Origin of the sequence: Lysobacter sp. H21R4 (genome assembly GCF_015277535.1) — a bacterium.
GTDB classification, from domain to species: domain Bacteria; phylum Pseudomonadota; class Gammaproteobacteria; order Xanthomonadales; family Xanthomonadaceae; genus Novilysobacter; species Novilysobacter ciconiae.
This window is the reverse complement of the sequence record NZ_CP063772.1, coordinates 1,795,474-1,851,746: the sequence shown is the minus strand read 5'-3', so window position 1 is coordinate 1,851,746 and position 56,273 is coordinate 1,795,474. Positions and strand designations below refer to the sequence as shown.

The following is a 56,273-nucleotide window of genomic DNA, read 5'->3' as shown; positions in this document are numbered from 1 at the left end:
GAGCACCTTGAGGCGCGTACCGCTGCCGGCCCGCAGCGGCACCACATACACCGCGGCGTCGTGGACCAGCGGACGCAGGTCGGACACGAAGCCGGGCAGATGGACGTTGGCGGCAACGCGGACCGGAACCTCCAGCCCGGCCGACTTGCCGACCAGCACGAACTGCGTGTCGGGTCGCATCGCGAGGATGCGCGGGAATATGTCGGCCAGGAACCATTCGACCCCGTCGCGGTTGGGAAACCAGCCCATCTGTCCGACGAATACCAGTCGGTTGCCGGACGCCTGCGTGGCGGCGGGCTGATTGAGCTGCACGTCCACGCCGTTGGGAACCAGTTGGACGCGCGCGCCGGGTGCGAGTGCGCGCAGCGTTTCGGCGTCGTCGTCCGAGCATGCGAGTATCGCGTCTGCGCGCCGACAGGCGGCCTGTTCGAAGTCGTGCAGCCGGTTCAGCTGGCGGCGCAGGAAGGCGCGCGCAAAGGTACGTCGTTCGATGCCTGCGCGGATCCGCAGCAACCGATGCTCGACATTGTGGGCGTTCATCACCAGCGGGATGCCGTCTGGCACGCAATCGGCGTGGGCCATCAGCGGCAGCATGTCGACGTGGACCAGATCGGCCTGCCCGGCGCGCTCACGCAGCCGCTTGCGGAACTCCGCCGAGGCGTACCGGGCCGCCAGATACGGCGTGCGTGTCAGCGTGCCCGCAAGCAGCGCGCGCCCGAGGGCGATCGGGGAGCGCTCGCCTGGAATCGGGAATGTCTCCAGCGCTGCGAGGATGTCGCGCAGCGGGCCGGCCTGGGCGGGCTCGTCGTCGCGGCGCAGGAAGCTCATCAGGGTCACTTCATGGCGCGACGCCAGCGCCTTGAGCAGGTGCCATGAGCGCAGTTGGTGCCCCTCCGTTGGCGGGTAGGGCAGGCGGGTGGTGAGGACCAGCAGCCGCGCCATCAGTGCCGCTTCCACAGCTGCGATGGCTGCCATGCCACGAACGCGGGCAGCGCCAGCAGGGCGGCCAGGTTGAGCATCAGGAAGGTGCCCGCCGCCGGCAGCAGCGGAACGCGGGCGGCCAGCGCGGGTAGGCGCAGGCCGATCGCGGCCCAGAGATAGCCCAGCACCTGCAGCGCGAACAGGCTCCGGTAGAGCGCTCCGCCCGCGACCGCGGAGGCCACCAGCGCGACCAGCAGCGCCCATGGGACGAGCAGGCGCAGGAACTTGTGCGAGAACCACGCCAGGAAAACGGGATTACGCAAGGGATGCATCAACACCGGCATCCGCGCGAGCAGCTGCCAGTTGCCCGCCAGCGTGCGCAGCTTGCGCGCGAACTCCTCCCGCGCGTCGGCGCTGGGCGTGTCCAGTGCGAGTGCCCGACGCGCCATCCACACCCGGTGCCCGTGCAGGCGGACGTGCAGGGGGAGCCACATGTCATCCAGCACCGTACCCGGGGGAAGCGGCTGGAACAGGGCGGGCCTGATCGCGTGGATGGCGCCACTGACGCCGTGCAGCCAGCCAAGGCGCGCCTCGTGGAAACGCAGGGCTTTTTCCATCCGCCAGTACAGGCCAAGCCCCTCCGCGCCGGCGCCGGCCCCCTCGCGTTGGATAACCAGTTCGCCGCTGACCGCACCAACCGACGCATCGGCAAACGGCGCCACCAGATGGCGCAGGGCGCCGGGGGCGAAGCGCTGCCGCGCGTCGGTGAACACGACCAGCCCGCCGCCCATCTCATCCCTGTCGGCCATGCCCGCATTCAGGGCCGCGGCCTTGCCGAGGTGGCGCGGCAGTGACTGTACGCACACCCGGGCGTCGCCGATGGCGGCGGCGAGCGCGGTTGCATCGGTACTGCCGTCATCGACCACGCGCACACGGATCCGGTCCCCCGGATAATCCTGGCGCAGGATGTCGCGCACGCGCCGGGCAATCCGCTGCTCTTCGTTATGGGCGGCAACCACCACGGTCAGCGATGGCCAGCAGTCTTCGGCCATCGGTTCGTGCGCGCTGCCGGCAGGGCTGCGTCCGATCCAGCGCGCGAGCGCCGCGGCCAGCAGCGGGTATCCCGCATACGCATACGCGGTGAGGCCGATACACAGCCAGAAGACCAGCGCGGCGCTCACAGGAGCCTCGCGCGGACGCGCTCGTAGCCGTCATTGCCCAGCACCAGCTTGGGCAGGCCCAGCGCCAGATGGCGGGCGCGGGTCAGTTGCGGGTACGCGCCGCGCCACGCGACGAGGCTGGAGAACTGCGCCAGTGACAGCGAGCGCGTCACCGCAATGCGTTGCCACCATCGCCCGTGCGGCAGCCGGCGGTTGGCACCGGGCACGGAACCCAACAGGTAGCGGTAGCCCAGCTCCATGGCGATCCGCCGTTCGCGGGCGCCTCCGCGACCGCCGGGCAGCGCGATGGTGTCGACGCGCTGGCCGCTGAGCTCTTGCAGCCGCTCGCGGCTCTCGCGCAGCTCGCCGATCACGCGTACCTCGTCGAGGTCGTCCAGGAACGCGTGGCTGCGACCGTGCGAGCCGATGCCCATTCCCGCGTCCGCCAGCGCGCGAACGTCCGCGGCGGTCAACATCCCCTGCTGGCCGAGGAAGCCGGAGGTGATCAGGACGTCCGCGCACATGCCGCGCTCGCGCAGCAGCGGCAATGCGACCTCCAGGTTGGACACGTCGCCGTCGTCAAAGGTGATGACCACCTGCCCGGCAGTGTCGGGGTCCAGGTCATCCAGCCGCGTCGCCCGGTAGCCGCGTTCGAGGAGCCAGTCCAGCTGGCGGGCGAAGTCAGCCGGGCGGACGCTGTAAACCGGATCGAAGCGTCCCCGTGCCGCCGGGTCCGGATGCAGGCCGTGGTACATCAGGATCGGCAACATGATCAGGCCCTCATCCGGGTTTTGAACCAGCTCAGCAGGCCGCTGGTGTCACTCATGAACAGCGCCTTCGACAGTCGGCCCGAGGGCGAGCGGTAGCGGTGCTCGTAGACGTTGTAGCGGCGCAGCCGGTAGGGGTCGGTGCCGAAGCGGTTGACGCCCTCGATCGTGGTCGCCGCACTGGCAAAGCCGGCTTCGCGCACCAGCCTCGCGTCGCGGTCGCCGAAGTCCTCGCTGGTGCCGTTGGGGTAGGCGAAGTGGCGCGGCGCGCTGCCCAGTTCGCGCCGGATGTGCTCGCACGATCCGCGGATTTCCTCGCGCGCGGTTTTCTCATCCACCTGGCTCAACATCACGTGGCCCCGGGTGTGGCCGCCGATCCCGATGCCACGGCTGGCCAGTTTGCGGACGTCGTTCCAGTCGAGCATCTCGCGGCGTTCCGGCGCGGGGCGCGCGGGCTGCAGCTGTTGCCCGATCCGCTCCATCCAGTCCTCCAGCTCCGTCGGGCTCAGCTGCTTCAGTCGCGCTGGCAGCAACTCGTACGCTCGCTGCCGGTCCAGCGGGTCGGCCAGGTCGAACTGGCCGACCCCCAACTCCGCGGCATTGAGCTGGTCATGACGTCGCGCCACGATCGCGTGGATCAGCCGGTAGGCCCAGATCGGGTCGCCGCCGACATGGCCGGTCGCCAAGTACACCAGGGCGGGCACCCCGGCAAGATCGGCCTCGGTCAGGCGAAGATTGTCCCGGTAGCCATCGTCAAAGGTGAGGGCATACGCGGTACCGGCGCCACGCGGCTCGTGCAGGCTGCGCAGGCCATCGTCCAGGCTGGTCAGTGAGCCTTCGCGCCGGATCCAGCCGACCAGTTGGCGCAGACTGGCCGGGGTGATGCTCAACGGGTACGGATCCGGTTCGTCACGCACGCGGTGCAGCATCAGCACGACCAGCCCGCCGCCTGCGAACGCGCGGTACAGGCGGTCGACGCCGCTGTAGTGGCTGGCGACCGCCACCAGGTAGGTCAACCACCGGGTGATGGCCCGGCGGGTCACGGCGCTTCCTCCGCCGGCAGGTGGCGCGCCTTGACCACCAGCGCCACATAGGCCCAGAAGTAGGCGGCCATCGGGTAATAGGTGAAGCGGTCGCCGAACAGGTTGCCGCAGATCAGGCCGATCCACGCGCCGGTGACGCCCAGTGCGAGCGCGTAGCGAAGCGTGCCGCTGCGCGAGTGGGCCATTTCGCGCAGCGCCGTGCGCAGTATCGCCAGCAGCAGGCCCAGCAGCACAAGGGCGCCGATCACGCCGCCCTCGGTGAGGGTGCGCAGGTAGAGGTTGTGGGTGTCCTTGCGGTAGGGGTTGATCTCGGGGTGGTGGAAGCTCTGGAAGCCCGTTCCCACGATCGGGTGGCGGGTGAAGTTGTCCCACGCCACTTGCCAGTAGACGAAGCGCAGCTCGGTACTCTCGTCGCGCTCCCCGGCATCGACGTTCGTGCTGTCAAACCGCTCCACCACCGAATAGGGCAGCAGCCCCGGCAGTAGTGCCGCGGCGAGCAGCAGCGGAAGCAACAGCTTCCAGCGGCCGCGCCAGACCAGGATGACCGCGACCAGCCCCAGGATCAGGCTGATGTAGCCGGTCCGCGAGTATGCATACAGCACCCCCATGACCGTGCAGGCCATGCCGACGCCGAGCAAGAGCCGCCAGCGCCACGACAGGCGGGCCGAGATGAGCAGGGCGAACAGGACCACGCCGACGGTGACGCAGAACGCAGCGAACTCGTTCGCGCCCAGCAGCGAAAACGTACCGCTGATGCGCAGGTCGTCGGAGTAGTGCCAGCTGGCCACGCTGGTGTGCTGGGCCCAGGTCACCCGCGCGATGTAGGGCAGCGGCAACACGGTGGCGAGGATCACCCGGCGCACGGTGGTCCAGTCATGGACGCTCATCTGCACGAGGAACACGACCGCCAGGCCGAGCACGTGGTCCTTGAGTATGGCCAGGTGGTCAGCGCTGTCGGTCACGTACTGGTAGCCGACAAACAGCGAGACGACCGCGTACAGGACGTAGGCCAGCACCCAGCGGTTGACCGGCTCGCCGGGCGCCAGGCGTCCGCCGATGGCCAGCGCGCCGGCCAGGCTGGCCGCGGTCATGATGTTGAGGAAGTTCAGGCCGCCGCCCAGGTTGGGCATGTAGCCGGTCTGCAGGTTCTGCAACGGCAGCAGGAACAGAAAGACGTAAAGCAGCCAGTTGTTGGCGCTGCGGCGGCGGACCTTGGGCACGCTCGCGGCTCCCGCTCCCGCTCCCGCTCCGGGCCGCGCCACTATCGTCGCCGGGGCAGGCGCCGTCCGCGTCCGCAAGGCCCGCGCGGCGAGCGGAAAGCGCTCGCTGCCCGCGTCCCATCCGGAGTCAGGCCTGTCGACGGACATCGGGCCGCTCCAGCAGTGACTGGTAAAGCCGCAGGTAATCGGCTGCCATCGCCTCGCGTGAATGGTGGGCACGCACGTACGCACTCGCCCTGGTGTCGCGGGCCGGTGGCGCGGCCGCGACGTCCTGCAAGGCTTTGCGCAGACCGCAGGCGTCGCCGGCCTGGACCAGACGCCCGTGCGCGGAACGCGACAGCAGCCGCGGCACGTCACCGACCGCGCTGGCGATCACCGGCACGCCGTGGGCCATTGCTTCCAGCACCACCAACGGCATGCCCTCGGTCAGCGAAGGCAGCACCAGGCAGTCAAGGGCCGGGTAGAGCCGCTGCATGTCCTGGCGGACCCCGAGCAGTCGAACCCGCGAGGCCAGACCCAGGGCGCCTATCCGGGCCTGCAGCGCCGCGCGCTCCGGTCCATCGCCGATGAGGAGCAACTGCGCGCGATCAGCGGGCGTGGACGCGAACGCGTCCAGCAGCATGGACAGGTTCTTCTCGGGCGAGAGTCGACCGACGGCGGCGAAGAGAAAGGTCCGGTCGTCGATCCCCAGCTCGCTGCGCGCCGCCAGTCGGGTGCCGGCGGCATGCAGTGGATCGGTGTCGGGCAGGTCGATGCCGTTGTCGATGTGGTGGATCCGGCGAGCCGGTACCCCGGCAGCGCGCAGCGACGCGATCTGGCCGGCGGCGACGACCACCAGCGCGTCGAAGCGTCGCAGCAGCGCCAGCTCCAGCCGGTTGTAGATCCGCAGTGACCGCGACGTGTCGACATGTCCATGCAGGGTCGCCACGAGCGCCACGGCACGCGTCTGCGAAGCGAGCCAGGCGTAGAACGCACTCTTGTAATCGTGGGCGTGCAGGATCCGCACGCGGTGGGTCTCGATCTTGGCGGCGAGTGCGCGCAGGGTCGCGCGGTCCAGCCGGCCGCGGCAGGGCAGCAACTCGGCCGGCTGCTCGGACTGCCGCGCGGCCTCGTGCAGTGGCTGCCGGGTCGTGCGGTAGTTGTTGATCGTCAACAGCCGGCTCGGCGATGCATCCCCGCACGGCCCTGCCTGGTTCAGCCCGTGGTTGAGCGCCAAGACCATCCGGTCGGCGCCGTACAGCCCGGCGCTGGAGCGCAACTGCAGCACGCACGTGGACACCGTGCCGGTGGAAGGCTGGCTCACGTCCTTCCCGCCAGGTTGGCATACATGCGGTCGTAGGCATGCACCATGGCGTCGAGCGAAAATTCCCGTTCCACCCGGCGGCGGGCGCAGGCCCCCATCTGCAGGCGGGTCGCCGCTGAGCGCGCCAGGACCAGCATGGCAGCGGCCAGTGCGGCCGGATCCCGCGGAGGCACCAGCAGGCCACTTGCCTGGTCCTGCACCAGCTGGATGTTGCCGCCCACGGAGGTCGCGATCATCGGCAGCCCGCAGGCCATAGATTCCAGGATCGCGTTGGACATGCCTTCGGTCGAGGACGCCAGTACCGAGACGTCCAGCGCCGGCAGCAGTTGCTCGACGTCGGGTCGATCGCCCAGGAAACTCACGCAACCGTCCAGGCCCAGTTCCGCGACCTGGGCGGCGATGTCGCGTTGCAGCGGACCCCCCCCGAGCAGGACAAGGCGCACGTCCGGGACGCTTTCGCGCAGCACGGCAAACGCCTGCACCAGATCGGCGTGGCACTTCACTTCCGTCAACCGGGCCAGGCACCCGAAGGCCACGGTTTCCGGGCCAAGGCCCAGCGAGGCGCGCACCGCGGCCCGGTCGCTGTCGGCGGCGGGGCGGAAACGCTCGGTATCGACGCCGTTGGGAATCCAGACCATCCGCCCGGGCGCGATGTCCTCGCTGTCGCGCAACGCGGCCAGGATCTGCTGCGACGGGGCGACCACACGGTTGAAGCGGTGGTTGAGGAAACGCGACACCCAGCGCAGACGGGCGGTCTTGTTGAAGCCCATGTCGCGCCGGTTGGACACGTGGATCGCCCCCGCCCGGTGGGGCAGCAGGGCGTTGAACAGGTCCGATTTCTCGTGCTGGGACTGCACGATGTCAAAACGTTCCCGCTGCAGCAGCTGGGCGAGGCAATGCAGGGCACGCAGGCCGCTGTAGCCGTAGCAGGCGGCGATGGGCAGGGAGCGGATCGATACGTTTTCGATCGCACCCGGCAGTGCGACATCCGACCACGCGCGCACGGTCTGGCTCAGTTGCACGATGGTTATGCGGTAGCGATCACCCGGCAGCCTGGCTGCGAGGTTGCGCAGGAACCGCTCGCTGCCGCCCGGGGCAAGGATCGAGGTGTCGGTCAGCAACAGCAGCCGCAATGGCGCTGGCGCATCGGCCGACCGCGCCGCCACCAGCGGCGGAGGCACACGTGTCGCGACCTTGGCAGCGGCGGGGGCTGTGGGCATCGGCATGGCGTCAGCGCAGGTAGGCGATGCTGAGTACAACGGAATTCTCGTCATAGCTCGCGCCCGCCACCGCGCTGTTGCGGCGCCGGTGCTGGAGGTTGGCGCGCCAGCTCCAGTGCCGGCTCATGCGGTTGGCAAACGCCAATGCCGCGACGTAGCCCAGGTCTTTGCGGTCCAGCGCCGCGTAACGGTTCACGTCGTGTGCGAGCAGGACTGTCACCGTGCTGCGCGGGCTCACCTCGTAGTCGACCGAAACCAGCGCGCCGTAGTTGGTACGCGTGGCGAGCAGATCGGCGTCGGGGTCGGTGGGGTCTGCCGGATCGGCAGCGTCATCGGTGGCCAGGCGCGAGCGCTGGTAATAAGGCTGCACGTGGAACCCGACCCGCTCGCCGGTGAAGTGGTAGGCGAGATAGGCCTCGTGCTGGCGGACCGCACTGGGCCCGACCAGAACGTCATTGCTGCTCATCTCGTTCAGGATCGAGCCGCTCAGGTCGGTGGAGCGGTTGACGACGTCCTGCACCGCGTTCGAAAAACCGGTCCGGGCGACGGCCGCCAGCCGGCTGCGCGGCGTGGGTGTCCAGCCCGCGCCCAGGCTGGCCATCGGCTCGCCAAGAGTCCCGTCGCGCTCAAGCCGCAGCTGCGAATAGCCGGCTGTCGCGGTCAGTTCCAGCGACGCCAGCGCCAGCGCGTAACCGACATAGGCGTCGCTGCGGGTGTAGTCGTTTTCGTTGTCCCGGTACTCGGAGCGGGTCGTCTCAAGGTTCAGCGACACCGACCGGGTGGCGCTGGTATCGCGCACCAGCCTGGCCGCCGCGTTGTAGTGGTCGCCGTTGAAATCCTTGTTGTCCTCGGCGTAGCTGTTGGCGTAGCGCAGGTCCAGCTGGCCACGCGTGCCGGCCCGCGGGCGCACGTGGAACGTCGGGCCTGCAATGAAGACGTTGACCTCCTGCTCGTTGCCGGGGTTGAAGCTGGTCAGTACATCGACCGGTTGGCGGTTCAGGTAATCGTTGACGACGAAGTCGACGCGCTGCGGCACGACGTTCCAGGTCATTTCCCCGACAAGCTCACCCCGCACGTCGTTGTCGAAGGTGTTGGACAGGTACTCCAGGTAGGACACGCTGCCCCGTGCGTTGGCGTTTACGCGCGGACCGCGCTGTTGGAACTCGAAGCGCGCATTGGGCGAGACCACCGTCTCGGATTTTTCATCGAAGGACGCCAACGCGATGTTGTCGGAGCGCAGCAGCGACAATCCCAGCTGGTAATCCAGCTCCGCCGGAACCGCGCTCGCCGGCAATGCCAGCCACAGCGCCCCCGCCAACACCGAGCGCGGCAGCCGGAGCGGGAGCGAGGGGAAGCATCGGCTGGCGGTCGGCTTTCGCGCATGTGCCATGGCGTCGTCTACACGCCCTGGTTGAAGACGACCCCGGCAAACTTCGCCGGGTCGAAGCTGGCCGCGGCCCGGCTGATCGCCGCCGGCGTGTCCTTGCCGTAACCGGCGACCAGCACCACGGCATCAGCGAGATCCGCCAGGATGCGCGCATCCGGCCCGCCGTTCACCGGTGGACTGTCAAGGAACAGGTAGCGGTCCGGGTACCGCGAGCGCAGCGAATCGATCAGCAAGCGCATGCGGAAAGAGGAGAAGTACTCCACGCCGTTCTCACGCAGCCGGCCGACCGGCAGCAGCCTAAGCCGCGGCACGCCGGTGTCGTAGAGCACCGGCGCGATGTCGCTGCCCAGGTCCTCCAGGTAGTCGATCAAGCCGCCTCGGGGGATGTCGACCTTCATCGTGGTGTGCTGCGAGGGATGCCGGAGGTCGCAATCCACCAGCAACGCGCTCTTGCTGTCGTCGAAGGCGAAGGCGGCGGCCAGGTTGCGGGCGACGAAGCTGCCGCCGGCTCCCCGGCTGACCGGTGCCACCAGGGTGACGAAGTTGCCGTCCGCGGTCGCCAGGAGCCGGGTACGCAGCTCACGGAACGCGTCCACTTCGGGGCGGGCAACGTCGGAGCGATGGATGATGGACCGCTCGGTGGACTGCTGCGGGGTCAGTTCCCGTGAGGTGCCCATGCGTGCGATGGAGCGGCTGGCGATGCGCCGTTCCGCGATTCCATCGATGTCGTCGATTTCGCGCACGCCGCCCAGAGAGAAGTCATTCATAGGACATGCACCAGTTTCATGGCCAGGGCCAACCCGTACACGGCCGGCACGATCAGGAACAGCAGGGAGGCGAGGGCGATCTGGCGCCGGCTCTGGGCACGGCGGCGCCTGGTCATGAAGGCGGGAACCACGCCGAGGACCGGCAGGCCTGCGTCGCGCTGGATCTGCACCGGCGTGCGCACGCGCGAATCGAATTTGATCATTCCCAGCAGCAGCGCCAGCGGTACGACGCACGCGGCCAGCAGACCGGCGCCGGCGACGTGCATCAGGCGCAACCCGCTGGGCCGCAGCGGAACGGAAGCCGGCTCCTGGATGCGGAAACTCAAACCCTGCCTCTCGTCGTCCAGGTTCATCGATACGCGCGCGTTCTCGCGGCGCTTGAGCAGGTCCTGGTAGAGGTCGCGGTTGACCTCGTAGTCGCGCGTGAGCTCGGCCAGCCGGCTTTCGGAGGAGGCGATCCGGCGACTGCGCTCCAGCTCCTGCGCCAGCAGCGACTCGCCGGCACCGATCCGGCTCGCGGCCGCAGCGCCATGGCGACGGGCGTCGGCGATCTTGCTGCGCAGCTCGGCGTACAACGGATTGAACATCGCCGAGCCGTCCAGGGCGCTGGGGTCGCTCGCCGTGCGCGTTTCCTGGCGTTGCGCTTCGCGTTTCAGTTCGGCCTCCAGGTCACGGATCTGGTGCTCGGTGCGCACCACATCGGGATGCTGCTCGGTGAAGTTGAGCAGCAGGCCGCTGCGCTGGGTCTGCAGCTCGGCAAGTCGCGCCTGGATCTGGCCGACCCGCGTCTGCACGACGGATATCTCGTTTTCGCCGCTCAGCTGGGAACGCAGCGCGCCTTCCTGCGAGCGCAGGTCCATCAGGTCCATGCGCGAGGACTCGACCTGGCGCCGCAACTCGCCGATGCGGGCATTGACGTCGACATCGGTGCCCGGACGGGCGTCGGGGTTCTGCGTCCGGTAGCGCTCCAGGTTGGCTTCCGCTTCGGTCAGTTTCGCGTGGTACAGGCCGACCTGCGATTCGATGAACTCGAACGCGTCCCGGCTTTCGCGGCTCTTCGCCGCCAGGCTCTCGCTGATGATGAGGTCACCGAAACGCTTGGTGACGCGATAGGCGCGCTGCGGGTCGGAATCCGAATAGGTGATCTGGATCAGATTCTCGCCCGGGTTGGTGATCTGGGTGCGTCCGGTGACCTGCTCGGCCAGGCGCTCGCGTGCCAGCGGGGTGGGGTTGGCCTCCAGCCAGCCCCCAGCCTCCAGCACGTCATTCACCACCCGCCGGCTGAAGGCGACTTCCTTGGCGATGGAGGCCCGGTTGGCGACGCCGGTGGGGACCGCGCGCCCCTCCATCAGCGGCGCGATGATGTTGCCCTGTTCCACCAGGATGGTGGTGCTGGCGACGTACTTGCGCGGCAGCACAAAGCCGGCCGTCAAAGCCAGCAGTGCGATGGCAGCGAACAGACCGAACAGGCGCACCGGATGGCGCTTGATCTCCTCCAGCGCAACCGGCACCAGGCTGAGTGCGGACGGGCGATCGTCGCCCGCCCATTCGGCCGGCAGGGTGCTCACAGCACGCGCTCCGGCACGGTGATCACGTCGCCGGGGGCCACGTTGAAATTGGTCGAGAGGTCACCGCGATTGAGGATCCGTTCCAGGCGCACCGGATAGGTACGCGTGGTCTCCCCGTCCTTGCGATAGAGGTCGGCTCGGTCGGCCGAGGCGAACTCGGTCACCCCGCCTGCGGCCAGCACGGCATCCATTACGGTCATGCCCGGCCGGTAGGGGATCGACACCGGCTGGCGCACCGCGCCGGTGACGCGCACGCGCGAGAGGTACTCGTGGCTGCGCAGGTCGGTGAGGATCACCGCCACCTGCGGGTCGCGGACGTACACCGCCAGCTTTTCCTGCAGGTCGGCAGCCACCTCATCGGGCGTGCGGCCGGCGGCCATCACATCCCCCACCAGCGGCACCGAGATCCGTCCGTCCGGCCGCACCGGGACGGTGACCTCCAGCTCCGGGTTGCGCCACACGGTCACCCGGACCAGGTCGTCCACGCCGATGTGGTAGGCGTCCACGCTGGTCTGCGCGACATTCGCCGGTGGCGGATGCGACATCGTGTCCCCGGTCGAGGAACAGCCGGCAGTGAGCATCGCCGCGGCGATGAGCGCGAGGAGCAGGGCCAGCGATCGGTGGTGATGCGCAGTCATGGAATTCCCCTTGGTGTTGCCGGTTTAACGCGTTCAACGCGGTGCCGGACCCGCGCCGGCCACGCGGATGGCCCCGCCCGAAAGGCGCGCGCCAGCCACGGCGGTTGTGGCGGCGCAGGCGTGAACACGGTCATGTCAGGTAGAACGCGGAAACGTCGCGTTACCGGCAAACGCGGCATTTCGCGTTGTGCTGGGTATCTGCACGCGTGGGGACGGATCGATGCGCATCCTGGTAACGGGCGGTGCCGGCTATATTGGAAGCCACGCATGCGCGGTTCTGGCTGCGCGCGGCCACGAGGCGGTGATCGCCGACAGCTTTGTCAACAGCTCGCCGCTGGTGCTGGACCGGCTCGGCGGGATCCTGGGTGCAGCACCGATCTGCCACCGGGTGGACCTGCGCGATCGCCGGGCCGTCGCCAGCCTCTTTGCCTGCACCCGTTTTGATGCCGTGGTCCACTTCGCCGCGCTCAAGGCCGTGGGCGAGTCGTGCGCGCGCCCGCTGGCCTATTTCGACAACAACATCTGCGGAACCATCCACCTGCTGCAGGCGATGCGCGAGGCCGGCGTCGGCCGCATGGTGTTCAGCTCATCGGCCACCGTCTACGGCGATCCAGACTCGGTGCCCGTGCGCGAAGACGCGCCGCTGCGGGTCACCAACCCGTACGGCCGCAGCAAACTGGTGATGGAGCAGTTGATCGAGGACCTGTGCGAGCGCGATCCGGACTTCCGCGCGGTCAACCTGCGCTACTTCAACCCGGTCGGCGCGCATCCCTGCGGACGCATCGGCGAGGACCCCGGCGGGGAGCCGAACAACCTGATGCCCTATATTTCCCAGGTGGCCGTGGGCCGGCGCGATTGCCTGGCCGTGTATGGCGGCGACTGGCCCACCGTCGATGGCACCGGCGTGCGCGATTACATCCACGTCATGGACCTGGCCCGCGCCCACGCTGACGCGCTGGAGTTCCTGCTGCGCGAGGACCGCAGCGCCACGGTCAACCTGGGTACCGGACGCGGCGTCAGCGTGCTGCAGCTGGTAACTGCCTTTGAGCGCGCGTCCGGTTGCCGCATTCCCTACCGGATCGTTGAGCGGCGTGCCGGGGACGTGGCCGAGGTCTACGCCGATCCCGGACTCGCCGAGGCGTTGCTGGGCTGGCGCGCCGAACTCGACGTCGACGCCATGTGCCGGGACGCGTGGCGTTGGCAACGGATGAACCCGCACGGCTACGGCTTTCCGGAGGTCGACGCGGATCGCGCGGAAACTCCTGCACCCGACCGTGTCCCGCCGCAGATCCGGCCGCCCGTGCCAGAGACGACCTCGGTGCGCTGAGGCACGCGCCAGTTCGTGGAATCGCCGACGGGCGCCCGCGCGCGCGCGATACGTCAATCCAGCAAGGCAGCGGCCACCGCGTCGGGTCGTTGCATCCATTGGAAATGGTCGGCGTCGATGCCCAGGGCAGCGTCATCCAGCGTGGTTACCGAAATGCTCGCGTGCGGCATCTTGCCGAGCAGAAAGTTCAACGAGCTTTCTGGCGCGTACCAGTCATCGGCCAGAACGACGCCGCGGATCGCCGGGCTGGCGTTGGCGAGTGCCTGTTCCAGGTCCGCGTCCAGCCCTGCAGCCGCGTAGCGTCCGCTCACCGCGGTACGCGCCCAATCGGCAATCAGCCCGCGTGCCTCGCGGCCGCCGAAACCGAGCCGTCGCCCGGGCAGGTTGCCATTGACCGAGGCAAGCCAGGGCAGCACGCGATAGGCGGCCAGCAGCGCCCAGCGCATCGGCGCCGGAAACGCCCGCCACCACGGCGCGCCACTGGCGACCAGCCAGAGCTGCGCCGCGGCGGCGGGATCCAGCGCCGCCCTGCAGCAGGCGAGCTGTCCGCCCAGGCTGTGGCCACCGAGGATCCGCGGCAATCCCGGCGCTGTCTGCCCGGCCAGGACGGACTCGCTGCCGGGCAGGTCGAGTTCCAGCAGTTCGCGGTAACCCCAGTTACAGTCGCGTCCCGCGCGCAGGCTGCTGCTGCCGTGCCCGCGCCACTCGTGCAGGAACACCGCCACCCCGCGCGAAGCCAGGACCTGCGCCAGCGGCAGGTAGTGTCGCGCGGCAATGCCCAGCGCCGGCAGCCACAACAGGCGCGCGGTCGCCTCGGCGGGAATGACGGCCTGCAATTCCCAGCGATGGCCGTCCGCCGCGACCGCCTGCAATCGCAGGACTTCAGGCGCAGGGGTGTGGTTCATAGGGACATGCCGGCGGAAGCGGCCCGCGACCATACCACCGGTAAAAACCCGTGGCGTAGAATCCATCGGGGGTTCCATGCGCGGGATGTCACGGTCTTGATGCGAAACGATTTGTCCTGGATGCCGTCTGCATGATTGCGCTGATCGAGAGTTATCGCGCCGGACTGTTCAAGCGCGCCCATTGGCTGCCCAACATCGTCGCCGGGATCATCGTCGGCATCGTTGCCCTGCCGCTGGCGATGGCCTTCGCGATCGCATCGGGCGTCAAGCCCGAGCAGGGGCTGTACACGGCGATCATCGCCGGCCTGCTGGTGTCGATCTTCGGTGGCACCCGGATCCAGATCGCCGGCCCGACCGGCGCCTTCATCGTCATCCTCGCCGGCGTGGTCGCCCAGTTCGGCGTGGAAGGGCTGCTGGTGGCGACGCTGATGGCCGGCGTGATCCTGGTGCTGATGGGGCTGGCCCGGCTGGGCGCGGTGATCCGCTACATCTCCGATCCGGTGATCGTGGGCTTCACCGCCGGCATTGCGGTGATCATCTGGGTCGGCCAGTGGCAGTACTTCTTCGGCCTTCCGACGCCGTCCGGCGATGCGTTCTACCAGAAGACCTACGGCCTGTTGCAGTCGTTTGCGCAGTTGCATTGGCCGACCACGCTGATCGGGCTCGGCAGCCTGGCCCTGGTGCTGCTCGGGCCGCGGATACCCGGGCTGACCAAGGTGCCCGGGCCTTTGCTGGCGATGATCGTAGCGACGGTGCTGACGACCGCGTTCGCCATGCCCGGCGTGGCCACCATCGAGTCGGCCTACGGGTCCATCCCCCGCACGCTGCCAAGCTTCCACTGGCCGGACATGAGCTTCGACCAGATCACCATGCTTCTGCCGGCCGCCTTCACCATTGCCATGCTGGGGGCGATCGAGTCGCTGCTGTCGGCGGTGGTCGCCGACGGCATGGCGGGCACGCGCCACAACTCCAACCAGGAACTGATCGGGCAGGGCGTTGCCAACATCGTCTCGCCCCTGTTCGGCGGCATCGCCGCGACCGGGGCGCTGGCCCGTACCGCTACCAATTTCCGTAATGGCGCCACCAGCCCGCTGGCCGGCATCGTCCACTCCGTCACGCTGGTACTGGTGCTGCTGGTGATCGCGCCCTACGCCGGCAAGGTGCCGCTGGCGGCGCTGGCGGCGATCCTGTTCGTCGTTGCCTGGAACATGAGCGAGGCGGGGCGCTTTGTACGCATGGTGCGCCGTGCGCCACGCGCGGACATGGTCATCCTGCTGATCACCTTCACTTTGACGATCTTCACCGACCTGGTGGTGGCGGTGAACATCGGCGTGATCCTGGCCATGTTCCAGTTCGTGCGCCGCATGTCGTCCTCCGTCGAGGTGCTGGAGGAGGACCCGCACTCGCTGCGCGCGGAACTGGCGCGGCTTGGGGGCGAGCAACTGCCGCCCGGGGTGATGGTCTATTCGATCAACGGGCCGTTCTTCTTCGGTTCGGTGGAGTCGCTGGATCGCGCCTTGTCCTGGAGCCGCGGCGGCCCGGAGTTCCTCGTCCTGCGGCTGGACCGGGTGCCCTTGCTGGATGCGACCGGGCTGAAGCGGCTCGATACGACCATCCAGGCGCAGGCGAAAAAGGGCGTGCGCATCCTGCTCTGCGGCGCCAGCCTGCGCGTGCTGCGCAAGCTGGTGCGTGCCGGGATCGTCAGTCGCTCCGATCCGGCCAGCTACTTTGCAGACCTGGGTGAAGCGCTCGCCTACGTGGAGCGCGAGCGCGCCGAAAAGGGAGCACTGCCGCCTCAGAGCACCTCGGAGGCGTAGTCGGCCAGGCGCGAGCGCTCGCCGCGGCGCAGGGTCACGTGCGCGCTGTGCGGCCAGTCCTTGAACCGATCGACCGCGTAGGTCAGCCCGGACGTGGTCTCGGTGAGGTAGGGCGTGTCGATCTGCTCGACGTTGCCCAAGCAGACGATCTTGGTGCCGGGGCCGGCACGGGTGATCAGCGTCTTCATCTGCTTGGGTGTGAGGTTCTGCGCCTCGTCCAGGATCAGCCAGCGCGTTAGGAACGTGCGGCCACGCATGAAGTTCAGCGCGCGGATCTTGATCCGGCTCGCCAACAGGTCGTTGGTGGCCGCGCGCCCCCAGCTGCCACCGGACTGGTTGTGGGTCAGCACTTCCAGGTTGTCGGTGAGCGCGCCCATCCACGGCGTCATCTTCTCCTCCTCGGTGCCGGGCAGGAAGCCGATGTCCTCGCCGACGCTGACCGTGGCGCGGGTCATGATGATCTCGCGGTAGCGCTGCTGGTCCATGGTCTGGGCCAGGCCCGCGGCCAGCGCGAGCAGCGTCTTGCCGGTACCAGCAGTGCCCAGCAGCGTCACGAAGTCGATCTCCGGGTCCATCAGCGCGTTGAGGGCGAAGTTCTGCTCGCGGTTGCGCGCGGTGATGCCCCAGACGGCGTGCTGGACATGGCGGTAGTCATCGACGATCTGCAGGATGACGCTGTCGGCGCCGACCGATGTCACCCTCAGCTCGGTATCGTCATCGCCGGGCAGGTACAGGAACTGGTTGGGATACCAGCTGTCGCCCTCGATCCGGTTGATCTCGTAGTAGGTGTGTCCGCGATCCGTCCATGAGCGCAGGTCCTTGCCATGGCGCCGCCAGAAATCCGCGGGCAGCTCGGTGGCGCCGGTGTACAGCAGGCTGAAATCGTCCAGCGCGCGGTCGTTCTCGTAGTCTTCCGACACGATGCCGGCAATCGCCGACTTGATCCGCAGGTTGATGTCCTTGGACACGAACACCACGTGGGCGGTCGGCTCGGCTTCCTGCAGGGCGAGGATCGCGCCCAGGATGGCGTTGTCAGGGACCACGGCGCCAAAACGCTTGCCGGCATCGAAGTTGTCGGTCTGGAAGCGCAGGCACCCGCCGTTGGTCTGGCCGCGCAGTTTCAGGCCACCCGGCGGGGTGAGCGGAATGCCGTCGGCGATCCTGTCGCTGCCGGCGGCCTCGACCAGTTCGTTGAGGAAACGGCTGACCTGGCGGGCGTTGCGGCTGGCGTCGGTGGTGCCCTTCTTGCCTGCGTCCAGCTCCTCGATCACCTGCATCGGCAGGTAGACATCGTGCTCCTGGAACTTGTACAGCGCGGTCGGGTCGTGCATCAGCACGTTGGTGTCCAGGACGTAGATCCGCTTGCTTCCGGTCATCGAAAACTCCGCAGCGCGTTAAAGGGGTTCGCGTGGCGCGCCGTCAGGATCAGGTGCCGGCATGCGCTAGCAGTACATCCAGCACGGCCTGTGCGTGGCCGGGCACCTTCACTGGTTGCCAGACGTGGGCGATGGTGCCGTCGGGATCGATCAGGTAGGTGCTGCGCACGATACCCATCACCTTGCGGCCGTACATGGTCTTCTCGCGGATGACGCCGAAGGCGTTGCACAGGGCCTCGTCGGCATCACTGACCAGCTCGAAGCCGAGGTCCTGCTTGGCGATGAAGTTCTGGTGGGTCTTCACCGAGTCGCGTGAGACGCCCAGGATGCGCGCGCCGGCCGCCTCGAACTGCGGCAGCAGCGCGGTGAAGTCACGACTCTCGGTGGTGCAGCCCGGCGTGTGGTCCTTGGGGTAGAAGTACAGCGCCAGCCACTGGCCACGGTAGTCGGCGAGGGTGGTGGTGGCGCCGCTGGACAGGGCCAGCGGGAGATCGGCGGGAACAGCGTCACCGGTGTCGAGCATCAACGGGTCTCCTCAGAACTTCATCGGGTCCAGGATCGCGTCCAGGTTGAGGTGGTCGCAGAACTCCAGGAAGTCATCGCGCAGCGCGGCGATATGCATGCTGGCCGGGACGCCGATGGTGATCTGCGCGGAGAACATGTCCGCGCCGGTCTGCATCGCCCGGTAGCGGGTGCAGTGCAGGCTTTCGATGCTGATGCCCTGGCGGTCGAAGAAATCGGCCAGCTGGAACGTGATGCCCGGCTTGTCGGCCGCCACCACCTCGACGATGTAGGGCAGCAGGTCGGACTGGGCCTCTTTCTCGCCGGTGCGGTACCAGATCAGCTTGATGCTGTCCTCGCGCTCCAGCCGGGTCAGCATGGCCTCCAGCTTGGCGATCGCGTCCCAGGAGCCCATCGCCAGCGCCGTGACCGAGACATCGCGGCCGACGGTGGACAGGCGGGCGTCGACGAGGTTGCAGCCGCTTTCAGTGATCCGCCGCGAGACTGGCAACAAGGGAGAGTCCGGATGCGTCGAATAGGCGTTGATCAGGAGGTGGTTTTCATTCGGCGACGGCCGCGGAGTTGGATCGGTCAAGGCTTCGCCTGCAAAAGTGGGGGCTGGCTCCGATCCGGTGCGCGACCGCGCATCGCCCGGAGCTGAACCGCGTTCCGCGAGCGGAGCGGGGCTGCAGGCAGCATACTTGCCCGTGCTTTCGCGCCGCAAGTAACATCGGCAGCTCGGCAACGCCCCTGCGCGCGCCCCAGCATCCCTTCGATCAAGGCCCCCGACTTGCGACTTTCCGGCAGCATCACCGCACTGGCAACCCCTTTCGACGTCGACGGCGAGCTGGACCTGGATGCGTGGGCACGCCTCATCGACCTCCAGCTGGAAGGCGGCACGCAGGCGGTGGTCGTCGCCGGCTCGACCGGCGAGGCGGCGGCGCTCCTGGATTCCGAATTCGACGTGCTGCTGCGTCTGGCGGTCGAGCGCATTGGCGGGCGGGTGCCGGTGGTCGCCGGTACCGGAAAGTCGGCCACCGCCGGGACCATCGAGCAGACCCGCCGCGCCGCGGCGCTGGGCGCCGATGCCGCGCTGGTCGTGACCCCGCCGTACGTGCGTCCCACCCATCCCGGCCTGGTCGCGCACTACCGCGCCGTTGCCGACGACGGCGCGCTGCCGATCCTGCTCTACAACGTGCCGGGCCGGACCGGCGTGGACATGCTGCCCGCTACGGTCGCCCAGCTTGCCGGGCACCCGCGCATCGTCGGGATAAAGGAGGCGAGCATCGAGCCGCAGCGGATGCATTCACTGCTGGCATTGCGCGCCGACGATTTTGTCGTCCTTACCGGCGATGACATGACCGCATGCCGGGCGATGCTGGCCGGCGCCGACGGTGTGATCTCGGTCGCGTCCAACGTCCTGCCGCGCTCGATGCGCCGCCTGTGCGAGCTCGCCCGCAACGGCAAGGGCGCTGCTGCCACGGGCTGGAGCGGCCGCATGGCAGAGATCCATGCCTTCCTTGGCGTCGAGTCCAATCCGATTCCGGTCAAGGCGCTGCTCGCGCGCCAGCAGATCGGCACCGGACTGCGCCTGCCCTTGCTGCCGCTGTCCGCAGCCCACCATGATGCGGCCGTTGCGGTTGCCGCCGCGGTCCGTGACCTTGAACTTGCCTGCGACGCTGAAGTCGATGGCTGACCTGGAGATTCCCATGCGTTCCACCGTCCCGATGTCCCGCGCCGCGGTTGCCGGCGTTCTCCTTGTTGGCCTGGTGGCGATGTCGGGCTGCAGCTGGCTGCGCAAGGACAATTCGCTCTATACCGCGCAGACACGCCCGCTCGAGGTGCCACCGGACCTGGTCCTGGCAGGCGGGAGCGCGACCGGCGAGGCGCCGGCGGGCCCGGTTACCGCCTCGGAGACGGTGAGCAGCGCCAAGTCCGCGTCCAGTGCCGGCTTCAGCATGAGCGAGGACCGCGACACGGCGTTTGATCGGATCGACAAGGCCCTGGCCGCGGTTGGCGGTGTCACCATCGAAAACCGCGCCAAGACCCTGGGTGTGTTCGACCTGAGCTACCAGGGCGCGAACTTCCTGGTTCGGGTCAACAGCGCCGCCGCCGGTTCGACGGTGTCCACGCTCAATCCGCGCGCCACGCCGGCCAGCGAGGCATCGGCCGCACAGCTCCTGGCGGCCTTGAAGTCGGCGGTCGGCGGGCAGTAAGCACCGCCCGACCGCGAGGTCAGCGGGGCTCCACCCGCGCCCGCAGCCTGCCATCGCCGAGCTGCAGCTGGAGCCCATCACCGGGCGCGGCGTCCAGGACGCTGCGCACCACCCGGCCGTCCTCATGGCGGACGATCGCGTAGCCGCGTGCGACCGTCGCCAGCGGGCTGACCGCCTCCAGCGACCGGGCCAGTCCGCGCAGGGCGAGTGCGTCGTTGGCCATGCGCCGCGCCACCGCCGCTTGCGGGCGGGTGGCGAGCGCCGCCAGTCGCTCGCGCAGGCGCTGGATGCGCCCTTGCGGATGGTGCAGGCGCAGCACCGCGTCGGCATGTCGCAGGCGCACACGCGCATCGCCCAGCCTGCGCCGCAGGACATCGTCCAGTCGCCGCATTGCCTCGAGCTGGCGCCGGTGCAGCAGGTCCAGGCGGGCCCGCGGACGCATGGCGTTCAAGCGCAGCGCGGCGCGGTCGGCCCGTTGCATCGCGTGACGCAGGTGCAGTGACTGCAGGCTGGCCAGCCGCGCTTCCAATGCCCGCAGGTGCCGGGTGACGTCCTCGCGCGCGGGCACCAGCAACTCGGCTGCGACCGACGGCGTCGGCGCGCGCACGTCGGCGACAAAATCGCACAGGCTGAAGTCGGTTTCATGGCCGATTGCAGCGACCACCGGCACCGGGCAGGACACGATCGCACGCGCCAGCTGCTCGTCATTGAACGCCCACAGGTCCTCCAGCGAGCCACCGCCGCGGGCGAGTACCAGGATGTCGTAGCGACCCGACGCGGCCGCGCGCTGCAGCATCGCGGTGATCTGCCCGGCGGCGGCATTGCCCTGCACCTGGACCGGCAGCACGTCGGCCTGGACCAGCGGGAAGCGGCGTGCCAGCACGCTCACCACGTCGCGGACGGCCGCGCCGCTGGGCGAGGTGATGATGCCGATCCGCGCGGGATAGGGCGGCAGCGGACGCTTGCGCGCCTGCTCGAACAGGCCTTCGGCCTGCAGGCGCGCCTTGAGTTCCTCGAACGCCCGTCGCAGCGCGCCTTCGCCGGCCTCCTCCATGTGGTCCAGAACCATCTGGTACTCGCCGCGCGCCTCGTACAGCGTCAGCCGTCCGCGCGCGAGCACCTTCATGCCCTCGCGGGGGATGAACTTCAGCCAGGTGCTCTTGGGCTTGAACATCGCGCAACGCACCTGCGCGCGCGAGTCCTTCAGCGTGAAGTACAGGTGCCCCGACGACGGGCGGGCCACATTACCCAGTTCCGCCTCGATCCAGACCAGCGGAAATGCCCCTTCCAGCAGGTCGCGCGCCAGGGTGTTGAGCTGGCTGGGCGTGAGGACGTGGTCGGGTGCTGGGGAATTCATGGCGGCAGGGCAGGACGGCGGACTACGGTAACAACAAAAGGCCCGGAATCGATCCGGGCCTTTTGGCGGCCATCAGTTGGCCGGTGATGCACCAACGCGCGGGGCGATTACCAGATCACCACCTGCTGGTTTTTGGCGCGGACCATGGGCTGGCCGGGCTTGCACTCGAACGCCGCCGCGAACTGCGGCATGTTCGACGGCGCACCGATGGCGCGGAAGTTCGCCGGCGCGTGCGGGTCGGTGGCCAGGCGGACCTTGAGCTCGTCGTCGGTGAAATTGCGGCGCCACACGGTTGCCCAGTTGGCAAAAAAGCGCTGGTCGCGCGTCATGCCGTCGGTCATCGGGTCGTCCTTGCCCGCGGTGGCCTTCTTCATCGCGTCGTAGGCGACCGCCAGGCCGCCCAGGTCGGCGATGTTCTCGCCCAGGGTCAACTTGCCGTTGACGTGCTTGCCCGGCATCGCCTCGTACCCGTTGAACTGCGCGATCAGCTTGTCGGTGCGCGCCTCGAAGCCCTTGCTGTCGGCGGGCGTCCACCAGTTTTCCATGTTGCCGGTCGGTCCAAAGCGGCTGCCCTGGTCGTCGTAGCCGTGGATCATCTCGTGGCCGATCACCGCACCGATGCCGCCGTAGTTCATCTCGTCGGTGGCGTTGGGATCAAAGAAGGGCGGCTGCAGGATCGCGGCCGGGAACACGATCTCATTGGCCAGCGGGTTGTAGTAGGCGTTGACCGTCTGCGGGCTCATGCCCCATTCGGTCTTGTCCACGGGCTTGCCGATCTTGGACAGGTTCCACTTGTAGTTGAACTCGTTGGCGGCGATCACGTTGTCGATGTAGCTGTCGCGGCTGGTGTCCAGGCCGCTCCAGTCACGCCACTTGTCCGGGAAGCCGATCTTGGGAGTGAAGCTGGCCCACTTTTCCATGGCCTTGGCCTTGGTCTCATCGCTCATCCAGTCCAGCCCTTCCAGGTGGACCTTCAGCGCGTCGCTGAGGTTGCCCACCAGGCGCTCCATCTGCGCCTTGGACTCCGCCGGGAAAGCGACCTTCACGTACAGCTGGCCCAGTGCTTCACCGGTCGCGCCCTCAATGGTGTCGAGCACGCGCTTGCCGCGCTCCTTCATCTCCGCCTGGCCGCGCATGGCCTTGCTGTAGAAGTTGAAGTTCTCCTGCACGAACGGATCGGACAGGTAGGGCGACGCGCCGTCGACGGTGTGGAAGCGCAGGTAGGCCTGCCACTGCTCGGCCGGCACGTCGGCCAGCATCTTGCTGACTTCCTCGTGGAAGGCGGGGATGGCCAGGGAGAACATCTTCGGCGTCGCCACGCCCTGGGACTCGAAGAACGTCGTCCACGGGAAATTGGGCGTCAGCTTGTCCGCTTCGGCCGGCGATATGGGGTTGTAGAACAGGGAGACGTCGCGGGACATCTCCTCGCTCGATTTGGACACCTTCGCAAGACGGGTCTCGAAGGCGACCACCTGCTTGGCCTGCTCGGCGGCCTGGGCGGCGTCGATGCCCGACAGTTCAAGCACCTTGGCGACGTGGGCCTGGTAGGCGGCGAGTTTGTCGGCCTTGTCGGCGTCCACGTAATAGGTCTTGTCCGGCAGGCCAAGGCCGCCTTGGGCGGCGTAGGCGATGTTCATGTCGGAGGCCTTGAAGTCGGCCTCGGCACCGAAGCCGAACAGGAAGTTCTCGCCCTCGGCCGCGCTGGTGCGCAGGTAGTCGGTGATCTTCTGCTGGTCATCCAGGGCGGCGATGGCGTCCAGGCGCGACTGGATCGGCTTGATGCCCTGGGCGTTGATCTTCTCCTCGTCCATGCCGGTGGCCCAGAAGTTGCCGACGATGGCTTCCACGCCGGTTGCGTTCGTGTCGGCCGCGGCCTGCTCGGCGAGCTGGCGCTGGGCGGCGGTGGAGCGCTCCGACAGCATCTCGAAGGCGCCCCAGCTGGTGCGGTCGCCGGGAATCGGGTTGGCCGCCAGCCAGGTGCCGTTGACGTAGCTGCCAAAATCGGTGCACGCGTCGCCGGACTTGTCGAGGTCGGAAACCTGGAAGCGGTTGACCGGCGGAAGCGTGCTCTCGTCAAGGGTCAGGGTAGCGACGGCGGGCTCGCCCTTGGTGGTGGTCGCGGCGCGGTCCGCGTCCTGCGCGGCATCCTTGGAGGAGCACGCGGCAACCGCGGTCGCGATGGCCAGGCTCAGCAACAGCACCCGGGGTTTGATGGGGTTTGATTTGGTGTGGCTCACGTGAGGCTCCGGCATTGGCGTTGGAAAGGGCAGCCCCGAGAACAGTGCGTCGAAGCCGATCAGTGTGGACAGTAGACCCAACGCGCATCACGGAGGCGTGTCAGAGGTCATGGGACGCGATATCTGAACGAGGACCTGCGCACAGTGGCGCGATCGGGATGCATCACGTAAGATTCGCCTGTTCAGCGCACGGCTGCCTGCCCGCAAGGGTCACGTTTCCCAGGTATGCCCTCGCACGGGTTGGCCAGTCGGCCAAGACCCCCCGCCCAAAGGCGTGGTCCGGTGCGAATATCCCGCACGTCTTTCGTCGCGCCGACACGGCCCGGAGCATCCGGTGCCGTCACCACCAATACTCGCAGCGCGGTTACAGGGAACGCTCCGGGTCTTTACCGCACCTCTGTGCGGTTCTCTATATTCGGAGCTACAACATGTCTTTTGAAAACCTCGGCCTTGCGCCTGCCTTGCTGCGCGCGCTTGCCGAACAGGGCTACACCAGCCCGACCCCGATCCAGGTCCAGGCCATTCCGTTGATCATGGCCGGCAACGACCTGCTCGGCGGCGCCCAGACCGGCACCGGCAAGACCGCCGCGTTCGGCCTGCCGCTGCTCAACCGCCTGTCCAAGCAGACCGGCCCCAACGGTTCGCGCAAGCCGCGCGCCCTGATCCTGGTGCCGACCCGCGAGCTGGCCGTGCAGGTCAACGACAGCCTGCGCAGCTACGCCAAGCATCTGCGGATGAACTTCTGCACGATCTTCGGTGGCGCCGGCATGGGCCCGCAGGTCGAGAACCTGCGCCGCGGCGTCGACGTGATCGTCGCCACGCCCGGCCGCCTGATCGACCACATCGAGCGCGGTACCGTGAAGCTCGACGAGATCGAGGTGCTGGTGCTGGATGAGGCCGACCGCATGCTCGACATGGGCTTCCTGCCGGCGATCAAGCGCATCCTCGGCCGCGTGCCAGCGGAGCGCCAGACGCTGCTGTTCTCGGCGACGTTCGAGTCCCAGCTCAAACAGCTCGCGCTGCAGTTCATGCGCGACCCCAAGCAGGTCCAGGTCGCCACCAACAACGCGATCGCCAACACGATCACCCACCGTGCCCACCCGGTGGACAGCGGCCGCAAGCGCGACCTGCTGATCGACATCATCGCCAAGCGTCCGGGCGACCAGGTGCTGGTGTTCGGTCGCACCAAGCACGGCTGCAACCGTCTGGCCGAACAGCTCGAGGCCGCCGGCCTGCGCTCGGTGGCCATCCATGGCAACAAGAGCCAGGCGCAGCGCCAGAAAGCCCTGCGCGACTTCAAGGGCAACCGTGCCCGCGTGCTGGTGGCGACCGACGTGGCCGCCCGCGGCCTGGACATCCCTGACCTGCCGCTGGTGATCAACTTCGACCTGCCGATGGTGGCCGAGGACTACGTGCACCGGATCGGTCGTACCGGCCGCAACGGCTCCACCGGTGAGGCGCTGTCGCTGGTCTCCCACGATGAGGGTGGCCTATTGCGCCAGATCCAGCACGTGCTGAAGAAGGACGTGGAGATGGTGGTCGTGCCGGGTTACGAGCCCAGCCGCCCGATCCGCCTGGACGTGGCCATCCCGAACCCGCGCAACAACGCCGGTGCCGGCCGTCCGCCGCGCAACAACAGCCCGCGCGCGGCCGCACGTCCGCACGCGGCAGCGCCGCGGCATGCCCATGCAGGCGCGCCGCGCCAGCGCTCGGCCGGTCCCGGCGCGCGCGGTGGCCGTGGCTCGTTCCGCGACGGCTCCAGTGCCTGATCAGTAGCACTCCCGCAGAGCTCCTTCCGCGGGACAGGCATAACGCAGAACGGCCCGGAAAATTCCGGGCCGTTCGCTTTTGCACGGCTGGCTATTGGCTGGCCGCGATCCAGCGGTCGATCTTGTCCTCCAGCACGTCCAGCGGGACCGACCCGTCCTTGAGCACCTCGGCGTGGAACTGGCGGATGTCGAATTTGTCGCCCAGTGCCTGTTCAGCGCGCCTGCGCAGTTCCCGGATCTTCAGCTCGCCGATCTTGTAGGCCAGTGCCTGGCCGGGGATCGCCATGTAACGCTCCGCTTCGGCGACGGCCTGGGTGCGGCTTTCCGCGGAGTTCTCGAGCATGTAGTCGATCACCTGATCGCGAGTCCAGCCCTTGCTGTGTAGGCCGGTATCCACCACCAGCCGGATCGCCCGCCACAGCTCGTTCTGCAGGTAGCCGAAATAGTCGTAGGGGTCCTCATACACCCCCAGCTCGCGGCCCAGGGACTCGGCGTACAGGCCCCAGCCCTCGATGTAGGCGGTCTGTCCGCCAAAGCGGCGGAACGCCGGCAGGCCGGTCAGCTCCTGCTGCAGGGCCAGCTGGAAATGGTGGCCGGGGATCGCCTCGTGCAGGAACAGGTCCTCCGCGTCCCAGGTCTTCCGGGTCGGCAGGTCGTAGGTGTTGACGTAGAAGATGCCGGGCCGGCTGCCGTCCTCGCTGGGAGTCATGTAGGAACCGCCGGCCGCCGACTGCGCGCGGAACGCCTCCACCGGGCGGATCTCGAACGGCGACCTGGGCACCAGCGAGAACAGCTCGGGCACTTTCGCGTTGACCTTGGCTTCCAGGCCCCGATAGAACGCGAGCAGCTCGTCCTCGCTGGCGAACTCGAAGCGCGGGTCGGTCTGCATGAAGACGAAGAATTCCTGCAGCGTGCCCTTGAATCCCACCTGGTGCATGACCTCGTGCATGCGTTCGTGGATGCGCGCGACCTCGTCCAGGCCGATCTGGTGGATCCGCCCCGGCGAAAGATCGGTGGTCGTCGACTGGTGCACGCGGAAGGCGTACCAGTCCTGACCGTTGGGCAGGTCGGCCATGCCGGCCGAGGCGCGCGTGTGGGGCAGGTAGTCGTTGGCGATGTAGTCGCGCAGGTGCTGGTAGGCAGGCATCAGGACGGTCGCGATCAGCGTTGCGTACTCGTCCTCGATGCGCTTGCGGTGGGCGTCGGAAAAACTTTCCGGCATGTCCGCCACCGGCTTCCAGAACAGCGTTTGCCGCGGGTCCTGCTTGATCAGCGCATCCAGCTGCGGCAGCACCTTTTCCATCAGCGCGCGCGGCTGCACGACCCCGGCCTCGATGCCTTCGCCCATGTTGGCGATCGCCTGGTTGAACAGCACCGGCACGTTGCTGGCCCGCTCGCGCCAGTTGTCGTAGTCCTGCACCGTCTTGAATGGCTGCGCGCCGGTGCCCGACCCGAGCTGCACGAAGGTGGAGGCGATGTTGTAGAACTGGTTGATCGGCTGCATCCACGCGGGGAACCGCTGGCTCGCCAGCTCGTCGCGCGCGTCGCGGACGAAGATCTGCCAACTCAGCAGGTCCTGGCCTTCCAGGCCGTCGGGGCCGAGGGATTCGATCTTTTCCAGCCACCCGGTGGTGAATACGCGGCTGGTGTCGCGGTACTCGCGCGACAGGAAGTTCGGCAGCTGGTCGTTGTAGCGGTTGTCGCCCTGGTAGGTCGCGGCCAGCGGATTGCGCTTGAGTGTTTCCTCCCAATACAGCGCATACAGACGGTCCAGGTGCTCCGGCTTGTCGCTGACCGACTGGATGCCGGCGATGGAACCCGTCTCGGCGCTGCCGGTGGCCGTGTTGGGGGAGCAGCCGGCCATCGCCGTGGCGAGCGCGAGGGCGAGCAGGGTGGCGGGCGTGGACGGGCGCATGGTCGGGTCTCCAGGAAGTCAGGCGCGGCCGGGCGAGGGCTCCGCGGTCGGTGACGGTGCCGGGGCGGGTGCCGGCGCCGGCGCGGGCGCGACGGTACGCGGTGCGGAGAAGGGGATGTTGTCCGGCGAGATCGCGCCTCCGGAGATGATGAAGCCCATCGCCTGGTCGACGCTCCAGTCGGTCGGCGTCAGCTTCTCGATCGGCACGATTTCCAGATAACCCGAGGTCGGGTTGGGCGTCGTCGGCACATACACGGCGGCCAGCTCCCGACCGGTCCCTTCCTCGCGCAGCACCCGGGTCACGAAGCCGACTGATTTCATCTGGTCATGCGGAAAATCGATCAGCACCACCCGCTGCGTGCCACCGGGCTTGGTCTGCAGGATGTTCAGCAACTGCCGCGCACTGCCGTAGATGGTGCTGGCGAACGGCACGCGGCCGATCAGCGTCTCGATCCAGCGCAGCAACTGTTGCCCGAACACCCGGCGCGACATCGCCCCGGTGAACAGGATCAGCAGCAAGGTGGCCACCAGCGCGAGCAGGGTCTGCACCCAGGAGTCGGTCAGCCAGCCCAGGGCCTGCGGGTCCACGCTGGCGATGCGCTGCAGGATCGGCCCCGTGATCGGTCGGCTGATATCCGACAACAGGGCAAAAACGAACTTGACCACGATCAGGGTCAGCCACAAGGGCAGCAGGGTCAGCAGCCCGGTAAGAAACAGTCGTTGCAGGGTAGGTGTGCGCATGCGGCGATTGTAGACGGCGCGCCGGGCCCCGACGTGCCGGAAATCGGCCGCGCGATTCAGGGATCGCGCAGCAACCGGAAGCCCACGTCGTCGTAGCCGCGTCCTGCATCCAGCATTCGCCTGGCCTCCTGCTTGCGCCAAGAACCGCCCAGCACGGCGCGCTCGCGGCAGCCCTCGCCGCAGTCGAGTTGCCACAGGGCGACCTCGCGTCCGCTGATCTGCGGCGCGATGGATCGCGATTCGACCGCCGTGGGGAGGCGGTAACTGCGGCCGGTCTGCTGGCTCAGCCATTCCGCGTAGGCCTGCGCGTCGGCGAGCGATACGCACAGCACCGGATCGGATCCGTCCTGGTCGAAGCCGGGTCCGCGCCAGTCACGCGGCGCCAGCATCCGCAGCAGGGACGAGCGCTCGCGGCACAAGGCCGGCTTGCGCGCGGTGGCATCGGCGAAGGCGGCGTACTCGTCGCGGCTGACCGGCTTGGTCGCCAGCGCCACCATGGCACCGGCGGTGCTTCGCGGCGTGGATCCGGTGGGAACCGCGGCGGCGCGGGCCTGCAGCCTGCGAACGGTCTCCGGCGCCAAGCCGAACGGTTCTGCCAGTGCCGCCGCCGCGATCGCCGCGCTGTTGTCGGTGCGCCCGGCCGCCTTGGCAATGCGCGCTTCCAGGATCTTCTCGATGGCGGAGCCCAGCCGTCGCTGGGCCGGCGATTCCAGGCTCGAGGTTTCCGTCCCCAGCAGGCGGATGCGTTCGATCTGCCCTCCTGCCTGCTCGTCCCGCCCGGCGCGCAGGTTGGCGACTGCCGACTCTCCCAGCGCGGTGGTCAGGGTATCGATCAGTTCCAGCACCGCCGGATCGTCCGGGTTGCTGGCCCAGGCGTTCATGAGGCTGGAAAACGCGTTGTCTTCGGCCGGCGTGGTGAGGCGGTTCTGCGCGATCTGCTGGCGCGCTTTGTCCAGGGCGATCTGCAGCGGCGCTTCGGGCAACGGCTGCAGCATGGCCGGGATGGGGTCCTCGCGGCGCGCTTCCTCCGCCAGGATCTCTGCGGCGTGCTCGGCATCCTCGGCCGCCTTGTCTTTCCCCGCCAGCGGCAGGCCGATCGCCAGTGCGGCCACCACGGCAGCCACCAGCCAGACACGCCCGGGAACCCGCGCGGCCGTACGCAGGACACGGTCGCGCCCCGTCGTGATCCGGGGCCAGCGACCGCGGCGTTCAACCTGGGCGAGCATCGCCAGCATCTGCGCGGTGTCCTGGAAACGCTGGGCCGGCTGCTTGGCCAGCGCGCGGTTCATGAAGCGCTGCCAATGGCGCAAGTGCGCCGGAAGCCTGGGGATCGGGTTCTGTGCGTGCATCACCGCCATCGCCAGCGCGTCGCCCGCTTCGTAGGGCAGGTGGCCGGTCAGCATCTCCCAGGCCAGCACGCCCAGGCTGTAGAGGTCGGCGCGTCCGTCCACGTCCTCGCCGCGGGCCTGCTCGGGGGCCATGTAAGCGGTGCTGCCAACGGCCAGTCCGGTCGCGGTCACCCGCGGGCCGAAGCCGCGCCGCAGGGCAATGCCGAAGTCGGCCAGCAGGGGCTGCTCGGTATCGCCAAACAGCACGTTTTCCGCCTTGACGTCGCGGTGCACGACCCCGCGACCGTGGGCGTATTCCAGTGCCGACAGCAGCGTCCGTACCGTGTCGATGATGCGCGGCTCGTCGGCCCGGCCGTCTTCGCGCCGGAAGTCGCGCTGGCCCAGGTGACCGCGCGCCAGGTAGGGCATCGTGTAGTAGGGCAGCCCGTCGGCGGTCCGGCCCAGTTCGTGGATGCGCACCACGTGCGGATGTTCGAGCCGCGCGATGGTGCGCACCTCGTTTTCGAACCGGCGCCGGCTGACTTCGTCCGACAACGCGGTGCCCGCCATCACCTTGATCGCGACTTCGCGCGATGGCGCGATCTGCTCGGCCAGGTAGACGGTCGACATCCCGCCACGGTTCAACACCCGGAGCAGGCGATAGCCCCGGATGACCGGCAGTGCATGATCGTTGTCGATGTAGTTCGCGCCTGTCATCGCGGCCCCCTGTCGCGAATCTGGGAGCATACCCCCGTCATTCGTTATCCGCGCGTGTCCGCCGCGTTGCTGCGATCGCGGTCACGCTTGCGCCTGACGTACAACTGCTTGCGGACCCGCGCAACCACATCACCGGACGCATCGGTCACCTCCGTGTCGAACCAGCGCAGCACCTTGTCGCCGCCAGCGGTGGCGTGGCGCAATTCGTCCAGAACCGTGTCCTCCAGATCAAAACGCGCATGCACCGTGCCGCGACCGGGTTTGACGAATTCGATTTCGCCCGCCTTGTCCCAGACGATGAAATCGCGACCCAGTGACTGCATCACCAGCAGCATCCAGAACGGGTCGGTCATCGCGAACAGGCTGCCGCCGAAATGGGTGCGCACGTAGTTGCGGTTCCAGGGGCGCATGCGCAGCTCCACCTGCGCGTGGCGGTAGTCCGCGTCCAGACGGGTGACATGGACGCCGCTGAACAGGAACGGGGGCCAGAGGTTGAGGATGTGGCGAAGCAGGCCGGCTTTCATGGCGGGGCAGTTCTACGAGGGACGGCCAGCCTGCCATACGCGAGCGTATATTCAAGCGCCGCAGCACACGCCGACGCGCCTCAGCGCTCCAGCAGCGGCAGCTTGCCGGTCCTGTCGTCCCACTCGGCCGCGTCCGGCGGGGGGTCCTTGCGCGTGGCGATGACCGGCCACATCGCCGCCAGCTCGGCATTGAGCGCGACATACAGTTCCTGCCCGCGCGGCACGTCGTCCTCGGGGTAGATCGCGTTGACCGGGCATTCGGGCTCGCACAGTGTGCAGTCGATGCACTCCTCGGGATTGATCACCAGGAAGTTGGGGCCTTCATGGAAGCAGTCGACCGGACACACCTCGACGCAATCGGTGTATTTGCACTTGATGCAGCTCTCGGTGACGACGAAGGTCATGACTCGTATTCCCGGATGTCAGCGCACGAAAAAGAAAGCCCGCGCAGCGATGCGCGGGCTTTCGGTAGATGGTGCTCCCTACGAGATTCGAACTCGTGTTTTAGCCGTGAGAGGGCCACGTCCTAGGCCTCTAGACGAAGGGAGCAGATCCACGCCGGACTCTCACCGTTGCGTGGCCGCACAGTATAGGGACGGCCGAAGCTCCCGGCAACTGGTATCCTGCGAAATTCCCAAAGCGGCGACGCCCGCCTGATGCCTGAACAAAACCCATCTTCCAAGCCCGAACTGCGGATCATCCCGCGCGACCAGCACAACGTCTCCCGCAAGGACATCAGTCCCAATGCGCTGCGGGTGCTGTACCGGTTGCGCGACGGCGGCTTCTCCGCGTATCTGGTAGGCGGCGCCGTGCGCGACCTCCTGGCCGGTCGCCAGCCCAAGGATTTCGACGTGGCCACCAGCGCGACGCCCGAGGAGGTCAAGCAGTTGTTCCGCAACTGCCGCCTGATCGGCCGCCGGTTCCGCCTGGCCCATGTGGTGTTCGGCCGCGAGATCATCGAGGTGGCGACGTTCCGCGCCAACACCGACGACGGCAGCGGCGACCGCGAGCAGCACGAGGGCGGCAGGCTGTTGCGTGACAACGTCTACGGCACCATCGAGGACGACGCGGTCCGGCGCGACTTCACCGCCAACGCGCTGTACTACACGATCGAAGACTTCTCCGTGCGCGACTACACCGGCGGTTTCGAGGACGTGCAAAAGCGGCTGATGCGGCTGATCGGCGACCCGGAGACGCGCTACCGCGAGGATCCGGTGCGCATGCTGCGCGCGGTGCGGCTGGCGGCCAAGCTGGGTTTCGAGATCGAGCCGGCAACCGCCGAGCCGATCCCGCGACTGGCATCGCTGCTCTCGGAAGCGGCCTCGGCGCGCCTGTTCGAGGAATGCCTGAAGCTGTTCCTCTCAGGTCACGCGGTAAGGAGCTTTGAAGGTCTCGAGGCACGCGGCCTGCTGCCGGCGCTGTTCCCGGATACCGCGGCGGCGTTGAAGGCCAACCGCAGCGGCGCGCTGCGCAGCGTGGTCATCGATGGCTTGCGCGGCACCGATGAGCGTGTCGCCAACGAGGAGCCGGTATCCCCGGCGTTCCTGTTCGCCCTGCTGTTGTGGCCGGCGTATTGCCGCGCGCTGATCGCGTTGCAGGCGCAGGGCGTGCAACCGGTCGACGCGCAGCGCCGGGCCGCCGACCGCGTCACGGTGCGCCAACTGTCCACCGTCGCACTGCCGCGCCGGTTCTCCATTCCGATGCAGGAAATCTGGCTGCTGCAGTCGCGTTTCTCGCTGCGGCAGGGCAAACGCGTGTCGCGGATGCTGGGCCATCCCCGGTTCCGTGCCGCGTTCGACTTCCTCAGCCTGCGCCTAGCCGCCTCCGATGAGCACGCCGAGGACGTCGAGTTCTGGCGCGAGCAGCAGGAGCGGGTCGGCATGGGCCCGGGCCAGCCGAGTCCGCGGCCGCGCGATGATGTGGACTTCCAGGACGATGCACCTGCGCGGCCGCGGCGGCGCAGCCGCAGGTCCACCGCAGCCGCCGGCGAATGACCGCAAGCGTTGTGTTCGTGGGCCTGGGCAGCAACCTGGGCGACAGCGCGGCGATCATGCACACGGCCTTCGCGGCCTTCGGTGGCCTGAAGGACACCAGCGTCCTGGCGACCTCCGCGTTGTATCGCACACCGGCGTGGGGCGTGACGGATCAGCCGGACTTCCTCAACGCCGTCGCCATGCTGCGCACCGATCTGGCCCCGCAGGCGCTGCTCGGCGCCCTGCTGGAGATCGAACGCGACGCAGGTCGGGTGCGCCGGGACGATGGCAGCGACCGCTGGGGTCCGCGAACGCTGGATCTTGACCTGTTGCTGTACGGCGATCGCATCATCGACGAGCCCGGCCTGAGGGTGCCGCATCCGCATCTGCACGAGCGCGCCTTCGCCTTGCTGCCCCTGTTGGAAATCGCGCCCGACGCCACCATTCCGGGCATTGGGCCGGCGGCCGACGCGCTGACCGGGTTGGCCTGCGCGGACATCGAAGCGCTACCGTGTACAACCGCCGCACCCCCACGCGGCTGATAGCGAGCACTGAGCCATGTATACCTCCCCGTCATCTCCCGTTGAGCGCAAGCCCTGGACCGTGCCGATGCTGCGCGCGGCCAAGGCGGACGGCCGGAAGATGGCCATGTTGACCTGCTACGACGCGGGATTCGCCCATGCGGTCGAGGCGGCCGGGATCGACCTGGTGCTGATCGGCGACTCGCTGGGCATGGTGGTGCAGGGCCACGGCAGCACATTGCCGGTCACGGTGGACGACATCGCTTACCACACCGCCTGCGTCGCCCGTGGCCTGCAGACCGCGCTGCTGGTGGCCGACATGCCGTTCCAGTCCGATGCCTCGCCGACCCGCGCCCTGGATGCGGCGACCCGCTTCCTGCAGGCTGGCGCGGGGATGGTCAAGATCGAGGGCGCCGGGCCGAAGCTCGAGGTCATCCGCTATCTGGTCGAGCGCGAGATTCCGGTCTGCGCGCACCTGGGCCTGACCCCGCAGTCGGTCCTGCGCCTGGGCGGCTACCGCGTGCAGGGCCGCGACGAGGCGGCCGCCGCCAAGCTGCTGGACGATGCCCGCGCCGTCGCGGACGCAGGCGCGGAGTTGCTGGTGCTGGAGTGCGTGCCCACCACGGTCGCCAGCAACATCAGTGCCGCTCTGGACATTCCGACGATCGGCATCGGCGCCGGTCCGCAGTGCGATGGCCAGGTGCTGGTCCTGCACGACATGCTCGGCCTGGCGGGCGGGCAGCGCCGACCGAAGTTCGTCAAGGACTTCCTCGCCGAGGGGGGCTCGGTGGTCGGCGCCATGCAGGCCTTTGCGGCCGCGGTGCGGGAAGGCTCCTTCCCCGGCCCGGAACACTCCTACGCCTAAACCATCCATGCCGTCCTGTTTGCGGTCGAGAATCCGATGATCCAGACCATCACCGAGCTTGCGTCATTGCGTGAGCGTGTCCGTGGGTGGAAGCAGGCGGGCCTGCGCGTGGGCTTCGTGCCGACGATGGGCAACCTGCATGCCGGCCACCAGTCCCTGGTCAGGCTCGCCCGCGAACACGCCGACCGCGTGGTCGCCAGCGTGTTCGTCAATCCGACCCAGTTCGGACCGGGCGAGGACTACGAGCGCTACCCGCGCACGGTCGACGCCGACGTGTCCGCGCTGGAGGAAGCGGGCGCCGACGCGATGTGGCTGCCTTCGGTGGAGACGATGTATCCGTACGGCATGAACGGCGTCGTGGAAATCCGGGTGCCGGGCGTGACCGGTGTCCTCGAAGGCGCCCACCGTCCCGGCCATTTCGACGGCGTCACCACGGTCGTGGCCCGGCTCTTCAACCAGGTGCAAGCCGATGTCGCGGTATTCGGGCGCAAGGATTACCAGCAACTGGCGGTGATCCGTTACATGGTCCGCGACCTGGCATTCGCCGTCGAACTGGTGGCCGCGCCGATCGTCCGCGAAGCCGACGGCCTGGCGATGAGCTCACGCAACCAGTACCTGTCGCCGACGGAGCGCCAGACCGCGACCGCGATCCATCGCGCTTTGCAGGCCTCGCGTGAGGCGGCAGGCGCCGGTATGCCATTGCGCACGGTTGAGCACGATGCGGCAGCGCAACTCACCGCGGCGGGCTTTGCGGTGGACTACGTCGCCATCCGGCATCCGGACCTGAGCGCGGCTGATTCCGATGCTGCCGGTCCGCTGGTGGCGCTGGCTGCGGCGCGGCTGGGAAGCACTCGGCTGATCGACAACATCGAGTTCGATCACTAGACACACCGTTTTATCGCCGCTCATGCTGCAGTGCGCCATCCCCTGATAAACTCACACTTCCACACGCCGCTGCCGTTCGGTCGGAGTTTTTGAACCATGCAATTGAACCTGCTCAAGGCCAAGATCCACCGCGCCACCGTCACCCACGCCGAGCTGCATTACGAAGGCTCGTGTGCGATCGACGGCCGGCTGCTGGACATCTCCGGCATCCGCGAATACGAACAGATCCACATCTACAACATCGACAGTGGCCACCGCTTCGTGACCTACGCGATCCGGGCCGAGGAAGGCAGCGGGATCATCTCGGTCAACGGCGCCGCGGCGCACTGCGCCAAGCCGGGCGACCTGGTGATCATCTGCGCGTATGCGCAGTTCGACGAAGCCCAGGCGGCGCAGTTCAAGCCCACCCTGGTGTACGTCGATGCCGACAACGCGATGACCCACACCAACGACTCGATCCCCGCGCAAGCGGCGTGATCCCGCTGGCCCGGTTGCGTTATGCGCCGGGCTGATGTGGCACCGGGAGCGAACGCCGCTGGCACCGGGAGCGAATGCCGTTGGTGCGAATGTCCCCCGGCACCGATGAAGCCGGTGCCTCCTCCTTTATTTCGCTCCAACGGCATTCGCTCCCGTCGCTGAAGCACGTGAGCGCAAGCCCGGCCACGTGAGCGCAAGCCCCGCTGTGCGTTGTCCGCCCACCGCGGCCACCCGATAGAGGTAGCTGCAGGCGTTCCGGGCGAAATAAAGGAGGAGGCCTCCGCCGCAGGCGGAGGCCGGGGGACATTCGCCCGGAACGTCTGCAGCTATCACGCTCGCGCACCTCAGTCGCCGCGCTCGCGCACCTCAGTCGCCGCGCTCGCTCACCTCAATTGCCGCGCTCGCGATGGCGCCGCAATGCCCACGTCACATGTTCGCGCACAAGGTCGTCATCGATGTTCTGGCGTGACTCCAGCGCCGACAGGACTTCTGCGGTTGTCGGGGCGTTGCCCAAGGCGACGGCGATGTTGCGCAGCCAGCGGCGGTAGCCGCTGCGGCGGATCGCCGAGCCCTCGGTGCGCTCCAGGAACTCCGCCTCCGTCCACGCAAACAGGTCCGCCAGGCTGGCCTCGTCCAGGTTGTTGCGGGCGCGGAAGTCCGGCTCGTCGCTGCGCTTGGCGAACTTGTTCCATGGGCACACCAGCTGGCAGTCGTCGCAGCCGAAGATCCGGTTGCCGATCGGCTCGCGGAACTCCAGCGGGATCGGTCCGTCGTTCTCGATGGTGAGGTAGGAGATGCACCGCCGCGCGTCAAGCCGGTAGGGGGCGGTGATCGCCTGCGTGGGGCACACATCGATGCAGCGCGAGCAGGTGCCGCAGTGGGAGGTGGCCGGCTCGTCGACGGGCAGCGGCAGGTCCAGGTAGATCTCGCCGAGGAAGAACCACGAGCCGCCATCGCGGTCGATCAGGCAGGTGTGCTTGCCGATCCAGCCCAGCCCGGCATTGCGGGCCAGCGCGCGCTCCAGCACGGGAGCGGAATCGACGAAGACGCGGTGGCCGAACGGCCCGACCAGTTCGGCGACGCGGTCGGCCAGCCGCTGCAGTCGCTGGCGCATCAGCTTGTGGTAATCGCGCCCCAGGGCGTAGCGGGCGACATAGGCGCGCTCCCCGTCGCCCAAGGTCTGCCACGCCTCGGCGTCATCGCGGCGCCCGTAATCCAGGCCCACCGAGACCACGCGCAAGGTCCCCGGCACCAGCTCGGCCGGGCGCGAGCGCTTCTCGCCGTGGCGGGCCATCCATTCCATCGATCCGTACAGGCCCTTTTCCAGCCAGTCGCGGAGATGCCCCTCGTCCTCGCCCAACTCGATGCCGCTGATGCCGCAGCGCTGGAAGCCGAACTCCGCCGCCAGTTCACGGATACGCAGCGCGAGCACGGCCGGGTCGGCGTCAGCGCGATCGGGCAACTGCGTCACGCTGATGGCATCGGGGGAGGGGCGGGGGGGATGGGTCACGGCACTGCAAGTATAGAATCGCCGCATGTCGCCTGCCGTCCTCCATACCAGCGCTGCCTTGCGGGAAATCGAGCAGCGCGCTGCCGTCCGGTTCGGTGATCCGTTCGAGCTGATGCGCCGTGCCGGTCGCGCCGCCCGGCAGGCGGTCACGCAGCAGTGGCCGCACGCGCAGTCGCTGCTGGTTATCTGCGGTCCGGGCAACAACGGTGGCGACGGTTACGTGCTGGCGACGCTGGCGCGGGCTTCGGGTCGCCGGGTGCAGGTTTACTGCCTCCCCGACCATGAGCCGCGAACCGACGAGTGCCGCCGGGCCAGACAGGAATACGTCGATGCGGGCGGCGAACTGGTCGCTGGGGACGGACCACTGCCGGCTGCCGACATGCTGGTGGATGCGCTGTTCGGCATCGGGCTGACGCGCGCACTGGAGGGGCCTGTCGCGGCGCTGGTCGAGCGGATCAACGCGCTTTCCGCCCCGGTCCTGGCGCTTGATGTGCCCAGCGGCGTGGTCGCAGACACAGGATCGGTGGGATCAGTGGCGGTGGTGGCCGAGCTCACCCTGGAGTTCATCGCGGCCAAGGCCGGTCTGCGCACCGGCGCGGCGCGGGATTTCACCGGTCGGCTGCAAGTGGCCGACCTGGGCCTGGAGCCGAGGGACCTGCGCTCGACACAGGCGGTCGTGGCCTGGCTGAGGGCGCCGGACCTGGCGCAGTGGCTGCAGCCGCGTCGGCGTGACAGCCACAAGGGTCGCAACGGACGACTGCTATGCATCGGCGGCGACCACGGGCATGGCGGCGCCATCATGCTCGCGGCCGAGGCGGCCCTGCGCGCGGGCTCCGGCCTCGTCGATGTCGTCACCCGGGAGGCCCACGTCGGGCCGCTGCTGACCCGGCTGCCGGAGGCGATGGTGCACGGCGACGGCGACGGCGGCGAGGCCAGCAACGGCGACAGCGATGGCACGGCGTCGTCAGCGCTGGACGCGCTGATCAGCGATGCGTCCGCCATCGTGATCGGGCCGGGCCTGGGTCAGGGCGCGTGGGGCAGGGAACGGCTGCGCGCGATCTGCGCGTCCGGCCTGCCGGTGGTGCTGGATGCGGACGCCTTGAACCTGATCGCCGCTGGTGTCGTCGCGGCACCTGCCAGTGCCGTACTCACGCCGCATCCGGGCGAGGCGGCGCGGCTGTTGCAGACCGGGATCCATGATGTGCAGCGCGATCGCTTCGCCGCGGCGCGCGCTATCGCTTCGCGCTACCAGAGGGTGGTGGTGCTGAAGGGTGCCGGCACGATCGTCTCCGACCCGTCCGGGGCCTTCAGCCTCATCGACGCCGGCAATCCCGGAATGGCCGTCGGCGGCATGGGCGATGTGCTGAGCGGGGTCATCGGTGCGCTGCTGGCGCAGGGACTCCCGCTGCGGGACGCCGCGGTATGTGGCGCCCTCCTGCACTCGGTCGCCGCGGACTCGGCGGCTGCAGATGGCGGCGAGCGCGGCCTGCTGCCGAGCGACCTCATGCGCTGGCTGCGATGCCGTGCCAACCCCGGAGCCCGTTGATGAAGGTGTTCACGCTCGCCGACAGCAGCCGCACGGACCGGTTGGGGCAGGCGCTTGCGCGGGCCCGGCCGCAGCACGCCGTGGTTCACCTGGAGGGTGACCTGGGGGCGGGCAAATCGACGCTGGCCCGTGCGCTGTTGCGCGAGCTGGGCGTGCGCGGCGCCATCCGCAGCCCGACCTATACGCTGGTCGAGCGCTATCCGCTGGCCGGCGGTGGAGAGGCGTGGCATCTGGATCTGTACCGGATCGGCGATCCGGCCGAGCTGGAATACCTCGGTCTGGACAGCGCGGATGTGACCCTGTGGCTGGTGGAATGGGCGGATCGCGGTCGTGGCGGTCTGCCACCGGCGGATATCCAAGTCCAGCTGGAGACCGAAGGTGACGGCCGTCGCGCCCAATTGTCGGCGCACAGCGATGCCGGGAGGGTGTGGCTGCAGCGTCTTGCCGGGGACGACGCTATCGCCGACGTCTCCTGAACCTTTTGGGAGGAAGATGCGGCAGGTATCGGATTAATAAGGGAAAAAGCGCTTGCAATACGTGGGTTGCGATGGTTGACTACCCGGCATGCGAGTCCAATCCCCCAGTCTGTGCCGCCTGCTGCTCGGCTCCACGTTGATCGTCGCCTGCGTGGGCGCGGTGGCGCACTCCAGTGAAATCAAGGGCTTGCAGCTCAATGCGGGCGCCACTGGCACCCGCGCCGAGATTGCGCTGGACGCGCCGGGCGAGTTCAAGGTCATCAGCCTGGCGGGTCCGGACCGTCTGGTGATCGACATGCCGGCGTCTTCCGTGTCGCCAACCCTGTCGGTTCCGGCCGGTGCCGGCGTGGTGAAGTCGGTACGCACCGGCAAGCCGGTGCCGGGGACGGCGCGGATCGTGTTTGACCTCTCGCAAACCATCACCGCGCTCAAGCCACGCATCGAACAAAGCGGCAAGGGACCGGTGCTGGTGGTCGAGTGGCCGGGCGACGGTGCTCCGGCGTCCGTGCCCGCAGCCGCGGTCGCGACGTCGGTCACTCCGGCACAATTACCGAGCGCAGACTCGACCGCTGCCGCGGCGCAGATGATGGCGCCGGTTACCGCCCCGACACAGATCCGCACCCCGACCCCGGTGGACACCGCGGCCTCGGCGGAAGCCACCAGCCGGCTCATCTCCCAGATTGCCGCGGCCAATGCCGCCGCCTCGGCCAAGGAACTCGCCAGCCGCCCTTCAGCACAGGACGCCATGCCAAGCATGGTTGCGGTGGCTCCCGCACCCGTGCGTGCGACACCGCCGCCCGCGTCGGCGCCGCCTGCTGCGACTGCGCCAGTCAAGACCATCCAGCAGGTCATGCAGGGTCAGGGCATGCGCCCGCTGGTGATCGCGATCGACCCCGGCCATGGCGGCCAGGATCCCGGCGCGATCGGCAAGGGCGGCACGCGCGAGAAGGACGTGGTGCTGGCGATCAGCAAGGAGCTGGCGCGCCAGATTAATGCGACTCCCGGCCTGAAGGCCTACATGACCCGCGAGCACGATGTCTTCATCCCATTGAACAAGCGCGCCGCGCTGGCGCGGGCCGCCAAGGCCGACATGTTCATCTCCATCCATGCCGACGCGGCCGAGAACCGCGGCGCGGACGGCTCCTCGGTCTACGTGTTGTCGCTGCGCGGCGCGTCCTCGCAGCGGGCCCGCTGGCTGGCGGACAAGGAAAACTCCGCCGACCTGATCGGTGGCGCACGCATGTCCGCCAACACGACGCTGGCCTCCGTGCTGCTCGACCTGACCCAGAGCGGGCACATGAAGGCGTCCGAGGACGCGGCCGGGCAGATCCTTGACGGCCTCAAGCGCGTGGGCAATGTCCACAAGCCGAGCATCGAGCGCGCCAACTTCGCGGTGCTGCGGACCTCGGACATGCCGGCGATGCTGGTCGAGACGGCCTTCATTTCCAACGCGACCGAAGAGATCCGGCTCAAGGATCCCGCGTTCCAGCGCAAGGTTGCCGGCGCTGTGCTGGACGGGGTCAACACCTTCTTCACCCGTCAACCGCCTCCGGGCACGATGTTTGCTGCCCGCGCCGCGGCACTGGAAACCGCCTCCGCATCGGTCACCGCCGGCGGCAGTCCCTGAACGAGTGATGTTGCGTCGGGTGTCGGCGATCCCCCGACTCGGTCGTACAGGCCGCGTTCGCTATGATGGCCGGTCAGCCTTGCCAGGACCCGCCGCTCCGTGTCGATCCGCCCGCTCCCGGATACCCTGATCAACCAGATTGCCGCCGGCGAGGTCGTCGAACGACCGGCGTCGGTGGTCAAGGAACTGGTCGAGAATGCGCTCGATTCGGGCGCCCGTCGGGTCGACATCGATCTGGAGGAGGGCGGGGCGCGGCTGATCCGGGTGCGCGACGATGGCTCCGGCATTGGTCCCGAAGAGCTGCCGCTGGCGGTGTCCCGCCATGCCACGAGCAAGATCGCTTCCCTGGACGATCTCGAGGGCGTGCTGACCCTGGGTTTCCGTGGCGAGGCACTGCCGTCGATAGCGTCGGTCAGCCGCTTCGTGATGACCTCGCGGCCAGCCGATGCGGAGCACGGCTCCTCGCTGGAAGTCGGCGGTGGCCAGGTCGGAAGCGTCGCGCCAAAGGCGCATCCGATCGGAACCACGGTCGAGGTTCGCGACCTGTTCTTCAACGTGCCCGCGCGGCGCAAGTTCCTGCGCGCCGAGCGCACCGAGTTGTCGCATATTGAGGAGTGGCTGCGGCAACTGGCGCTGGCCCGTCCGGACGTCGAGTTGCGGGTGTCGCACAACGGCAAGCCCTCGCGGCGCTGGAAGGGCGACGCCGACATGCTCGACCAGGCCGGCCTGTCGGATCTGCGTCTGCACGAGACCCTGGGCGAGGAGTTCGCCAACAACGCCATCCCCGTCGATCACAGCGGCGCCGGCTTGCGCCTGCACGGCTGGATTGCCGAGCCCTCCTACAACCGGGCCTCCACCGATCAGCAGTACCTGTACTGCAATGGCCGTGCGATCCGCGATCGCAGCGTCGCCCATGCGGTCAAGCAGGCGTATTCGGACGTGCTGTTCCACGGCAGGCAACCGGCCTACGTGCTCTTTCTCGAGCTGGATCCCCGGCGGGTCGATGTCAACGTGCATCCGGCCAAGCACGAGGTGCGGTTCCGCGATTCCCGGCTCATCCATGACTTCGTCTATCGGACGCTGCAGTCGGTGCTGGCGCGCACGCGTGCGGGCCAGCCGGCCGCGCTGCACGGTGGGCAGCCGGCGGAGCATGCGGGCGCACCGGGCACCATCGATGGGGCATCGCAACCGGGGAACCCGTACCCCTGGCACCGCCCGCAGTCGCCGCTGGGGCTGCGGGTCGCCGACCAGCGCGCGGGGCTGGCGCAACTCTATGGTGCCCCGGCTTCGGCAGAACGATCCGATGGCGCTTCACCTGACGGGCCCGCTACTGCCGCACACGCGCCGCTGCCGGCGAGCAGCGAAGCCACGCTGCCCCCGCTGGGCTATGCCATCGCCCAGTTGCACGGCATCTACATCCTTGCCGAGAGCAGCGCCGGCCTGATCGTGGTCGACATGCACGCCGCCCACGAGCGCATCGGCTACGAGAAGCTCAAGCGGGCGCACGACGGCGAGGGCTTGCGGACCCAGCCGCTGCTGGTCCCGGCCACGCTGGCGGTGTCCGAACGCGAGGCGGAAGTCGCCGAGCGCGAAGCGGAGGTGCTCGCGAACCTGGGCTTCGAGGTCACCCGTTCGGGCCCGCAGTCGGTGACGATGCGCTCGGTACCCGCGCTGCTGGCGCACGGCGACGTGGAGGCGCTGCTGCGCGACGTATTGGTCGATCTGCGCGAGCATGGCGGTGCGTCGCCACTGGGGGGCATCCGGGTGTCGGCAGCGCGCGACGAACTGCTTTCCACGATGGCGTGCCATGGTGCAGTGCGCGCGAATCGGCGGCTCACGGTGCCTGAAATGAATGCGTTGCTGCGCGAGATGGAAATCACCGAGCGCTCCGGCCAGTGCAACCACGGCCGACCGACCTGGGCGCATTTCAGCCTGCCCGAGATCGACCGCTGGTTCCTGCGAGGCCGTTGAGATGAACTGCGCACCGGGTCGTTGCTCTTCGGTCGCCGCGCTCGCGCTGGCCGCAGGTTTTCTTGTCGCCGTGGCTGGCTGCGATGGCAACCGGCTTTTCAACGCCAAACAGGAGTCCGATGTGGCTGCGCAGGAAATCGATTTTGATGCCGACCAGCAATCCTGGCGCGAGCAGCGCCGCGCCGCGCTCGTGGCGCCGGACGGCTGGGCGAGCCTGGTGGGGCTGCACTGGATCACGCCCGGCGCGCACTACGTGGGCAGCAATCCCGGTAACGGCATCCAGCTGTCGATGGGACCGTCGCATCTGGGCATGCTGGACCTGCGCGACGGCAAGGTCCGCTTTGTGCCCGAGACCGGCGGAGACCAGAGCGTGGACGGTGCGCCGGTCAAGCGCCCCGTCGTCCTGCGCAGTGACGACGACCCCGCGGGCCCGAGCGTGCTCGGCTTTGATGGCGGCCGCGGACAGGCGACGGTGATCCTCCGCGACAAGCGCCACGCGCTGCGCGTTCGCCACGCGGATGCCCCGACCCGGACGGGTTTTGGCACGCTGGAGTACTGGCCTGCCGACCGTAACTGGATGATCCCCGGGCGATTCATTCCGCATCCGCCCGGGCAGACGATCGAGATTGCCAACATCCTGGGCTCGTTCGACGCGATGCCGAACCCGGGGTTGGTGGAGTTCGAGCGCGGCGGCGAGAGGTACCGGCTGGACGCGATCGATGACGGCAGCGGTGGGCTGTTCCTGGTGTTCGCCGACCGCACCAACGGTCACGGGAGCTATGGGGCAGGCCGTTTCCTCGACGCGCCGATGCCCGATGCCGACGATGGAGTCCTGTTGGACTTCAACCGCGCCTACAGCCCGCCGTGCGCCTTCTCCGACTTTGCGACCTGTCCGTTGCCCCCGCCGCAGAACAGGCTCGAGCTGGCCGTCACCGCGGGCGAAAAACTCTACGTGCCGCCGACATCGACCCGATAACCCGCCGCCTGATGCAAGACAAGACCATGCGCAAGACAAGAGTCCTGATTGCCAGCCTCGTGCTGCTGTGCGGCACCGCACTGGCGGTGGTCGCGCCCGACCGCTGGACGGCCAGCGACCACGCCGACACCACGCAAGCTGCGCTGGCACAGGCCGAGAGCCCACCCCACGTGCCCCCGGTGCCGCTGCTGTGGAAGGTCTCGGACCGGAACAATGCGGTGTACCTGCTTGGCTCGATCCATCTGCTGAAGGAAGACGATTACCCGCTGTCGGCCGATGTGGATGCCGCTTTCGATGACGCCGCCCAGGTCGTATTCGAGGTGTCTCCGGAAGAGCTCGGCAGCCCCGAGGCCAGCCTGCGCTTCAGGCAGGCGGCCAAACTGCCCGACGGCCGCACGCTGTCGGACCTCATCTCGCCGAGGTTGCGGGAGAAACTGCATCGTCTGCTGGCGCGTCAGGGCGGCTCCCTGGACCAGGTCAACCGCTACAGCCCGTGGTTTGTGAACCTGTCCCTGATGCTTGGGCTGTCGCACTCGCTAGGCTTCAGCCCCGAACTGGGCGTGGATCAGCACCTCATGCAGCGCGCCCTGGAGGCGGGCAAACCGACCGCGGGCCTGGAGACGATCGACGACCAGTTGCGCGCCCTGGCCGACTCACCGATGGCCGAACAGATCATCGGGCTGGAGGACTTCCTCGACCGCCCGCAGGAGATGCCCGGCGAACTGGCCGATCTGCACCAGGCGTGGCGCGCCGGCGACGTGCCGGGACTGGAGGCGATCGCGCTCAGCGAGATGATGGTGAGGACACCGCGCACCTACCAGATGGTGAACGTGGACCGCAACCGGGCGTGGCTTCCGCTGCTGAGGGAAATGCTCGACGGAAGCGGCCGGGACAACGTGTTGGTCGTGGTGGGAGCGATGCATCTGCTCGGCAACGACGGTCTTGTGGCCTTGCTGGAGCACGCCGGCTACACGGTGGAGCGCATCTGCAGCGCCTGCGGACCTGGGGATCAGGCGTTTCCAGAGCGTGCCGCGCCTGAGAGTGCCGCCGAGCCGGTCAGCCTTCCGATCGGACGCTGAGCGCCACCGGCGGGTCGCCGCTGATCATGTCGATGCAGTCCACCGGGCACGCTGGAACGCACAGCTCGCACCCGGTGCACAGTGACGCCAGCACCGTGTGCATGTGTTTGGCACCGCCGATGATCGCGTCGACGGGACAGGCCTGGATGCACTTGGTGCAGCCGATGCAGTCCTCCTCGATCACCAGCGCGACCAGGCCGGGATTGTAGGCGCCGCGACTGCGGTCAAAGGGAACCGCGCGGGTCCCCAGTGCCAGCGCCAGCGCCAGCGCGCCGGCATCGCCACCGGGCGGGCAGCGGTCGACGTCAGCCTCTCCGCGCGCCATCGCCTCCGCGTACGGAAGGCAGCCGTCGTAGCCGCACTGGCCGCACTGCGTCTGCGGCAGCAGGCGGTCCAGGCGCCCGGTCAGGCTTTCGGCGTCGTCCGCGGGCTGCATCGCATCACCGTACCGGCATCCCCGCACTCGCGCCGCTGTCGGTACCCAGCAGGGCGAGGGCGCCGGCATCGAAGCCGGCCGACAGGATCATTCCCTCGCTCATGCCGAAGCGCATCTTGCGCGGCACCAGGTTGGCAATGAATACCACGTTGCGGCCGACCAGCGCGTCCGGGTCGGCGTAGCTGGCGCGAATGCCGGAGAAGATCTGCCGCTGGCCGAGCTCGCCTGCATCCAGGAGGAAGCGCAGCAACTTGTCGGAGCCCTCGACAAACCCGCACTCCAGTACCTTGCCGACCCGCAGATCCAATTTTGCGAAATCGTCGATGCCGATGGTCGGGGTCGACGATTCGGCGGGGCTGGACCCCGCTGGCGATGCCGTGGCGGCGACAGGCGCGGCCGCCGCGGGCTTGGGCGCGGCGGGAGCCGCCGTGGGTTGCAGGGATTCCTTGCTGGCTTCGGTCATGGCGTCGATGAGTTTCGGGTCGATCCGGGTGAACAGAGGGGTGTAGGGCTGGATCCGGTGCGCGGTCAGCGGCGTCGCCAGATCGTCCAAGTGGACGACGGGCGCGTCCAGGAAGCTTTCGGCCTGGTCGGTGACCCGCGGCAGCACCGGCTTGAGCGCGGTGTTGAGCACGCGGAACAGGTTCAGCCCCTGGCTGCAGACGGCCTGCAGCTGGGCGTCGGCACCTTCCTGCTTGGCGATCACCCACGGCTTGTGGTCATCGATGTAGCGGTTGGCCTCGTCGGCCAGAGCCATCGTCAGGCGCAGCGCCGTGGCCGCCTCGTTGCGCTGGTACGCCGCTGCAATGGGTGCGAGCTGCGCGACGAAGCGCTCGTACATCGCCGGATCCGGCAGGGCATCGGCGAGCAAGCCGTCAAAACGCTTGCTGATGAAGCCCGCGCAGCGGCTGGCCAGATTGACGAACTTGCCGACGATATCGGCGTTCACCCGCGCGGTGAAGTCGCCCAGGTTTAGGTCCACGTCGTCCACGCCGCCCGAGGTCTTGGCAGCGAAGTAATAACGCAGCGCCTCCGGATCGAGGCCGGCTTCCAGGTAGGTCCGCGCCATCACGAAGGTGCCGCGCGACTTGGACATCTTCGCGCCGTCAACGGTCAGGTAGCCGTTGACGTGCAGCCGGGTCGGGGCCCGGAATCCGGCGCCATGCAGCACCGCCGGCCAGAACAGGCCGTGGAAGTTGACGATGTCCTTGCCGATGAAGTGATGCAGCTCGGCGGCGCTGTCGGGTGCCAGGTAGCTGTCGAAATCCAGCCCTTCGCGCTCGCACAGGGCCTGGAAGCTGGCCAGGTAGCCGATCGGCGCGTCCAGCCAGACGTAGAAGTACTTGCCGGGATGGCCGGGGATCTGGAAGCCGAAATACGGTGCGTCGCGGGAAATGTCCCACGCGCGCAGTCCGCCCTCGGCGTCCAGCCATTCCTTCAGCTTGGCCTTGACGCCGGGGATGGCGACATCACCGCTCAGCCACTGGCGCAGGAAATCGGTGAAATCACCGACCTCGAAAAAGAAGTGCTCCGACTCGCGCAGCTCCGGCTCCGCGCCGCTGACGACCGAGCGCGGCTCCTTCAGCTCGGTCGGCGAATACGTCGCGCCGCAGCTCTCGCAGTTGTCGCCGTACTGGTCGGGCGTGCCGCAGTTGGGACAGATGCCCTTGACGAAGCGGTCGGGCAGGAACATGCCGCGCACCGGGTCGTACAGCTGGGCGACGGATCGGCGCTGGATGTGCCCATTGGCATCGAGCGCGCCGTAGATCGCCTCGGTCAGCGCCTTGTTGCGCGGCGAGTGGGTCGAGTCGTAGTGGTCGAAGTCCACGCCGAAGTCGGCGAAATCCCGCTCATGGCTGGCCTGGATCCCGGCGATGTAGGCCTCGGGCGTGGTTCCGGCCTTTTCTGCCGCCAGCATGATCGGCGTTCCGTGGGTGTCGTCGGCACAGACGAAATGGGCGGTGTTTCCGGCCAGGCGCTGGGCGCGGGAAAACACGTCGCCCTGGATGTAACCCACCAGATGACCGAGGTGCAGCGGGCCGTTGGCATAGGGAAGGGCGCAGGTGACGACAAGCTCGCGGGACATGGATATGGCAGTAGCGACGGAGCCGGTGAGTATCGCATGCGTCGCCCGCATCCATGAGCCGGGCGGCGTGGCCCGCCATAAACGGCGACGGCCCACTGATGCGGGCCGTCGGGGTGGCGCGTGCGAACCTTTCGGTCCGCAAGGAGCGCTTAGCGGCGCTGCCAGGTCTGGGTCTTGCCCAGCAGCGAGAAGCCCATGAAGCCGCGAACCTCCAGCTTCTGGCCGTTGTCGGCCAGGCTCATCTTCACCGAGTAGACCTTGCCGGTGGCCGGATCGAGGATCTTGCCACCCTTCCACTCGTTGCCGGTGCGCGCCACGTCCCAGAGGATGACCATGCCCTTGATCGGCTGGTCCTTGCGATCTCCCTCGCAGTCGCTGCACACGGGGTTCGGACCCTTGTCCGACTGCAGCACTTCCAGGACCTTGCCGGCGAGGCTGCCGTCCTGGGTCTCGTAGATCTCCACGACCGACTTTGGCTGGTTGGTCTTGTCGTCGATCGTGGTCCAGGTACCGACCGGGGTCTGTTGGGCAAGCGCGGCCAGCGGCGCGGCCATCAGTGCCACCGCCAGTACCAGCAAGATGGAGATTTTCCTGTGCATGTTTCCCTCCGGAAGACAGTGTGGATACCAGGCCACGAGGCGCTGGGACTGGTTCGTTATACCGTATCCATCGACATTGGGGCGAATCCGGCAAGAAGGCTGCCGGTCAGGCCCCTTACCGGTGCGCTGCAGCGATAAAAGCCATCCCGGCCGCCGCATTGATCCAGGTCACCCCCATTGCATGGCTCCGCTGCGACAATGGCGGCCCCGCATTGTCCGCAAGAGGAACGCCGTGACCGATTCATTGCAAGCCCTGATCGGTAGCGTACTGCTGCCCGGCACCGATACGTCCCTGGCAGCGACGCAGGCGCGGATCCGGGTGGCACGCGACGGGTCCAACGTCGCCCTGTCAGTGGACGTCGGCGTACCGGTGGAAGGCATGCGCGCGGAACTTGAGGCTGCGATCCGTGCGGCGGTCCAGGCCGAAGGCTCGCAACTGGCGCGTCTGGAGCTCGGCCAACGCGTCACCAGCCATGCGGTGCAGCCCAAACTCTCCCCGCTGCCGACGGTGCGCAACGTGATCGCGGTCGGTTCGGGCAAGGGCGGTGTGGGCAAGTCGACCACGGCGGTGAACCTTGCGCTGGCGCTCGTCGCTGAAGGCGCGCGCGTCGGGGTGCTGGATGCGGACATCTACGGCCCCAGCATTCCGATGATGCTGGGCCTGTCGGGCAAACCGGACAGCCCGGACGGCAAGTCGATCGAACCCATGCGCGCCCATGGCGTGGAGACCATGTCGATCGGCTTCCTGGTAGAGCAGGACACGCCGATGATCTGGCGCGGTCCGATGGCCACCTCGGCGCTGACCCAACTGCTCAACGACACCCGCTGGGGTGATCTGGATTACCTGATCGTCGACCTGCCGCCGGGCACGGGTGACATCCAGCTGACCCTGGCGCAGAAGATCCCGGTCGCCGGCGCGGTCATCGTCACCACGCCGCAGGACATCGCCACCCTGGACGCGAAGAAGGCCTTGAAGATGTTCGAGAAGGTCGAGGTGCCGGTGCTGGGTCTGGTCGAGAACATGGCGGTGCATGTATGCAGCAACTGCGGCCACGCCGAGCACATCTTCGGCGAAGGGGGCGGGCAGCGCATGGCCAGCCAGTACGACGTGCCCCTGCTGGGCAGCCTGCCGCTGCAGCGCGAGATCCGCGAACAGGGCGATGCCGGCGTCCCGATCGTGCTCGCCCAGCCGGATTCGGCGGCCGCGGCGGCCTACCGCGACGCGGCCCGGCGGATCGCGGTGGCGTTGGCCGGGCGGCCGCGGGTGACTCCATCGATATCGGCGTCGCTGCTCTCGTAAGCGCGGCGTGGCCCACCGTGGCCGCGTCCCGCACCGCCGCGGTCTACAATCGGGGGCTTTCCGCCGGGACTTCCGCCCGGCCGGAACCGATCGCATCCGGGAACCCAACGCATGAGCATCAAGTCCGACCGCTGGATCCGCCGCATGTCCGAAAAAGACGGAGGCATGATCGAGCCGTTCGAGCCGGGCCAGGTGAAGCACGTCAATGGCGAGCGCATCGTCAGCTACGGCACGTCCAGTTACGGCTATGACGTGCGCTGCTCGCGCGAGTTCAAGATCTTCACCAATATCAATTCCACGATCGTGGATCCCAAGAACTTCGATCCCGGCAGCTTTGTCGACGTGGAGGCGGACGAGTGCATCATCCCGCCCAACTCGTTCGCGCTGGCGCGCACGGTGGAATACTTCCGCATTCCGCGCGACACGCTGGTGATCTGCCTGGGCAAGAGCACCTACGCGCGCTGCGGCATCATCGTCAACGTGACGCCGCTGGAGCCGGAGTGGGAGGGCCACGTGACCCTGGAATTTTCCAACACCACTCCGCTGCCGGCCCGGATCTATGCCAACGAAGGGGTGGCGCAGATGCTGTTCTTCCAGGCTGCGGCCGATGACATCTGCGAGACCTCCTACGCCGATCGTGGCGGGAAGTACCAGGGCCAGCGCGGCGTTACCCTGCCGCGTACGTGATCAGGCGCGGGCTCCGAAAAGCAGGCGTGCTCAGTCGGCTAGAGCGGCGTGGAGGAGTTCGATCCGCCTGATCAGCAGTTCCGGCTTGTAGCGCAGGGCGGTCGCGCTGCCCCAGACCGGCCGCGGCCAGGCGATGTCCTCGCGGTAGCGGGCGATCACGTGGATGTGCAGTTGCTCGACCTGGTTGCCCAGCGCGGCGACGTTGAGCTTGTGCGGCTGGAACGCGGTGCGCAGGGCGCGGCTGCAGCGATCGATCTCGCGGGTCAATGCGGCTTGCTGCTCCGCGTCCAGGTCGATCCATTCCACCGCGTGCTCGATGCGCGGCACCAGGATCAGCCACGGGTGGTTGGCATCATCCATCAAGCGCAGCTCGCTGAGTTCCAGGTTGGTGACCGGGTGGGTGTCGTCGGCGAGGCGTGGATCCAGCCGCCAGCCGAGGTCGCGCGGCGGTCTCATCGCAGGTTCTCCTCGAAGAAGTCGATGCTGCGCTGCCAGGCCAGGGCCGCACTGGCGGCATCGTAATCGGCGCGCGGTTCGCAGTTGAAGCCGTGCCCAGCGGGGTAGACGTGCACGCTGGCGGTCGGGTATGCCTCCCGGTGCCGCTCGACGTCAGCGGCGGGGATGCTGCGGTCCTTGCTGCCGAAGTGGAACATCATCGGTGCGCGCAGCGGCTCGTCCAGGAACTGCACGTTGCGGCCGCCGTAATAGCTCACCGACGGCAGTCCCAGGCGGGTGTTGGCGAGCAGGGCGATGCTGCCGCCCCAGCAGAAGCCCACGGCGCCGGTTCGCTGCCCCTCGGCCTGGAGGTCCATCGCGGCGGCATTCGCAAGGTCGACGGCGCGATCGATGCCCAGCGCACGCGTCAGCGCGAGTCCACGGGCGATGCCGGAAGCGTCGTATTCCAGCTCCACCTCGCGCTCGACCGGGTCGAACAGTGCCGGCGCCAGCGCCACGAAGCCGGCGTGGGCGAAGCGGTTGGTGACATCGCGGATATGCGCATTGACTCCGAAGATCTCCTGGAGCACCACGACGGCGCCGCGCGACGGCCCGTTGGGCTCGCTGCGCCAGGCGCGGATGGAGCCGTGCGGGGTTTCCAGATCGGTCCAGCGGTTCATGCGGCGCTCCGTTCAGCTGTCCGGCAGCTTGGCCAACGAGTTGATTCTAGCGCCAAGGCTATAATTGCGGTTCCCGAATACCGCGATCGCTCCCGGCACCCTTTGCCAGGAGCGTTGCGCTTTTTCCGCTGACTGGTCACGCCATGCCCGTGCAAGACACTTTGTCCAAAAATCCGAAAGTCGGTTTCGTCAGCCTTGGTTGTCCCAAGGCGCTGGTCGACTCCGAGCGCATCCTCACCCAGCTGCGGGTGGAGGGCTACGACCTCGTGCCGCGCTACGACGATGCCGACGTGGTGGTGGTCAATACTTGCGGCTTCATCGATTCGGCGGTGGCCGAGTCGCTGGACGCGATTGGCGAGGCGATGGCCGAGAACGGCAAGGTGATCGTGACCGGCTGCCTGGGCAAGCGCGCGGAAGTCATCCGCGAGGCGCACCCAGGCGTGCTCTCGATCAGCGGTCCGCAGGACTACGACAGCGTCCTCAGCGCGGTGCATCTGGCCGTGCCGCCCCGGCACGACCCGTTCATCAGCCTGTTGCCGGACATGCAGATCGAGGGTGTCGGCATCAAGCTGACGCCGAAGCATTACGCGTATTTGAAGATCTCCGAGGGCTGCAACCACCGTTGCAGCTTCTGCATCATTCCCTCGATGCGCGGCAACCTGGTGTCGCGGCCGATCGACCAGGTCCTGCGCGAGGCGGAGAAGCTCGCCATGGGCGGGGTCAAGGAGCTGCTGGTCATCTCCCAGGACACGTCCGCCTATGGCGTGGATGTGCGCTACGCCGAGCACGAGTGGCGCGGCAAGACCTACCAGACCCGGATGAAAGCGCTGTGCGAGGGTCTGGGCGAACTGGGCCTGTGGACCCGCCTGCACTACGTGTATCCGTATCCGCACGTGGACGAGATCATTCCGCTGATGGCGGAAGGGACGATCCTGCCGTACCTGGACATTCCCTTCCAGCACGCCAGCCCGCGCATCCTCAAGTTGATGAAGCGGCCCGGTGCGATCGACAAGACGCTGGCACGGATCCAGCGCTGGCGTGAGGTGTGTCCGGAGCTGACGATCCGCTCCACCTTCATCGTCGGCTTCCCCGGCGAGACCGAGGCCGAGTTCCAGGAATTGCTCGACTTCCTCGACGAAGCGCAGCTAGACCGCGTCGGCGCATTCGCCTACTCGCCGGTGACCGGTGCCAAGGCCAACGAACTGCCCGATCCGGTCGACGAAGCAGTCAAGCAGGAGCGTCTGGGCCGCTTCATGGAGCGCCAGGCGGAGATTTCCGCGCAGAAGCTCGAGGCCAAGGTCGGCAGCGTGCAGCGCTGCATCATCGACGCGGTCGACGGCGAGCTGGCCATTGGCCGCTCCATGGCCGACGCCCCGGAGATCGACGGCGTCGTGCAGATCCAGAACGGCTACTTTGCCGGCCTCAAGCCCGGCGACTTCGCCGATGTCCAGATCATGGGCAGCGACGAGCACGACCTCTACGGCGAGGTGTCGTTCGAAGATTGAGGTCGAAAGCCTCAGTCCTCGTAGGACACATCGACGATTGCGAAGCGGTTGCTGCCGCCTGGCAGCTCCGCGTCGAACTCGTCGTCCACGCGCTTCTTGAGCATCGCCCGCGCCAGCGGTGAGTCGATGCTGATCCAGCCGCGGCCGGCGTCGGTCTCATCGGGGCCGACGATGCGGTGGGTGCGGATCTCGCCATTGGCGATGTCCTCCACCTCCACCGTTGCCCCGAAAAACACCGCGCCGTGATCCTCAGGCGTGGAGTCCACCACCCGCAGCGCCGGGATGCGCTTGCTCAGGTAGCGCACGCGGCGGTCGATCTCACCGAGCTGCTTCTTGCGGTAGGTGTACTCGGCATTCTCCGATCGATCGCCCTCGGCAGCGGCGGCCGCCAGTGCGCGGACCACCTCGGGACGCTTCACCCGCCACAGCTCATCCAGCTCGGCCTTGAGCGTCTCGTGGCCGGCGCGGGTGATCAGCGCGGTGCTGGCGGCGACCGGCGGGCGCCAACGGCTCATGGTCGACTGCGCAAGCTTATGGCGCGCCCTGGCGCGTCAGGCCGTAGTCCAGCCCCGAGTCCGGTTTCTTGCCGTCCGCGTCGAGCATGACGATGCGCTCCCTGGACTCGATCCCGTACAGCTGGTCCTCTTCGGTCTTGCTGTTGGGGTCCAGGCGGATCACGGAGTCGTTGGACTCGACCGACCAGTGGCCGTGGATGGACCAGGTCCCGTCGGGGCGCTCCTGATAGACGTGGGTGGTGCGGTAGGTACCGTCGGGCTCGAGCACCAGGGTGACGTCCATGCCGGGGCAATCCGCGCACGGCAGCGTGCCGGTGAACGAGCCGGCAAACTCGCGCTGGTCGAAGGTGGAAGCGGGGCCTTCACCGGTGGGAATGACATCCACGGCGGGTGGCTGGGTGGCCTCCGCTGGAGTGCCGTTCACCGCTGCGTCGGTCGCCGGTCCGGCGGGCTGACGGGAGCAGGCGGCCAGCGCCAGCGTTGCGATGCAGGCGAGGGCGATCAGGTTCCGGTTCATTGAATGGGCTCCTTGGGTTGCCGGTAAGTCATTTCGGATGATTCATTTCTTGCCGCCGAACAGGCCGCCCATGACGCCGCGCAGGATCTGTCGGCCGACCTGGTTGCCCACGGTCCGGGCGCTCTGTTTGGCCATGGTCTCGACCATCCCCTGGCGGCGCTTGGTACCGAAGACAATGTCGCGGATGGACTGGCCGAACCCGCCGGCCTCCCCGGTGATGGGCTTCGCATCGGGAGCGTTGGCCTCGCTCGCGGCTGCGTCGGCCTTGCGCGCCAGCAGCTCCATGGCCGATTCGCGGTCAATGCGCTTGTCGTATTTGGCACCGATCGGGCTGCCTGCGCGCACCTGGTCGCGCTCGGCATCGGTGATCGAACCCATGCGGCAGCGGGGCGGCGCCACCAGCGTCCGCTCCACCGGCATTGGTACGCCCTTGTCCTGCAGCGTGGATACCAGCGCCTCGCCGGTACCCAGGCCGCCGATCGCCTTGGCCACGTCCAGGTCCGGGTTGGCGACAAATGTCTCCGCCGCCGTCCGTACCGCCTTCTGGTCGCGCGGGGTGAAGGCGCGCAGTGCGTGCTGCACGCGGTTGCCGAGTTGGCCGAGAATGTTGTCGGGCACGTCGTCGGGAAACTGCGAGCAGAAATACACGCCCACACCCTTGGAGCGGATCAGCCGCACGACCTGCTCGACCCGCTGGCGCAGCGCGGGCGGTGCGTCGTTGAAGAGGAGGTGCGCCTCGTCGAACACGAACACCAGCTTGGGCTTGTCCAGGTCGCCGACCTCGGGCAACTGCTCGAACAGTTGCGACAGCAGCCACAGCAGGAAACTGGAATACAGCCCCGGCTTCAGGATCAGGCTGTCGGAGGCCAGGATACTGATCATCCCGCGGCCATCGATGTTGGTGCGCATGATGTCGGAAAGCTCCAGCGCAGGCTCGCCGAAGAAGTGGTCGCCGCCGTCGGACTGGAGGCGCAGCAGGGCGCGCTGGATCGCGCCGATCGATGGGCTGCTGACCAGGCCGTACTCGGTGGAGATCGTCTTGCGCTCGGCCGCCAGCAGGTTGAGCATCGCGCGCAGGTCGGGCAGGTCGAGCAGCAGCAGGCCGCGGTCGTCCGCGACCTTGAACAGGATGTCCATCACCCCCGACTGGGTGTCGTTGAGCTCGAGCATCCGCGACAGCAGGGTCGGGCCGATCTCGGTGACCGTGGCGCGCACCGGATGGCCAAGCTTGCCGAACAGGTCCCAGAACAGGGTCGGGCTGCCCTCGCTGGTGTAGTCGTCGACGCCGATCTCGTCGATCCGCGCCTGCAGCTTGTCGTTCATCGAGCCGGGCACCGCCAAGCCGGCGACGTCGCCCTTCACGTCGGCCAGGAACACCGGCACGCCGATCCGCGAGAACCCTTCCGCCAGGGTCATCAGGGTGACGGTCTTGCCGGTGCCGGTCGCTCCGGCAACCAGGCCGTGGCGGTTCCCCAGCCGTGGCAGCAGGAAGACCTTGCCGTCGGTTTCTGGCAATGACTGCGGCGTGGTGACGGCCTTGCCGACGAGCACTGGCGGAAGAGTGGGCATGCGGGTTTCCAGGGCGGGACTGCGGCTGATTCTATGGCCTGACGGGCGGCGGTGCAGGCGGTCGATTGCGGTGCCTGCTCGGCACAGACTACCCTGCATGCCGCTTCCCCTTGCCTGATCCCATGCCCGCACAACACTGTTTTCCCCGCCTGCTCGCCGCTGTTCTCGGCGCCGCCCTGCTGACGATGTCCGTGGATGCGTCCGCCCTGTCGCGCCGCGACCAGGCCGCGGTTGATGCCATCACCGCCCGCATGGAGGCCGCCGAAACCGCCTACAAGCAGGCGCTGGTGAAGATGGGCAACGCCGATCCGGCCGGCAGCGGCGAGGCCGACAAGGCGCTGGAGGACATGGAGGACGTCGTCGCCGCCTGCTCGGGCCAGCGCGGTTGCTCGGTGCCATCGCTGCTGAGCACCTACAAACGGCTGCTCAAGCTGACCGCCGACATCGAGGGCAGCGACCTGCTGTTCGACGAACTGCCACCGGGAACCGCCGGCCACCACATCACCTCGTTCGCCGAGGACGTGCCAGAGGCCGCGCGGGCCGCAGCGCTGCTGGATGACGACGGCCATCGCTTCGACCGCATGGTCCAGTACAACCCGGCGGTGCAGGAAGGCATCCGCCGCTGGCTGACGGACATGCGCGGCGCGCTGCTGACCAGCTACGAGAACTACCAGTACATGCGACACCTGATGTGGCCGCAGTACGAGCGCGCCGGGCTGCCGGAGGCCTTGCTGTTCGGCATCCTGGCCAAGGAGTCCAACGGCCGCGTGCACTCGACCTCGCGCGCAGGCGCTGCCGGGCCGCTGCAGTTCATGTACGCCACCGGCAAGCGCTTCGGCCTGGGCGATGACGGCACCGGGTTTGATACCCGTTACGACGCCTACGCCGCCTCCGAGGCCAGCGTCTCCTATCTCAACGAGCGGATGCGCGAGCTCAACGGCAACATCGAACTGGCCCTGGCCGCCTACAACGGCGGCGAAGGGCGCGCACTGCGGGTCTACCAGGGGGCGGGTGGCAAGGGCTTCTGGGATGCGGACGTGTACGCGCAGTTCCCGCCGGAAACCCGCGACTACGTGCCGATGGTGATCGCGGCGGCATGGCTGTTCCTGCACCCGGACGAGTACGGCCTGACGCTGCCCAAGGTCGATCCCAAGCCGGTGCAGCTGCGTCTTGAGCAGCCGGCGTCGATCTACCAGTTGACGATCTGCCTGGGCAACCGTGGCGTGCGCGAGGGCTACATGCGCGCGCTGCGCAATTACAACCCGCGCTACCAGGCCGACGATCGTCTGCCTGCCGGCACGATCCTGCAGGCGA

The 56,273-nt window shown here is 68.1% G+C and carries 50 protein-coding genes, 1 tRNA gene and 1 pseudogene (2 of these 52 only partly in view); 20 read left to right on the top strand and 32 right to left on the bottom strand.

Going from position 1 to position 56,273, the window contains the following annotated elements:
- The 11 genes from INQ40_RS08445 to INQ40_RS08395 form a co-directional block, all read right to left on the bottom strand.
- Positions 1-975, bottom strand: the 5' portion of a protein-coding gene (locus tag INQ40_RS08445; RefSeq protein WP_194340087.1) for a glycosyltransferase family 4 protein. It extends 312 nt beyond the left edge of the window; the window shows 975 of its 1,287 coding nt (coding positions 1-975); the start codon lies at positions 973-975; its stop codon lies off the left edge, out of view.
- Positions 942-2,102: a glycosyltransferase gene (locus INQ40_RS08440; RefSeq protein ID WP_194340086.1), complete on the bottom strand. Its 1,161-nt coding sequence runs from the start codon at positions 2,100-2,102 to the stop codon at positions 942-944. Before INQ40_RS08440 ends, INQ40_RS08445 begins: the two co-directional genes overlap by 34 nt.
- A complete protein-coding gene (locus INQ40_RS08435) occupies positions 2,099-2,851 on the bottom strand; it encodes a polysaccharide deacetylase family protein (protein ID WP_194340085.1) in 753 nt (250 codons plus the stop codon). Before INQ40_RS08435 ends, INQ40_RS08440 begins: the two co-directional genes overlap by 4 nt.
- Positions 2,852-2,853: 2 nt before the next feature.
- Positions 2,854-3,891, bottom strand: a complete 1,038-nt coding sequence (locus tag INQ40_RS08430) for a polysaccharide deacetylase family protein (RefSeq protein ID WP_194340084.1) — start codon at positions 3,889-3,891, stop codon at positions 2,854-2,856.
- Positions 3,888-5,111, bottom strand: a complete 1,224-nt coding sequence (locus INQ40_RS08425) for an O-antigen ligase family protein (protein WP_194340083.1) — start codon at positions 5,109-5,111, stop codon at positions 3,888-3,890. Before INQ40_RS08425 ends, INQ40_RS08430 begins: the two co-directional genes overlap by 4 nt.
- 127 nt (positions 5,112-5,238) lie before the next feature.
- Entirely contained in the window at positions 5,239-6,414 is a 1,176-nt protein-coding gene (locus tag INQ40_RS08420) for a glycosyltransferase (RefSeq protein ID WP_194340082.1), read from the bottom strand.
- The gene (locus tag INQ40_RS08415) at positions 6,411-7,634 is read right to left on the bottom strand and encodes a glycosyltransferase (RefSeq protein ID WP_194340081.1); all 1,224 of its coding nucleotides are present in this window, start codon (positions 7,632-7,634) and stop codon (positions 6,411-6,413) included. Before INQ40_RS08415 ends, INQ40_RS08420 begins: the two co-directional genes overlap by 4 nt.
- A gap of 10 nt (positions 7,635-7,644) precedes the next feature.
- Complete coding sequence (locus INQ40_RS08410; RefSeq protein ID WP_194340080.1) at positions 7,645-9,024, bottom strand: outer membrane beta-barrel protein; 1,380 nt, start codon at positions 9,022-9,024, stop codon at positions 7,645-7,647.
- Between the two features lie 8 nt (positions 9,025-9,032).
- Positions 9,033-9,788: a polysaccharide biosynthesis protein gene (locus INQ40_RS08405; RefSeq protein WP_194340079.1), complete on the bottom strand. Its 756-nt coding sequence runs from the start codon at positions 9,786-9,788 to the stop codon at positions 9,033-9,035.
- Positions 9,785-11,356 carry an XrtA system polysaccharide chain length determinant gene (locus INQ40_RS08400; RefSeq protein WP_228481966.1) on the bottom strand — a complete coding sequence of 524 codons (1,572 nt, stop codon included), beginning with the start codon at positions 11,354-11,356 and terminating at the stop codon, positions 9,785-9,787. Before INQ40_RS08400 ends, INQ40_RS08405 begins: the two co-directional genes overlap by 4 nt.
- Positions 11,353-11,994, bottom strand: coding sequence for an XrtA/PEP-CTERM system exopolysaccharide export protein (locus INQ40_RS08395; RefSeq protein WP_194340078.1), 642 nt, complete (start codon positions 11,992-11,994; stop codon positions 11,353-11,355). Before INQ40_RS08395 ends, INQ40_RS08400 begins: the two co-directional genes overlap by 4 nt.
- A 220-nt stretch (positions 11,995-12,214) precedes the next feature.
- Between INQ40_RS08395 and galE the strand changes: the two genes are divergently transcribed.
- A complete protein-coding gene (gene galE, locus INQ40_RS08390) occupies positions 12,215-13,321 on the top strand; it encodes a UDP-glucose 4-epimerase GalE (RefSeq protein WP_194340077.1) in 1,107 nt (368 codons plus the stop codon).
- Positions 13,322-13,374: 53 nt separating this feature from the next.
- On the opposite strand, the gene INQ40_RS08385 is transcribed toward galE, so the two are convergent.
- Entirely contained in the window at positions 13,375-14,226 is an 852-nt protein-coding gene (locus tag INQ40_RS08385; protein WP_194340076.1) for an alpha/beta fold hydrolase, read from the bottom strand.
- A gap of 131 nt (positions 14,227-14,357) precedes the next feature.
- Between INQ40_RS08385 and sulP the strand changes: the two genes are divergently transcribed.
- Positions 14,358-16,043: a sulfate permease gene (sulP, locus tag INQ40_RS08380; protein WP_194340075.1), complete on the top strand. Its 1,686-nt coding sequence runs from the start codon at positions 14,358-14,360 to the stop codon at positions 16,041-16,043.
- Here sulP and INQ40_RS08375 read toward each other — a convergent pair.
- The 3 genes from INQ40_RS08375 to INQ40_RS08365 are packed head-to-tail and all read right to left on the bottom strand — an operon-like array spanning position 16,022 to position 18,515.
- Positions 16,022-17,419 carry a PhoH family protein gene (locus INQ40_RS08375; RefSeq protein ID WP_194340074.1) on the bottom strand — a complete coding sequence of 466 codons (1,398 nt, stop codon included), beginning with the start codon at positions 17,417-17,419 and terminating at the stop codon, positions 16,022-16,024. The genes sulP and INQ40_RS08375 overlap by 22 nt on opposite strands.
- Positions 17,420-17,468: 49 nt before the next feature.
- Positions 17,469-17,942 carry a peroxiredoxin gene (locus INQ40_RS08370; protein WP_194340073.1) on the bottom strand — a complete coding sequence of 158 codons (474 nt, stop codon included), beginning with the start codon at positions 17,940-17,942 and terminating at the stop codon, positions 17,469-17,471.
- Positions 17,943-17,954: 12 nt separating this feature from the next.
- A complete protein-coding gene (locus INQ40_RS08365; RefSeq protein ID WP_193983727.1) occupies positions 17,955-18,515 on the bottom strand; it encodes a glycine cleavage system protein R in 561 nt (186 codons plus the stop codon).
- Positions 18,516-18,710: 195 nt separating this feature from the next.
- Here INQ40_RS08365 and dapA point away from each other — a divergent pair, with 195 nt between their 5' ends.
- Positions 18,711-19,616 (top strand): 4-hydroxy-tetrahydrodipicolinate synthase, encoded by a 906-nt coding sequence (dapA, locus tag INQ40_RS08360; protein ID WP_194340072.1) that lies wholly within the window; start codon positions 18,711-18,713, stop codon positions 19,614-19,616.
- 13 nt (positions 19,617-19,629) lie between these two features.
- Positions 19,630-20,136 carry a hypothetical protein gene (locus INQ40_RS08355; protein ID WP_194340071.1) on the top strand — a complete coding sequence of 169 codons (507 nt, stop codon included), beginning with the start codon at positions 19,630-19,632 and terminating at the stop codon, positions 20,134-20,136.
- 19 nt (positions 20,137-20,155) lie between these two features.
- Here INQ40_RS08355 and xseA read toward each other — a convergent pair whose 3' ends face one another.
- A complete protein-coding gene (gene xseA, locus INQ40_RS08350) occupies positions 20,156-21,493 on the bottom strand; it encodes an exodeoxyribonuclease VII large subunit (protein WP_194340070.1) in 1,338 nt (445 codons plus the stop codon).
- A 107-nt stretch (positions 21,494-21,600) separates the two neighbouring features.
- Positions 21,601-23,691, bottom strand: a complete 2,091-nt coding sequence (locus INQ40_RS08345) for a M13-type metalloendopeptidase (protein WP_194342489.1) — start codon at positions 23,689-23,691, stop codon at positions 21,601-21,603.
- Between the two features lie 467 nt (positions 23,692-24,158).
- On the opposite strand from INQ40_RS08345, the gene INQ40_RS08340 reads away from it, so the two are divergent.
- Positions 24,159-25,499 (top strand): DEAD/DEAH box helicase, encoded by a 1,341-nt coding sequence (locus INQ40_RS08340; RefSeq protein WP_194340069.1) that lies wholly within the window; start codon positions 24,159-24,161, stop codon positions 25,497-25,499.
- A gap of 91 nt (positions 25,500-25,590) precedes the next feature.
- Here INQ40_RS08340 and INQ40_RS08335 read toward each other — a convergent pair whose 3' ends face one another.
- The 6 genes from INQ40_RS08335 to INQ40_RS08310 all read right to left on the bottom strand — a co-directional run bounded on the left by INQ40_RS08335 (position 25,591) and on the right by INQ40_RS08310 (position 31,273).
- The gene (locus tag INQ40_RS08335; protein ID WP_194340068.1) at positions 25,591-27,414 is read right to left on the bottom strand and encodes a DUF885 family protein; all 1,824 of its coding nucleotides are present in this window, start codon (positions 27,412-27,414) and stop codon (positions 25,591-25,593) included.
- 18 nt (positions 27,415-27,432) lie between these two features.
- Positions 27,433-28,155 (bottom strand): DUF502 domain-containing protein, encoded by a 723-nt coding sequence (locus INQ40_RS08330; RefSeq protein ID WP_194340067.1) that lies wholly within the window; start codon positions 28,153-28,155, stop codon positions 27,433-27,435.
- Between the two features lie 56 nt (positions 28,156-28,211).
- Positions 28,212-30,200 (bottom strand): bifunctional serine/threonine-protein kinase/formylglycine-generating enzyme family protein, encoded by a 1,989-nt coding sequence (locus tag INQ40_RS08325; RefSeq protein WP_194340066.1) that lies wholly within the window; start codon positions 30,198-30,200, stop codon positions 28,212-28,214.
- 44 nt (positions 30,201-30,244) lie between these two features.
- Complete coding sequence (locus INQ40_RS08320; RefSeq protein WP_194340065.1) at positions 30,245-30,724, bottom strand: DUF4442 domain-containing protein; 480 nt, start codon at positions 30,722-30,724, stop codon at positions 30,245-30,247.
- Positions 30,725-30,804: 80 nt separating this feature from the next.
- A complete protein-coding gene (gene fdxA / locus INQ40_RS08315; RefSeq protein ID WP_194340064.1) occupies positions 30,805-31,128 on the bottom strand; it encodes a ferredoxin FdxA in 324 nt (107 codons plus the stop codon).
- A gap of 69 nt (positions 31,129-31,197) precedes the next feature.
- Positions 31,198-31,273: transfer RNA gene (locus tag INQ40_RS08310), tRNA-Glu, on the bottom strand.
- 107 nt (positions 31,274-31,380) lie between these two features.
- Here INQ40_RS08310 and pcnB point away from each other — a divergent pair.
- The 5 genes from pcnB (at position 31,381) to panD (ending at position 35,445) form a co-directional block, all read left to right on the top strand.
- Positions 31,381-32,718, top strand: a complete 1,338-nt coding sequence (gene pcnB / locus INQ40_RS08305) for a polynucleotide adenylyltransferase PcnB (protein WP_194340063.1) — start codon at positions 31,381-31,383, stop codon at positions 32,716-32,718.
- Positions 32,715-33,239, top strand: coding sequence for a 2-amino-4-hydroxy-6-hydroxymethyldihydropteridine diphosphokinase (gene folK / locus INQ40_RS08300; protein ID WP_194340062.1), 525 nt, complete (start codon positions 32,715-32,717; stop codon positions 33,237-33,239). Before pcnB ends, folK begins: the two co-directional genes overlap by 4 nt.
- A 16-nt stretch (positions 33,240-33,255) precedes the next feature.
- Positions 33,256-34,083, top strand: coding sequence for a 3-methyl-2-oxobutanoate hydroxymethyltransferase (gene panB / locus INQ40_RS08295; RefSeq protein WP_194340061.1), 828 nt, complete (start codon positions 33,256-33,258; stop codon positions 34,081-34,083).
- Between the two features lie 36 nt (positions 34,084-34,119).
- Positions 34,120-34,968 carry a pantoate--beta-alanine ligase gene (panC, locus tag INQ40_RS08290; protein ID WP_194340060.1) on the top strand — a complete coding sequence of 283 codons (849 nt, stop codon included), beginning with the start codon at positions 34,120-34,122 and terminating at the stop codon, positions 34,966-34,968.
- 96 nt (positions 34,969-35,064) lie between these two features.
- Positions 35,065-35,445, top strand: a complete 381-nt coding sequence (gene panD, locus INQ40_RS08285; RefSeq protein ID WP_193983689.1) for an aspartate 1-decarboxylase — start codon at positions 35,065-35,067, stop codon at positions 35,443-35,445.
- Between the two features lie 388 nt (positions 35,446-35,833).
- Here the strand turns inward: panD and queG are convergent, their stop codons facing one another.
- On the bottom strand, positions 35,834-36,907 hold the full coding sequence (queG, locus tag INQ40_RS08280) for a tRNA epoxyqueuosine(34) reductase QueG (protein WP_228482191.1): 1,074 nt from the start codon (positions 36,905-36,907) through the stop codon (positions 35,834-35,836).
- 73 nt (positions 36,908-36,980) lie between these two features.
- Here queG and INQ40_RS08275 point away from each other — a divergent pair, with 73 nt between their 5' ends.
- The 6 genes from INQ40_RS08275 (at position 36,981) to INQ40_RS08250 (ending at position 44,630) form a co-directional block, all read left to right on the top strand.
- Positions 36,981-38,501 carry an NAD(P)H-hydrate dehydratase gene (locus INQ40_RS08275; RefSeq protein WP_194340058.1) on the top strand — a complete coding sequence of 507 codons (1,521 nt, stop codon included), beginning with the start codon at positions 36,981-36,983 and terminating at the stop codon, positions 38,499-38,501.
- On the top strand, positions 38,501-38,977 hold the full coding sequence (tsaE, locus tag INQ40_RS08270) for a tRNA (adenosine(37)-N6)-threonylcarbamoyltransferase complex ATPase subunit type 1 TsaE (RefSeq protein ID WP_194340057.1): 477 nt from the start codon (positions 38,501-38,503) through the stop codon (positions 38,975-38,977). The genes INQ40_RS08275 and tsaE overlap by 1 nt, the downstream gene beginning before the upstream one ends.
- Positions 38,978-39,065: 88 nt before the next feature.
- On the top strand, positions 39,066-40,604 hold the full coding sequence (locus tag INQ40_RS08265) for an N-acetylmuramoyl-L-alanine amidase (protein ID WP_194340056.1): 1,539 nt from the start codon (positions 39,066-39,068) through the stop codon (positions 40,602-40,604).
- Positions 40,605-40,703: 99 nt separating this feature from the next.
- Positions 40,704-42,575, top strand: a complete 1,872-nt coding sequence (mutL, locus tag INQ40_RS08260) for a DNA mismatch repair endonuclease MutL (RefSeq protein ID WP_194340055.1) — start codon at positions 40,704-40,706, stop codon at positions 42,573-42,575.
- A gap of 1 nt (position 42,576) precedes the next feature.
- Entirely contained in the window at positions 42,577-43,551 is a 975-nt protein-coding gene (locus INQ40_RS08255) for a DUF1684 domain-containing protein (RefSeq protein WP_194340054.1), read from the top strand.
- A gap of 11 nt (positions 43,552-43,562) precedes the next feature.
- Positions 43,563-44,630: a TraB/GumN family protein gene (locus INQ40_RS08250; RefSeq protein WP_194340053.1), complete on the top strand. Its 1,068-nt coding sequence runs from the start codon at positions 43,563-43,565 to the stop codon at positions 44,628-44,630.
- On the opposite strand, the gene rnfB is transcribed toward INQ40_RS08250, so the two are convergent.
- The 3 genes from rnfB to INQ40_RS08235 all read right to left on the bottom strand — a co-directional run bounded on the left by rnfB (position 44,608) and on the right by INQ40_RS08235 (position 47,751).
- Entirely contained in the window at positions 44,608-45,066 is a 459-nt protein-coding gene (gene rnfB / locus INQ40_RS08245) for an Rnf electron transport complex subunit RnfB (RefSeq protein WP_228481965.1), read from the bottom strand. The genes INQ40_RS08250 and rnfB overlap by 23 nt on opposite strands.
- 4 nt (positions 45,067-45,070) lie before the next feature.
- Positions 45,071-47,152, bottom strand: a complete 2,082-nt coding sequence (gene metG / locus INQ40_RS08240) for a methionine--tRNA ligase (protein ID WP_194340051.1) — start codon at positions 47,150-47,152, stop codon at positions 45,071-45,073.
- A 149-nt stretch (positions 47,153-47,301) separates the two neighbouring features.
- Positions 47,302-47,751, bottom strand: a complete 450-nt coding sequence (locus tag INQ40_RS08235; protein ID WP_194340050.1) for a DUF2147 domain-containing protein — start codon at positions 47,749-47,751, stop codon at positions 47,302-47,304.
- 445 nt (positions 47,752-48,196) lie between these two features.
- On the opposite strand from INQ40_RS08235, the gene apbC reads away from it, so the two are divergent.
- Together apbC and dcd are read left to right on the top strand one after the other, a co-directional pair.
- Positions 48,197-49,051 (top strand): iron-sulfur cluster carrier protein ApbC, encoded by an 855-nt coding sequence (gene apbC / locus INQ40_RS08230; RefSeq protein WP_255524316.1) that lies wholly within the window; start codon positions 48,197-48,199, stop codon positions 49,049-49,051.
- Between the two features lie 111 nt (positions 49,052-49,162).
- Positions 49,163-49,738 (top strand): dCTP deaminase, encoded by a 576-nt coding sequence (dcd, locus tag INQ40_RS08225; protein ID WP_194340048.1) that lies wholly within the window; start codon positions 49,163-49,165, stop codon positions 49,736-49,738.
- A gap of 30 nt (positions 49,739-49,768) precedes the next feature.
- Here dcd and INQ40_RS08220 read toward each other — a convergent pair whose 3' ends face one another.
- Together INQ40_RS08220 and INQ40_RS08215 are read right to left on the bottom strand one after the other, a co-directional pair.
- A complete protein-coding gene (locus tag INQ40_RS08220) occupies positions 49,769-50,194 on the bottom strand; it encodes an HIT family protein (RefSeq protein ID WP_194340047.1) in 426 nt (141 codons plus the stop codon).
- The gene (locus tag INQ40_RS08215) at positions 50,191-50,853 is read right to left on the bottom strand and encodes a dienelactone hydrolase family protein (RefSeq protein ID WP_194340046.1); all 663 of its coding nucleotides are present in this window, start codon (positions 50,851-50,853) and stop codon (positions 50,191-50,193) included. The genes INQ40_RS08220 and INQ40_RS08215 overlap by 4 nt, the downstream gene beginning before the upstream one ends.
- A 161-nt stretch (positions 50,854-51,014) precedes the next feature.
- On the opposite strand from INQ40_RS08215, the gene rimO reads away from it, so the two are divergent.
- A complete protein-coding gene (gene rimO, locus INQ40_RS08210) occupies positions 51,015-52,358 on the top strand; it encodes a 30S ribosomal protein S12 methylthiotransferase RimO (protein ID WP_194342488.1) in 1,344 nt (447 codons plus the stop codon).
- Between the two features lie 11 nt (positions 52,359-52,369).
- Here rimO and greB read toward each other — a convergent pair whose 3' ends face one another.
- Genes greB through INQ40_RS08195 form a run of 3 tightly spaced genes read right to left on the bottom strand, consistent with a single transcriptional unit; the run spans position 52,370 to position 54,959 of the window.
- Complete coding sequence (greB, locus tag INQ40_RS08205) at positions 52,370-52,873, bottom strand: transcription elongation factor GreB (protein ID WP_194340045.1); 504 nt, start codon at positions 52,871-52,873, stop codon at positions 52,370-52,372.
- Positions 52,874-52,889: 16 nt separating this feature from the next.
- Positions 52,890-53,390 carry a copper resistance protein NlpE gene (locus tag INQ40_RS08200; RefSeq protein ID WP_194340044.1) on the bottom strand — a complete coding sequence of 167 codons (501 nt, stop codon included), beginning with the start codon at positions 53,388-53,390 and terminating at the stop codon, positions 52,890-52,892.
- Positions 53,391-53,432: 42 nt separating this feature from the next.
- Positions 53,433-54,959, bottom strand: a complete 1,527-nt coding sequence (locus INQ40_RS08195) for a helicase HerA-like domain-containing protein (protein WP_194340043.1) — start codon at positions 54,957-54,959, stop codon at positions 53,433-53,435.
- A gap of 185 nt (positions 54,960-55,144) precedes the next feature.
- Here INQ40_RS08195 and INQ40_RS08190 point away from each other — a divergent pair.
- A pseudogene (locus INQ40_RS08190) lies at positions 55,145-56,273 on the top strand (transglycosylase SLT domain-containing protein) (its annotated part continues 83 nt past the right edge of the window); the annotation flags it as partial.

Coding starts and splice junctions, on each gene's coding strand:
- xseA (WP_194340070.1), bottom strand. CDS start 21,493: ATGAATTCCCCAGCACCCGACCACGTCCTCACGCCCAGCCAGCTCAAC.
- tsaE (WP_194340057.1), top strand. CDS start 38,501: ATGAAGGTGTTCACGCTCGCCGACAGCAGCCGCACGGACCGGTTGGGG.
- INQ40_RS08385 (WP_194340076.1), bottom strand. CDS start 14,226: ATGAACCACACCCCTGCGCCTGAAGTCCTGCGATTGCAGGCGGTCGCG.
- INQ40_RS08235 (WP_194340050.1), bottom strand. CDS start 47,751: ATGCACAGGAAAATCTCCATCTTGCTGGTACTGGCGGTGGCACTGATG.
- sulP (WP_194340075.1), top strand. CDS start 14,358: ATGATTGCGCTGATCGAGAGTTATCGCGCCGGACTGTTCAAGCGCGCC.
- dcd (WP_194340048.1), top strand. CDS start 49,163: ATGAGCATCAAGTCCGACCGCTGGATCCGCCGCATGTCCGAAAAAGAC.
- rnfB (WP_228481965.1), bottom strand. CDS start 45,066: ATGCAGCCCGCGGACGACGCCGAAAGCCTGACCGGGCGCCTGGACCGC.
- INQ40_RS08250 (WP_194340053.1), top strand. CDS start 43,563: ATGCAAGACAAGACCATGCGCAAGACAAGAGTCCTGATTGCCAGCCTC.
- INQ40_RS08255 (WP_194340054.1), top strand. CDS start 42,577: ATGAACTGCGCACCGGGTCGTTGCTCTTCGGTCGCCGCGCTCGCGCTG.
- fdxA (WP_194340064.1), bottom strand. CDS start 31,128: ATGACCTTCGTCGTCACCGAGAGCTGCATCAAGTGCAAATACACCGAT.
- greB (WP_194340045.1), bottom strand. CDS start 52,873: ATGAGCCGTTGGCGCCCGCCGGTCGCCGCCAGCACCGCGCTGATCACC.
- INQ40_RS08265 (WP_194340056.1), top strand. CDS start 39,066: ATGCGAGTCCAATCCCCCAGTCTGTGCCGCCTGCTGCTCGGCTCCACG.
- galE (WP_194340077.1), top strand. CDS start 12,215: ATGCGCATCCTGGTAACGGGCGGTGCCGGCTATATTGGAAGCCACGCA.
- INQ40_RS08375 (WP_194340074.1), bottom strand. CDS start 17,419: ATGACCGGAAGCAAGCGGATCTACGTCCTGGACACCAACGTGCTGATG.
- INQ40_RS08355 (WP_194340071.1), top strand. CDS start 19,630: ATGCGTTCCACCGTCCCGATGTCCCGCGCCGCGGTTGCCGGCGTTCTC.
- metG (WP_194340051.1), bottom strand. CDS start 47,152: ATGTCCCGCGAGCTTGTCGTCACCTGCGCCCTTCCCTATGCCAACGGC.
- panC (WP_194340060.1), top strand. CDS start 34,120: ATGATCCAGACCATCACCGAGCTTGCGTCATTGCGTGAGCGTGTCCGT.
- INQ40_RS08215 (WP_194340046.1), bottom strand. CDS start 50,853: ATGAACCGCTGGACCGATCTGGAAACCCCGCACGGCTCCATCCGCGCC.
- folK (WP_194340062.1), top strand. CDS start 32,715: ATGACCGCAAGCGTTGTGTTCGTGGGCCTGGGCAGCAACCTGGGCGAC.
- INQ40_RS08320 (WP_194340065.1), bottom strand. CDS start 30,724: ATGAAAGCCGGCCTGCTTCGCCACATCCTCAACCTCTGGCCCCCGTTC.
- INQ40_RS08410 (WP_194340080.1), bottom strand. CDS start 9,024: ATGGCACATGCGCGAAAGCCGACCGCCAGCCGATGCTTCCCCTCGCTC.
- INQ40_RS08415 (WP_194340081.1), bottom strand. CDS start 7,634: ATGCCCACAGCCCCCGCCGCTGCCAAGGTCGCGACACGTGTGCCTCCG.
- INQ40_RS08395 (WP_194340078.1), bottom strand. CDS start 11,994: ATGACTGCGCATCACCACCGATCGCTGGCCCTGCTCCTCGCGCTCATC.
- INQ40_RS08195 (WP_194340043.1), bottom strand. CDS start 54,959: ATGCCCACTCTTCCGCCAGTGCTCGTCGGCAAGGCCGTCACCACGCCG.
- pcnB (WP_194340063.1), top strand. CDS start 31,381: ATGCCTGAACAAAACCCATCTTCCAAGCCCGAACTGCGGATCATCCCG.
- INQ40_RS08325 (WP_194340066.1), bottom strand. CDS start 30,200: ATGACAGGCGCGAACTACATCGACAACGATCATGCACTGCCGGTCATC.
- INQ40_RS08340 (WP_194340069.1), top strand. CDS start 24,159: ATGTCTTTTGAAAACCTCGGCCTTGCGCCTGCCTTGCTGCGCGCGCTT.
- INQ40_RS08275 (WP_194340058.1), top strand. CDS start 36,981: ATGTCGCCTGCCGTCCTCCATACCAGCGCTGCCTTGCGGGAAATCGAG.
- INQ40_RS08435 (WP_194340085.1), bottom strand. CDS start 2,851: ATGTTGCCGATCCTGATGTACCACGGCCTGCATCCGGACCCGGCGGCA.
- INQ40_RS08335 (WP_194340068.1), bottom strand. CDS start 27,414: ATGCGCCCGTCCACGCCCGCCACCCTGCTCGCCCTCGCGCTCGCCACG.
- INQ40_RS08200 (WP_194340044.1), bottom strand. CDS start 53,390: ATGAACCGGAACCTGATCGCCCTCGCCTGCATCGCAACGCTGGCGCTG.
- INQ40_RS08405 (WP_194340079.1), bottom strand. CDS start 9,788: ATGAATGACTTCTCTCTGGGCGGCGTGCGCGAAATCGACGACATCGAT.
- panB (WP_194340061.1), top strand. CDS start 33,256: ATGTATACCTCCCCGTCATCTCCCGTTGAGCGCAAGCCCTGGACCGTG.
- INQ40_RS08330 (WP_194340067.1), bottom strand. CDS start 28,155: ATGCGCACACCTACCCTGCAACGACTGTTTCTTACCGGGCTGCTGACC.
- INQ40_RS08370 (WP_194340073.1), bottom strand. CDS start 17,942: ATGCTCGACACCGGTGACGCTGTTCCCGCCGATCTCCCGCTGGCCCTG.
- panD (WP_193983689.1), top strand. CDS start 35,065: ATGCAATTGAACCTGCTCAAGGCCAAGATCCACCGCGCCACCGTCACC.
- INQ40_RS08220 (WP_194340047.1), bottom strand. CDS start 50,194: ATGAGACCGCCGCGCGACCTCGGCTGGCGGCTGGATCCACGCCTCGCC.